The following is a 54375-nucleotide window of genomic DNA, read 5'->3' on the forward strand; positions in this document are numbered from 1 at the left end:
CTGCACCAGCACGGCGTGCTGATCGTCCACCACGTCTTCCGGCCCGACGACAGCCGCCAGGTGCTGGAGGTCGGAGCCATGCAGCCGCTGCACTCCACGGCGCTGGGCAAGGTGCTGTCCGCGTACGACCCGGTGGCCCACAGCGAGGTCATGGAGGCGGAGCGCCGCTCCTTCACCGGGCGCACCGTCACCGCGGCCGACGAGTTCGAGGCGATGCTCGACCTGATCCGGGCGCAGGGCTGGGCCGCCGACGCGGAGGAGACCTGGGAGGGTGTGGCCGCCGTGGCCGCACCCGTGCACGACCGGCGCAGGATGCCGGTCGGGGCGGTCGCCGTGACCGGGGCGGTGGAGCGGGTGGCCCCGGGCGGCACGCTGCGCCCCGAGCTGATCGCGGCCGTACGCGACTGCGCCCGCGCGGTCTCCCGGGACCTGGGCGCCGGCCGCTTCTGACCGGCCGTACCGCTCTTCCGCCCGACCGCACGGCCCGCACGCCGACAGGGGGCGACACACCCACGCCCAGGCCCGGCACACCCACGCCCGACACCGGCCGGTAACGATCCCGTCGCGCACCGAGTCGTGGACCACAGTACCCTTGACGCTTCCTTCACTCGGGGGAAACACTGCCGTTCAACGGTCGGCATTGTCGAACGCCTAACGGCAATACGCGTTAGGGTGTGACAGTGCCAAGGGCCGGTCAAGCCCTTACAGGTGGGCTGCCCACGCTTCGTGGATACCCATCTGGGGCGCGGAACACCGGCGGGACCGGTGATCCGCTCTCCCCTGGACGAAGGACAAAGGAGTCGCGGGTGTCCAGCTCCGACATTTTCATCGGCGAGACCATAGGTACCGCCGTACTCATCCTGCTCGGCGGCGGTGTCTGTGCCGCCGTCACGCTGAAGAGCTCGAAGGCCCGGAACGCGGGCTGGCTCGCCATCACCTTCGGGTGGGGCTTCGCCGTGCTGACCGGCGCATATCTCGCCGGCGGCGTATCGGGCGCCCACCTCAACCCCGCGGTCACGATCGGCCTGGCCATCGAGGGCGGCACCGAGTGGGGCGACGTCCCCCTCTACCTCGCCTCGCAGCTGCTCGGCGCGATGATCGGCGCCGTGCTGGTCTGGGCGGTGTACTACGGGCAGTTCCACGCCCACCTGACCGACCCGGAGATCGTCGGGACCAAGTCCACCGACGAGGGCATGGTCGACCAGACCGCCGCCCCGAAGGCCGGCCCGGTGCTCGGGATCTTCTCCACCGGTCCGGAGATCCGCAACGGCGTCCAGAACGTCATCACCGAGATCATCGCGACGGCCGTGCTGGTCCTGGCGATCCTGACCCAGGGCCTCAACGACGGGGGCAACGGCATCGGCGTGCTCGGCGCGCTGATCACCGCCCTGGTCGTCGTCGGCATCGGCCTCTCGCTCGGCGGCCCGACCGGCTACGCCATCAACCCGGTCCGCGACCTCGGTCCGCGCATCGTGCACTCCCTGCTGCCGCTGCCCAACAAGGGTGGTTCGGACTGGGGCTACGCGTGGGTACCCATCGTGGGTCCGCTCGTCGGCGGCGCACTCGCCGGCGGGCTCTACAACCTCGCCTTCGCCTAGCCGCCCCTCCACCACCTCACAGACTTCCGGGAGCACACCGTGACCGACGCACACACCACCAGCACCCACGGCACCGGGCCGTTCATCGCGGCCATCGACCAGGGCACCACCTCCAGCCGTTGCATCGTCTTCGACAAGGACGGCCGGATCGTCTCCGTCGACCAGAAGGAGCACGAGCAGATCTTCCCGAAGCCGGGCTGGGTCGAGCACGACGCGACCGAGATCTGGGAGAACGTCCAGGAGGTCGTCGCCGGGGCCATCGTCAAGGCCGGCATCACCTCCGCCGACGTCAAGGCGATCGGCATCACCAACCAGCGCGAGACCACCCTGCTCTGGGACAAGAACACCGGTGAGCCGGTGCACAACGCCCTCGTCTGGCAGGACACCCGCACCGACGCGCTCTGCAAGGAGCTCGGCCGCAACGTGGGCCAGGACCGGTTCCGCCGCGAGACCGGGCTGCCGCTCGCCTCGTACTTCGCCGGGCCCAAGGTCCGCTGGCTGCTGGACAACGTCGAGGGGCTGCGCGAGCGCGCCGAGGCAGGCGACATCCTCTTCGGCACCATGGACTCCTGGGTCATCTGGAACCTCACCGGCGGCACCGACGGCGGCGTCCACGTCACCGACGTCACCAACGCCTCGCGCACCCTCCTGATGAACCTGCACACGATGGCCTGGGACGAGAAGATCCTCGCCTCCATCGGCATCCCGGCCGCGGTCCTCCCCGAGATCCGCTCCTCCGCCGAGGTGTACGGCCACGCCAAGGGCGGCATCCTCGACGGCGTGCCCGTCGCCTCCGCGCTCGGCGACCAGCAGGCCGCGCTGTTCGGCCAGACCTGTTTCGCCGAGGGCGAGGCCAAGTCCACGTACGGCACTGGCACCTTCATGCTGATGAACACCGGTGGCACCCCGGTGAACTCGTACAACGGGCTGCTCACCACCGTCGGCTACCAGATCGGCGACAAGCCCCCGGTGTACGCGCTGGAGGGTTCCATCGCGGTCACCGGTTCGCTGGTGCAGTGGATGCGCGACCAGATGGGCCTGATCAAGTCGGCCGCCGAGATCGAGACGCTGGCCTCCTCGGTCGAGGACAACGGCGGCGCGTACTTCGTGCCCGCCTTCTCCGGTCTGTTCGCCCCCTACTGGCGTCCCGACGCCCGGGGCATCATCGCCGGCCTCACCCGTTACGTCACCAAGGCGCACATCGCCCGTGCCGTCCTGGAGGCCACCGCCTGGCAGACCCGCGAGATCAGCGACGCCATGACGAAGGACTCCGGCGTCGAGCTGACCGCGCTCAAGGTCGACGGCGGCATGACGTCCAACAACCTGCTGATGCAGACGCTCGCCGACTTCCTGGACGCGCCCGTGGTGCGCCCCATGGTCGCCGAGACCACCTGCCTCGGCGCCGCCTACGCCGCCGGTCTCGCCGTCGGCTTCTGGCCGGACACCGACGCGCTGCGCGCCAACTGGCGCCGGGCCGCCGAGTGGACCCCCCGCATGGACGCGGACACCCGTGCCCGCGAGTACAAGAGCTGGCTCAAGGCCGTCGAACGGACCATGGGCTGGATCGAGGACGAAGAAAGCTGACGAGGAGCATCACCATGACCACCCTGCAGAGCGTTCCCGCCCTCGGAACGCACCCGGCCTCCGGCTCGCTGCCGAGCCGCGCCGAGACCCGGGACCAGCTGTCCCGGGCCACGTACGACCTCCTGGTCATCGGCGGCGGCATCCTGGGCATCTCCACCGCCTGGCATGCCGCGCAGTCCGGGCTGCGGGTGGCTCTGGTGGACGCCGGCGACTTCGCCGGCGCCACCTCCTCCGCCTCCTCCAAGCTCCTCCACGGCGGCCTGCGCTACCTCCAGACCGGCGCGGTCAAGCTGGTCGCGGAGAACCACTTCGAGCGCCGCGCGGTCTCCCGCGAGGTGGCCCCGCACCTGGCCAACCCGCTCACCTTCTACCTGCCCGTCTACAAGGGCGGCCCGCACGGCGCGGCCAAGCTCGGCGCGGGCGTCTTCGCCTACTCCGCGCTCTCCGCGTTCGGCGACGGCGTCGGTCATGTCATCTCCCCGGCCAAGGCCCAGCGCGACGTCCCCGAGCTGCGCACCGACAATCTGAAGGCCGTCGCGGTCTACGGCGACGACCAGATGAACGACGCCCGGATGGCGCTGATGACGGTCCGCGCGGCCGTCGACGCGGGCGCGGTCGTCCTCAACCACGCGGCCGTCACCGGACTGCGCTTCACCCGGGGCCGGGTCACCGGCGCCGACCTCAAGGACAGCACGGACGGCACCGAGTTCGGCGTCACCGCCCGGCTCGTGCTGAACGCCACCGGCCCCTGGGTCGACCACCTGCGCAAGATGGAGGACCCGAACGCGGCCCCCTCCATCCGTCTCTCCAAGGGCGCCCACCTGGTCCTCAAGCGGACCCGGCCGTGGCGGGCGGCGCTGGCCACCCCGATCGACAAGTACCGCATCACGTTCGCGCTGCCGTGGGAGGACATGCTGCTCCTCGGCACGACGGACGAGGAGTACGAGGGCGATCCGGCGGACGTCTCGGTGACCGAGGCCGACACCGCGCAGATCCTCGACGAGGCGGCGTTCTCGATCAAGGACCAGCAGCTGTCGCGTGATCTGATCACGTACTCCTTCGCCGGTCTGCGCGTACTGCCCGGCGGTCCGGGTGACACCTCCAAGGCCAAGCGCGAGACGGTCGTCACCGAGGGCCGTGGCGGGATGCTGTCGGTCGCGGGCGGCAAGTGGACGACCTTCCGCCACATCGGCCGTACGGTGATGAACAAGCTGGCCGCCCTGCCCGGGCACCCGCTGGCCGAGGACATGGAGCCGATGAACCGGCTGCCGCGGAAGCTGCCGCTGCCCGGTATCGCCAACCCGAACGCGGTCGCGCACCGGCTGCTGATCGACGGCCCGGCCCCCGGCCCGCGCATGGCGCCGGACACCGCACGGCACCTGGCCACGCACTACGGTTCGCTCGCCTTCGACATCGCCCGGCTGGCGAACGAGCACCCGGAGCTGGCCGAGCGCGTCCACCCGGACGCCCCGGAGATCTGGGCCCAGGTCGCCTACGCCCGCGACCACGAGTGGGCCGAGACGGCGGACGACGTGCTGCGCCGCCGGACCACGCTGACGATCCGGGGTCTGGCGACGGACGACGTCCGCGAGGGCGTCGAGAAGCTGCTCGCCGACCGCGACTGATCACGACCACCCCCCACGGGTACGGGGACGGAGGCGGCCTCCCCGCGGAGGCCGCCTCCGTCGTCGTGCGCGGGCGGCCGTCACACGCGCCACACTCCCGCCATACGCGTGCAATGTGCCGCGAGCACAGTGGAGTTCATGAGATTCTCCGTGCTCTCCCTGATCGGTCACGACGCGCACCCGCTGACCGGTGACCTTCCTTCCGCCGCCGACCGGTTCGAAGAGGTGATCGACACGGCCTCGGTGGCGGAGCGGCTCGGCTTCGACGCGTACTCCGTCGGCGAACGGCACGCCGGGGCCTTCCTCTCCTCCAGCCCGAGCGTGGTGCTGGGCGCGATCGCGGCCCGTACGAGCACCATCCGGCTGCTCACCGGGGTGACCGTCGTCGCGATCCTCGATCCGGTCCGGGTGGCGGAGGACTTCGCGACGCTCGACCAGATATCCCGGGGCCGTATCGAACTGGTCGTCGGAAAGGGCGCGGAGGCGGGCCACTTCGACCTGTTCGGGCTCGACGAGGAGCGGCAGTGGGATCTCCAGAAGGAGAAGTACGAGCTGCTGCGCCGGCTGTGGAGCGAGGAGGGCGTCGACTGGGAGGGCGAGTTCCGGCCGCCGTTGAAGAACGTGACGACGGTGCCGCGTCCGTACGACGGGCTGCCGCGCGTCTGGCACGGCTCGGCGACCAGCCTCAACTCCCCCGAGCTGGCGGCCAAGCACGGCGATCCGCTGTTCACGGCCAATGCGATCCAGCCGCGTGAGGCGTACGCCAAGCTCATCGCGCACTACCGCGAGCGGTTCGAGGCGTACGGGCACGATCCGGCGGACGCCAAGGTGGCGGCGGGCTCCGGCGGGCTGCTCATCGCGGACAGTTCGCAGGCGGCCGTCGCGCAGTACAAGGAGTTGTACGAGGCGCGGGTGCGGCAGACCTTCAAGCCGCATCTCGCGGGCAAGGCCGGTTACAACACCCCGTTCCGCACGATCGAGGACGCGATCGAGGGCGGTCCGCAGCTGATCGGCAGTCCGCAGCAGATCATCGACAAGATCCTCGGCTGGCACGAGGTCTACCGCCACGACCTCCAGTCGATCACCGTGGACGGCTTCGGGCTGAGCCGGCCGGAGCAGTTGGAGACGCTCCAGCGGTTCGCGGAGGAGATCGCCCCGGTGGTGCGGCGGGAGGCGCCGTCCACCCTGTGGTGAGGACACGGAACCGGCCGGCCGCCGTGACGCGGGGGCCATGATGCACTGATCCCGCCGATGATCCACTCCTGATGGCAGGGTTCACCCGGCCGTGCAAGAGGGCTGCGGCCGGGGGCCCCGGAAGCCGTAAGGTTGCTCCGTACGTATGGAGACATCGGAAGGAGGCCCGGGTGATCGAGCTCGAGTCGGTGCCCGAGCTGATCGACCCGGTCATGGTGGCCGCGTTCGAAGGCTGGAACGACGCCGGGGACGCCGCCTCCACCGCGGTCGGTCATCTGGACCGGGAGTGGAAGGGCGAGGTCTTCGCGGCGCTGGACGCCGAGGACTACTACGACTTCCAGGTCAACCGGCCCACGGTGTGGCTGGACGGCGGGACGCGGAAGATCACCTGGCCGACGACGCGGCTGTCCGTGGTGCGTATCGGCGGGGAGAAGCCCCGGGACCTGGTCCTGGTGCGGGGCATCGAGCCGTCGATGCGCTGGCGGTCGTTCTGCAACGAGATCCTGGGCTTCGCCCATGAGTTGGGCGTCGAGATGGTCGTCATCCTGGGCGCGCTGCTCGGTGACACCCCGCACACCCGGCCGGTGCCGGTGAGCGGGGTCACCTCGGACGCGGACCTGGCGCGGACGATGGACCTGGAGGAGACCCGGTACGAGGGCCCCACGGGCATCGTCGGGGTCCTGCAGGAGGCGTGCACGCATGCCGGGGTGCCCGCGGTCAGTCTGTGGGCGGCGGTCCCGCACTATGTGTCGCAGCCGCCGAACCCGAAGGCGACGCTGGCCCTGCTGAACCGCCTGGAGGATCTGATCGGGCTGCGCATCCCGCTGGGCGAACTGCCCGAGGACGCGCGGGCCTGGCAGCTCGGGGTGGACCAGCTGGCCTCGGAGGACAGCGAGGTCGCGGAGTACGTGCAGACGCTGGAGGAGGCGCGGGACACCGCGGAGCTGCCCGAGGCGTCCGGCGAGGCCATCGCCCGGGAGTTCGAGCGCTATCTGCGGCGGCGGGACGGCGGTCCCGGGCAGGGGCCGGGCGGGCATGCGACGGAGAGCGGGGATGTGCCCTATCTGCGCGATCCCGCCGGTGGCCGCACCCGCCCGCCGAAGCCGCCGCGTCCGGAGTCCGGGCGGGGCAAGGCCTCCGACGACAAGGGCCAGAAGGGTTCTGACGAGGCGTCGGGCGACGACAGCCCCGACGAAGGCCCCGGGCAGACGCCCGAGGAGGACTGACCGCGCGGCGGTACGAACGACAGGGGCGTCGCACGGGATCACCTCCCGTGCGACGCCCCTGTCCGTCCGTCGGGGTGCGGCTCAGGCGCAGTGGAACGTCGCCGCCGCCCAGTCGCCGTGGTCCCCGGTCTTGGACCCGTTGGTGTCGGTGACCTTCAGCCGCACCTGCCGTACACCGTCGAGCTTCACGTCCACCGGCACGGTCGCCGAGGCGCCGGTCAGTTTCGGCGAGGTCCACAGCACCTTGCCGTCGCCCTCCACGGAGAACGCGACCTCTCCGTAGCCGTCGATCTCGTCGTCGATGCCGACGTCGGCGGTGAACGCGGTGCACCGGCCGCCGAGATGGAGCGCGATGTCGGAGTCGGCGTGGGTGCCGATCCCCTTCTCGTACGTCTCTCCCGCGAGAGTCAGCGTCTTCCCGTCGCTCGCGCCCGACTCCCCGTTGGAGCGGTCGCGTTCGGCCGGGCCGTAGCCGTTGGTCTCGGAGAGCCAGACGAGATCGCTCGCCCAGGCCTCGCCCTCGGGCGCCGGGGGCAGTACGGAGACGGCGAGCCGCTGCTCGCTCGTGCGGGCGTCACCGGCGGCCCGGTAGCGGGCCAGGGCCGTCAGCGTGGTCTCGCGTACCTGGGCGTCCTTCGCCGGGGTGAGGGCCACCTCGACCCGGCGGGTGGCGCCTGCCGGGATGCGGCCCGGGACCTTCGCGGTGGCGGTCCGCCAGCCGTCGGGGACCTGGAGGGTGACCGTGGTGTCGGTGAGGGCGGTACCGCCCGCGGTCACATCGACCTGGACCGTGCCGGGCGTCCCGGCTCCGGCCTCCTGGCCCGCGGGGACGGTGAGGGCGGCGGCCGCCGAGGCCTTCTTGCCGCCGACCGCGCTGGTGCCCCGCAGCTTCACCGTGAACTTCTTCGCGGTGCTCAGGGGCGCGGTCTTCACGTGCACCACGCCGCCCCGGTCGTCACGGTCGTACCACCAGCCCTGCCGGGCCTTGTCGTACGCGCTCTTCGAGGTCAGCTCGGGCAGCGTCCGGTCCAGCTGCACCGAGCGGGGCTCGGAGCCGGTGTGGACGGTGAACTCGTAGGGGCGGACGGTCTGCTTGCCGGTGAAGCTGCCCCGGCTCTCGTTGATGGTGACGGAGACGTCGCCCGCGCCGTGCTTCGGGGCCCGGACGTCGGCGCGCTGGGTGGCGTACTTCCCGTCGCGGTGCTGCCGGGTGACGCCGTCGTCCTCGTACAGGGTGAAGGAGGTGTTGCCCTGCGGGTAGACGTCCCAGGCCAGCGGGGAGTCGGCGGTGCGGTCCCGGTAGGAGCGGATGCCGGGCCACATCGGGACGGCCGCGCCGGCCTTCACGAAGAGCGGCAGGGTGTCGAGCGGGGCGTTGTAGGAGTCGATGGTGGTGGGGCCCTCGTAGGTGCGGCCGCTCCAGTAGTCGATCCAGGTGCCCTTGGGGAGGTAGATGTCCTTGCGCTCGGTGGTGTCCTGGTAGACGGGCGCGACGAGGAAGTGCTCGCCGGAGAGGAACTCGTACTTCGCGGCCTCCGTCGACGCCTTGGGGTCGTCCGGGTATTCGAGGACCAGCGGCCGGACCATGCCGACGCCGGTCTTGGTCGCCTCGTGCGCGTAGGAGTACTGGTAGGGCAGCAGCGACTCCTTCAGCTTGAGGTAGTCGCGGTTGATCGAGGTGTACGGCTCTCCGTGGCGGAAGGGCTGCTTGTCCATGGCGGCCCAGCCGTCCATGGTCATCGTGGTGCCGAGGAACATCTTCCACTGGAGGTCGCGGGTGTACGTCTTGGCGCTGCCGCCGAAGATCCCGTCGACGTCACCGGTGGTGTAGGCGAGTCCGGACATCGTGGCGCCCGCGTACGTCGGGATCTGCCAGCGGATGTACTCCCAGGTGCCGGACTGGTCGCCGGACCACTGGACTCCGCAGCGCTGCGCGCCCGCCCAGCTCTCCGGGGCCCAGGTGAAGCCGCGGGCGTCGCTGTTGTCCTCGATGCCCTTGTAGGCGTCCTTGCAGCCGTCGAGGGCGAACTTGTAGCCCTCGCCGACCCAGGCGACGTCCAGCTTGGCGACCCGCTGCCCGGCCTTGACCTGGGCGGCGAGGTTCTCGATGCCGTCCTCGGTCCACAGGCCGAGCTCCATGTTGCGGTCCTTCAGCCCCTGGGCGGTCTCCTCCAGGTCCTCGTAGCCGCAGCCGTAGCCGTCGTTGACGAGCATCCAGCCGTTGGGCATGTCGTTCTCGACGTAGCCGTCGGCGACCTTCAGCGAGTCCAGGGTGCGGCGCTCGCCCCGGTTGGCGTTGTGGAGGTAGCAGTCGGCGTCGCCGATCTCCATGCCGTAGACGGGCGGCAGGAACGGTTTCCCGGTGAGGTCGGTGTACTGGCCGATGACGTCCTTGGCGGCGTCGGCCCCCGTGCCCGCGAAGTAGTAGGCGTCGAAGCGCTGTTCCTTCGCGCCGGTCGTCACCGGGTCGGTGAACGCGTAGGTGTTGGGGGCGTAGGTGTTGCGGAAGACGCCGTAACCGGCCGATGAGAGGTAGAACGGCACGGAGTTGGGGTGGCCGCCGTCGTCCCAGTTGTAGTCGACGGCGACCTCGACGGTCTTGTCGCGGTGGGAGGTGTTGCCGCGGCCGTTCTGCATCCCGGCCCCGTAGAACTGCTCGGCGGCGCCCCGGGCCAGCGTCTGGACGGTCTGCTCGCCGGTCCAGCTCAGGCCCTTCGCCTCGGACCAGATCAGGCTGCCGTCGGCCCGGTGCAGGGCGAAGCGCAGCGGCTTCTTGTAGGCCCGCAGGGTGACCTCGTCCGTCGACAGCTCGTAGCGGTCGCCGCGGTCCTTCCAGCGGGTGCGGGGCGGCTCGCCCTGCGGCAGGACGATGTCGTCGCCGGTGGGGTCGGTGAACGTCCCGTCGGGGGCCAGCTCGATCCGGAAGGTCTCCTTCGAGACGAAGCTGACCCGGGCCTCGGCCTGCCCGGCGGTCAGCCGGTACACCGCCCCGTCCGCCCGGAATCCGGTCACGTCCCCGACCGTGGTGGTCTCGGTGCTCGCCGGCGGGGCCTCGTCGGCGTGGGCCCCGCCGGGCCCGGAGAGGACCGCGAACAGTCCGAGCAGCGCAGCAACTGCTGCCGCTCTCATGCGCGTTGATGTTTGCATAGTGAGCTTTTAGCGCAACTTCGAGCACATGACCATGGACAAAAAGGAACCGGCCCCGAACTTCGTAGAGAAGTCCGAGACCGGTTCGAGCCATCGGGCGGGCGGGGAAACCCCCTACAGCGCGACCCCCAGCAGGGCGTCGACCGTACGGGAGACGAGGCCGGGCGCGCCCTCGTCGGTGCCGCCCTCCGCGCTCTGGAGCACGGCCCAGCGGTCCACCGCGGCCAGCGCGGCGGGGCTGTCCAGGTCGTCCGCGAGCGCCTCGCGGACCTCCTCGACGAGCGCGTCGGCGGACGGCCCGTCGGGACGCGAGACGGCGGCCCGCCAGCGCGCGAGACGCTCGACGGCGTCGGCGAGCACCTGGTCGGTCCACTCCCAGTCGGAGCGGTAGTGGTGGGAGAGCAGGGCGAGCCGGATGGCCGCCGGGTCCACGCCGTCGCGGCGCACGGCCGAGACGAAGACCAGGTTGCCCCGGGACTTGGACATCTTCTCGCCGTCCAGACCGACCATGCCGGCGTGGACGTACGCCTTGGCGAACGGGTACTCGCCGGTCAGCGCCTGGGCGTGCGAGGCGCCCATCTCGTGGTGCGGGAAGGCCAGGTCGGAGCCGCCGCCCTGGATGTCGAAGCCCATGCCGAGGTGGTCGAGCGCGATGGCGACGCACTCGATGTGCCAGCCGGGGCGGCCCGCGCCGAGCGAGGCCCCGTCCCAGCTCGGCTCGCCCGGGCGGGCGGCCATCCAGAGCATCGGGTCGAGGGGGTTCTTCTTGCCGGGGCGCTCCGGGTCGCCGCCGCGTTCGGCGGAGAGCAGGCGCATCGCCTCGGCGTCGAGGCCGGAGACCTCGCCGAAGTGCGGGTCGGTGTCGACGGAGAAGTAGATGTCGCCGTCCAGGTCGTAGGCGGCGCCCGCGTCCCGGAGGCGTTCGACGAGGGGCACGATGCCCGGTATCGCCTCGACCGCTCCGATGTAGTGCCGCGGGGGCAGCATCCGCAGGGCGGTCATGTCCTCGCGGAAGAGCGCCGTCTCGCGCTCCGCGAGCTCGGTCCAGTCCTGACCGTCGCGCACGGCCCGCTCCAGCAGCGGATCGTCCACGTCGGTCACGTTCTGGACGTAGTGAACCTGCCGCTTGGTGTCGAGCCACACGCGCTGAACGAGGTCGAACGCGTTGTAGGTCGCCGCATGACCCATGTGGGTCGCGTCGTACGGCGTGATGCCGCAGACGTAGATGCGGGCGACGGGACCGGGGTCAAGGGTGATCCGTCCGCCGGTCGCGGTGTCGTGGATCCGAAGGTCGCGGCCCTTGCCGGGCAGGGCGGGGACCTCAGAAGCGGGCCAGGCATGCATGTCATGAGCGTAACCGGACGATGCTTCCGGATACGAACCGGCACCGGAAACCTGTCCGAAGAGGCCTTCTTGCGGGAAACCGCTGGCAGGAGGTACAAGGCGGGGGTCGCCGTCGGGCGCGTGCTACACCGGCGGCCAGGGGATCGGCGGCCACTGGCCGCTCGGCCGCGGGTGCACGGCGCGCTTGACCAGCCCGGCGACCCGCTCCCGCAGGGCCTCCAGCTCGGCCGCCGTGATGAGTTCGGCCATCCGGGTGGCGAGGACGGTGCCCGGCGCCAGCTCCGCGGCGAGCCGCCCCAGCACCGCCAGGGCTTCTTCGGTCAGCGGCTCGCCCGCCCAGCCCCAGAGCAGGGTGCGCAGCTTGTCGTCGGCGTTGAAGGTGACCCCGTGGTCGATGCCGAAGAGCCGTCCGCCGGGAGCGGGCAGCAGGTGGCCGCCCTTGCGGTCACCGTTGTTGATCACCGCGTCCAGTACGGCGAGCCGCCGCAGCCGGGGGTCGTCCGCGTGCACGAGAAGCGCGGTCTTCCCCTCCCCCACGTCCGCGAAGCCCACGGCTTTCCAGCCATCGCCCGGCTCCTCGCCCTCGACGAGCGCCAGCAGCTCGGGGGCGTCCTCACCGTCCTTCGGGCCGTCGATCCAGAGCTGGACCATGCCCTGCCCGTACGGCCCCTCCCGCAGCACGGTCGGCGGCACGAGGTCCCAGCCGGTCGCCCGGGAGATCTCGTACGCGGCGACCTCCCGCTGGGCGAGGGTGCCGTCGGGGAAGTCCCACAGCGGCTGCTCGCCCGCGACCGGCTTGTACGCGCAGGTGCGCTCCTCGCCGTCGTACGCCACCGTGCAGTGCAGCACCGCGTTGGACGCCCCGCCGACCTGCCCGAGGACGGTGATCGTGCCCTCGGTGAGCAAAGTGAGCAGCTCGGTGTCCGTCAGGCTCCGCGACGGTATCCGTTCTGGCGCGGGCATACGTGTCCTTCCGGATCGAGCGGCAGGCTGCACAGCGGGCACGGCGGGCGGCCGGCGTTGACGACGTCCAGGGCGCGCTTGGCGAACGCGCGGGCCTGGGCGCCGCTGAGCCGGACGCGGAGCATCGGCGGACCGTTCTCCTCGTCCTGGAGGAGCTTCTCCTCGGCCTCCGCGAGGTCGTCCTCGGAGTCCGCGTCGAGTTCGACGAGGGCCTGCGCCTCGACGATCATGCGCTGTTCCTCGCCGTCCCAGGCCAGGGCCATGGTGCCGACCCGGAACTCCTCCTCGACCGGCACGTCGAGCGGCGCGGTGTCGGAGACGTCGGTGGGGGCCACCGCGGGCACCGGCGAATTGCCTCCGGTACGGCGCACGACCTCGTCGAGCAGTTCGTCGATCCGCTCGGCGAGCGCGGCGACCTGGGTCTTCTCCAGCGCCACGCTGGTGACCCGGCCCTGGGAGGACGCCTGCAGGAAAAACGTACGGCGGCCAGGCAACCCGACCGTACCGGCCACGAATCGGTCCGGTGGGTCGTAGAGGAACACCTGACGGGACACGTCCTGCTCCCTTGAGCTTCGATGGTGGTTGGCGGCGCTACGGCGCGTCCACCCTACTGCCCGGAGCGATCACGGCGCGCCCGCGCCGCCCCCGACCGCCGCGTCCGACGTGCCGTCACCGGTGGGCGAGGCGGCGGCGTCCGCCCCGACGGACTGTTCGCGGGGCGCCAGGGCGGTGAGATCCCCGGTGTCGCCGAGCCTCAGGAGGAAGGGGCGCAGCCGCGTGTAGCGGACCGCGGTGACCGAGCAGGGGTCCACGTGGACGCGCTGGAAGAGGTCCAGATGCATGCCCAGCGCGTCGGCGACGAGGGACTTGATGATGTCGCCGTGCGAGCACATGACGTACGTGGCGTCCTCGCCGTGCTCCGCCTCGACCCGCTCGTTCCAGTCGCGTACGGCGTCGACGGCGCGGGCCTGCATCGCCCGCATGGACTCGCCGCCCGGGAAGGCCGCCGCCGAGGGGTGCTGCTGGACGACGGACATCAGGGGCTCGTCGGCGAGTTCGGCCAGCTTCCGCCCCGACCAGTGGCCGTAGTCGCACTCGCTGATCCGGTCCTCGGTGTGCAGGGGCAGACCGGGGCGGGCGTCGAGGAGCGGCTGAAGCGTCTGGCGGCAGCGCTCCAGGGGGCTGCTGACGGCGAGGACCGGGGCCAGGCCGGCGAACCGCGCGGGCAGGGCCTCGGCCTGTGCGGTGCCGCGTTCGTCGAGGAGGACGCCGGGGGTGCGGCCCGCGAGCACTCCGGCGGTGTTGGCGGTGGAGCGTCCGTGGCGTACGAGGATCAGCGTGGGCATACCCGACAGCGTACGTCCGAGGTGCGCGGGGGCGGTTCACGGGGAAGAATGCCCGCCGTGATCGTGGACTGTGCCATCTACCGGGACGGGCGCCGTACCGAACGGCCCGACGACCTCTCCGACGCGCTGGACGAGGCGCGGGCCTCTCAGGACGCGTTCCTGTGGATCGGGCTGCACGAGCCGACGGAGGAGGAGTTCGACCGCGTACGCGACGAGTTCGGGCTGCATCCGCTGGCCGTGGAGGACGCGCTGCGGGCGCACCAGCGGCCCAAGCTGGAGGTGTACGACGACTCGCTGTTCGCGGTGCTCAAGCCGGTCGTCTACGAGCCGGAGAGCGACACGGTCAGCGCCGACGAGCTGATGGTCTTCATAGGGGACTCGTTCGTGGTGACGGTCCGGCACGGCGAGGGCGCCCCGCTGGCGGCCGTGCGCCGGCGGCTGGAGTCCGAGCCGGAGGTGCTGAAGCACGGCCCGACGGCGGTGCTGTACGCGGTCAGCGACGCGGTCGTGGACCACTACATGGAGGTGGCGGGCGAGCTCCAGGTCGACCTGGAGGAGTTGGAGACGCAGGTTTTCGCGCCGACCGGCTCCGGCGATTCGAAGAACACCGCCGCCCGGATCTACACCTTCAAGCGGCAGGTGCTGGAGTTCCGCCGGGCGGCCGGTCCGCTGACGGCGCCGATGGCCCGGCTCGCGGGTGCGGGCGTGCCGTTCGTCCACGAGCACGCGCAGCCGTTCTTCCGGGACGTGGCCGACCATCTGACGCGCGCCAACGAGCAGGTGGAGGGGCTGGACCGGCTGCTCTCGGACATCCTGTCGGCGCATCTGGCGCAGATGGGCGTGCGGCAGAACGACGACATGCGCAAGATCTCCGCCTGGGCGGCGATGGCCGCCGTCCCGACGATGGTGGCGGGGGTCTACGGCATGAACTTCGACCACATGCCGGAGCTGCACTGGGTGTGGACCTATCCGGCGGTGGTGGCGCTGATGGTCTGCGCCGTGTTCGGTCTGCACCGGCTGTTCAAGCGGCGCGGCTGGCTCTGAGGCCCGGCGGCCGCGGTCCGCGGAACCCTCAGGCGTACTCGTGTTCCGGTGCGGCGGGGCTGCCGAGCGCGTTGCGGCGCTCCGGCATCTCCAGGGTCACCATGCGCCGCCAGCCGATCAGGCGCTCGTACGCGTACACCGCGTGGATGCCCGCGGCGAGGAGGGCGGCCTTGGGGCGCGACCAGCCGAGGATGCGGCCCATGTTGGCCATCACGGCGAGGCTGACGTCGCGGTAGACCCGGATCTCGGCCAGGGCGCACTCGCGCATGATCCGCTGGATGGTCCGGCCGTGTCCCTCGCGCGCGAGGGCGAGCAGTTCCTCGTGGCAGTAGGCGAGGTGGTTGTCCTCGTCGTTGGAGATCATCTTCACCGCGCGGCCGATGTCGGGGTGGTCGGCGAAGTACCGGCGCAGCAACTGCATCTGCTCGGAGGCGCGCTGCTCGGTGATCCGGCTGTGGGCCAGATAGGTGATGATGTCGCGCTCGGTCAGCCGCTCCTCGCCGCGCAGCCGGGAGTGCGCGAGACCGATGCCCTGCTGTTCCAGGAGCATCGTGTAGTCGGTCTCCGGCGGGACCTCGACGGGCGGCAGTCCGCGCTTCTTCAGGAGGGCGTTGAAGATCCGGCCGTGCTTGTCCTCGTCGGCGCCGTGCCGGACGATCCTGGGGGCCAGGTCGCGGCGGCCCTCCGGGACGAGAGCGGCGATCCGGGCGTTCTCCCAGCCGCCCTGGGACTCACCGCTCGCGGCGATGGAACAGAAGAGCCGGTAGGACTCGTCGTCGTCCAGAATCTCCTGGAACAGGGTCTGCGCTGAGAGCATGACGGCCACCTCCGTACCCGTTGCCCGCGGAGCTCACGTCCGCGGAGCAGTTGTCCGCAGAAAGAGTCAAATGCGCCGCCCGGCAGTCGGCAACCGGAACGGTCACCGACAGCCACGGCGACCGTCACGGACCCGCCCGCCGGGCGGCGTAACCCTTGGGCGTGCGGCGCGTTGTTCCGGGTGACGGCCGTGGCGGGGAAGACCCCCGAGCCCCCACCACGGCCGTAGTGCTGTCCTCTTCCGTCCCTCAGGCGAGGCCGGAGCGCTCCAGGGCGTCCGTGCCGGCGCGGAGCGCGGTGAGCCGCTCCTCCAGGGTGAAGCCGGCCGGGGCGAGGTTGAGCGTGGTGACCCCGGCGGCGGCGTACGCCTGCATCCGCTCGGCGATCCGCTCGACGGGGCCGAGCAGCGCGGTCTGGTCGATCAGCTGGTGCGGCACGGCGGCGGCCGCCCCCGCCTTGTCCCCGCCGAGGTACTTGTCCTGGATCTCGGCGGCCTCCTTCTCGTACCCCATGCGCTGGGCGAGCTGGTTGTAGAAGTTCTGCTTCCGGCTGCCCATGCCGCCGACGTACAGAGCGGTGTACGGACGGAACATGTCGGCCAGGCCGTTCACGTCGTCGCCGACGGCGAGCGGCAGCGTCGGGCTGACGTCGAAGCCCTCCATGGTCTTGCCGGCCTTCTCGCGGCCCGCGCGCAGCGGCTGGATCGCGGTCTCCTCCAGGTGCTCGGCGGAGGGGAAGATCAGCAGGGCGCCGTCGGCGATCTCGCCGGTCTGCTCCAGGTTCTTGGGGCCGATCGCGGCGATGTAGAGCGGGATGTGCTCGCGCTGGGGGTGCACGGTGAGCTTGATCGGCTTGCCCGGGCCGCCGGGGAGCGGCAGCGTCCAGTGGGCGCCCTCGTAACTCACGCGCTCGCGGGTCATCGCCTTGCGGACGATCTCGACGTACTCGCGGGTGCGGGCCAGCGGCTTGTCGAACTTCACGCCGTACCAGCCCTCGGAGACCTGCGGGCCCGAGACGCCGAGGCCGAGGCGGAAGCGGCCGCCGGAGAGCGAGTCGAGGGTGGCGGCGGTCATCGCCGTCATGGTGGGCTGCCGGGCCGGGATCTGCATGATCGCGGAGCCGACGTCGATCGACTCGGTCTGGGCCGCGACCCAGGTCAGCACGGTCGGGGCGTCGGAGCCGTACGCCTCGGCCGCCCAGCAGACGTCGTAGCCGAGCCGGTCGGCCTCCTGCGCGACGGCGAGGTTGTCGCCGTCCATGCCGGCGCCCCAGTAACCGAGATTGATGCCGAGCCGCATAGCCGCTCCCCTTACTGATCAGTAACGTCCCTTTCTCCGGACTCTAGCGCGGGCGGCGGCGATCCGGCAGGCCCGGCGGACCTCCGGTTGTCCACAGGCCTGCACCCGGTGGGGCCTTGGCCAGTAATCTCAGCGCCCATGGAGCAGAGGCATCTCGGCCGTACCGGCCTTCGCGTGTCCCGGATCGGGCTCGGCACCCTCACCTGGGGCCGGGACACGGACGAGCACGACGCCGCCGACCAGCTCAAGGCGTTCTGGGACGCGGGCGGCACCCTGGTGGACACCGCCGATGTGTACGGGGGCGGCGAGGCCGAATATCTGCTCGGGCGGCTCGTCGGCAGCCTGGTCCCGCGCGAGGATCTGGTCATCGCCACGAAGGCGGGCAACGTCCCGGACCCCTACCGCCGCTTCAACGGCTCGCGCGGGCACCTCCTGGCCGCCCTGGACGCGTCCCTGGAGCGGCTCGGCACGGATTACGTGGATCTGTGGCAGGTCCACGCCTTCGATCCGGCGACCCCGCTGGAGGAGACACTCCAGGCGGTGGACCTGGCCGTGTCCTCGGGCCGGGTCCGCTACGCGGGCGTGTCGAACTTCTGCGGCTGGCAGCTGGCGAAGGCGGCCACCTGGCAGCTCGCCGCGCCCGGGGTGCGCACCCGGCTGGCCAGTACGCAGATGGAGTACTCGCTGCTCCAGCGGGGCATCGAGCGCGAGGTGCTGCCCGCCGCGCTGGACCTCGGGATCGGGCTGCTGCCCTCCTCGCCACTGGGGCGCGGTGTGCTCACCGGCAAGTACCGCCAGGGCACTCCGTCCGACTCCCGGGGCGCTTCCGAGCGGCTCGCCCCGTTCGTCGAGCCGTATCTCGACGACGCGGCGGCCCGGATCACCGACGCGGTGGCGACGGCGGCGGACGGTCTGGCGACGAGCCCGCTCCATGTGGCGCTCGCCTGGGTGCGGGATCGGCCCGGAGTGGCGGCGCCGATCGTCGGCGCGCGCAACGCCGGTCAGCTCGCGGAGGCATTGTCGGTGGAGGCGCTTAGTCTTCCCTACGAGATCTGCCAGGCGCTCGACGATGTGTCGGCGCCCGTGCACCGCTATCCCGATCAGGACTGGAGCACGCTGTGACTGCGCTTCCCGGGGAGACCCCCGGCACCGTCGGCACGGACACACCACAGGACACCGTGTCCCCGCCGGACACCGGTGCCGAGGGTTCCGCGCACGCCGACGCGCCCGAAGCGCCTGGAGCCACCGAGCCGCCGGGCGACGCGGCCGGCGCCGGGGAGCCCGCGGCCGAGGTGTCCGGCACCGACGTAGCCGCGGCGGAGGACCGCCCGGCCGAGGTGTCCGGCGCGGAGGGCGGCCAGGCCGACACCGAGGACGCGCCCGTCGGAAGCCCGGACGCCGATGCCGTGACCGCCGACGGCGGCGCCGAGGCCCCGGCCGTCCCCGAGCTCTCGGAGGCACAGGCCGAGCTGGCCGCCCAGCGCGAGCTGCGGGAGCGGATCGAGAAGCGCAAGGCGGAGAAGACCGCGCCCATCGCCGCCGGCACCGGTCTCAGCGGTACGGCCGCCGAGCTGCTCGCGGCCGTCCGGGCCGTGGAGAGCGGCGAGAAGTCCGGCACCGCGTTCTTCGACTCGCCCGCCCCGGCCCCGGCCACCCGGCGACCCGAACCGGCCGCCACCGCCGCACAGCCTCCCCGGGCTCCCGTGCCCGCCGCCGCCCCCACCCCGCAGGCCGCCTCGCCAGAGGCCCTGGACGCCGTGCGCGCGGTGCTCGTGGAGGGCGGAGCGCCCGAGGCGCTGGCTCGCCCGGCCGTCGGTGTGCTCGGCGAGCAGGCGGCCGAGCTGCTGCGCACCGACCCCTGGCAGCTGCTGGCGGTGCCCGGGGTGCGGCCGGAGCAGGCCGACGGCTTCGCCCGGGCCCTGCTGGGCGCCGGCTGCGGTCCGGACGACGGGCGCCGGACGGCGGCCCTGGTCGGCTGGCTGCTGGAGCGCGCCGCCCTCCAGGGCCATACGGCGCTGGACGCCGGGGCCGTACGGGCGGCGCTCGCCGAGCGCGCGGTCGGCGATCCGGACGCGGCCGTGCGGAACGCGGTCGAGGAAGGTGTCGCCCTGGTCTTCCAGGAGGGCGACGAGCCGGCGCCGGACGGCGAAGAGGATGAAGAAGGCGCGGCGGACGGGGCGGGCCTCGCGGAGGACGCCGATACGGACCGGGAGCCGGCCCAGGTCCTGCTGGGCCTGGACCGCTACGCCCTGGCCGAGGAGAGTCTCGCCGACGGCCTGGCCCGGCTGGTCAACGCCTGTGAGAAGGCCGCCGACTGGGCGGAGGCGGCGGCCGCCGCCCCGAGCCCGTCGGCCGCCGAGCTGATCCGTACGACCGCCGCCGCCGGGCTGGTCGCGCACAGCGGCGGCGAGGCGGCGCGGGCCGAGCCGGCCGCGCTGATCGCGGCGGCGCACGGCCTGGGCCTGCGGGCCCTGGGCGCGACCCACAGCGAGGACGGCCGCCGGAGGCTCGCGGCGGCCGTCGGCGATCCGGACACGGCGGTCACCCTGGCCGGTCTGCTGTCCGGCGCGCAGGGCCCCGGCCGGGACGAGGACGGGGCGCTCGCCCTGGACCTGCTGGTCGTGCTGGACGCCCCGCAGCTGGATGTGGAGAACGCGGCGGTCCTGGTCGAGGCGCTGGCAGACGGCACCCGGCTGGTGCTGAGCGGCGACCCGGGCGTGCTGGGCTCGGCGGGGGCCGGGCGGGTGTTCGCCGATGTGCTGGCCGCCCGCGCCTGTCCGCAGGTCGTCTCCCGCACCCCGGACCCGGGGCCGATCGGCGAGCTGGTCTCCGGCATCGGCATCGGCGAGCTGCATCAGGTGGACGCCCCGGGCAAGGAGGTGGTGATCGTCCCGGTCCGCGACGCGGGCGAGGCGGTCCACCGCACCGTGCAGCTGGTCGCCGACTCGGTGCCCCGGGCGTTCAACATCCCCGCCGAGGAGACCCAGGTGATCACCGTGGGCCATGGCGGGGCCGCCGGGACCAGGGCGCTGAACGAGGCGCTGAAGCAGCGGCTCAACCCGGGCCCCGGACGGTTCGGCGGCTTCGACCCGGGCGACCGGGTGGTCCATGTGCCCGCGCCCGGCCGTGCGGTGCCCGGGGTGGTGCGCTCGGCCGACGCCGAGGGGCTGCGGCTGGACTGCGGGGGCGTCCCCGTCGTCGTACCGCAGGAGCGGGTGGAGTCGTCGGTGCGGCACGGCTGGGCCCTCAGCGCCCATCAGGCGGCCGGGATGCGCTGGCCCGCCGCGGTGGTGGTGCTGCCGGGCGACGCCGCGCAGGGGCTGAGCAGGCCGTGGGTGTACACCGCGTTCGGCCGGGGCGAGCGGCATCTGTCCGTGGTGCACGGGGTGGACCAGGCGCTTCCGCACGCGGTGGCGCAGATTCCGGCCCAGGAGCGGACGACCCGGCTGCGCCCGCTGCTGGAGGCGCTTCCGACGCCCGACGCCGCCTCGTAACCGGCCGAGGACAGCGGTGGGGCCCCGGTGCGCGGTGCACCGGGGCCCCACCGTCACGTCCGGTGCGGGAGCGAAGTCGAGTCGAAGTCGAAGTCGGGCGTGGGTCAGCGGCCGCCCACCGCGGGTCCGGCGAAGTCCTCGTCCGTCTCGTCCTCCTCGTCGAAGACCGCGCTGACGTCGAAGCGGCAGACCACCAGTTCGGGGTCGGCGTCCTCGAACGGGGCGCCGAGCCACTCCCCCGGCTCCGGCGGCGCTTCACCGGCCGAGACCCACAGGGTGGAGTCGCCCTCCTCCAGTCCGAACTCCTTGTGGCGGGAGGCGATCTCGTCCGGTTCGTACTCACCGAAGAGCACGCCGAGCGCGGCGTGGACGCTGGTGCCGACGACCGCGGCCGCGTCCGGTCCGTCGCCCGGCCCCGCGTCGAGGTCGGCGAGGCGCTGAGCCTGTGCGAGCAGCCGCGGGGGTTCCGCGACCACGTAGTCGCGCCGGATCAGGACGCTGAGCGCGCTGGGCTCCGCGGGACCGGCGTAGGGAGGCAGGGAGTCGTCCGCGCCGGGGATCTCGAAGGGGGTGACTTCGTCGTAGCGGTCGTAGAGGAGTTCGTCGTAGACCTCGGCGGCAGCGGCAAGGGCGTTGAACGCGTCGTAGACGGCGGGGTCGTCGTCCCCGGTACGGCGTTCGACCGCGTCGAGGTGACGGTCGATCGCGGTTTTGACCGCTTCGGCGGCGGCACGTACCTCGGCAGCGGTGGGCTGCGCAGCATCAGACATAGTGCAGACGCTATCCGTACCGGGGCTCTGCCCGCACAATAGATGCGATGCCGGAATACGAATTCGTCGACGTGTATGTGCCGCGCGGGGTTTCCCGCAAGGAAGCGGCCCGACTCCTGACCGACCACGCCGAGTACGGACACTGGGAACTGGACCGCCTGACGCTCCGCAGGGACGGCAGCCGCAGGGTGCGGCTGCGCAGGCGGATCATCCGTCAGCTACGGGCCACCTGGTGACATGGAGCGGGCCCCGCAGTCGCGGGGCCCGCTCCTCCTTCGTGGGGTGTGCCGTGCTGTGCGCGCCCGGATCAGGCGGCGCTGCGCGAGCGTCGGTAGAGAACCGATCCCGCGCCGGCGAGCAGCAGTCCCGCACTGGCCGGGATGAGCAGTTCGAGCCCGCCCCCACCGGTCTGCGCGAGCTGCTCCTGCGGAATGTTCCGGGTCTCGGGAGCATTCGGCTCGGGCGGCTGGTCGACCGGCGGGGTGACCGGCGTCTCCGGCGTGACCGGGGGAACCTCGGGCTCCTCGGGCGGCGGGGGCGGAACCTCGGCGTCGTTGGAGCAGCTGTTGCCGAAGGCGGGGTTCAGCAGCCCGCCGATGGTGACGCTGTTCCCGCAGAGGTTCACGGGGATGTCGATCGGCGCCTGGATCGAGTTGCCGGAGAGGATGCCGGGCGATCCCTTGGCGACCCCTTCCGCCGTGGCGCCGCCGCCCGGGGCCCTGTGCCGGCCGGTGCCGGGCTCGGAGGTCCGGTCCGAGGCGTCGGAGGTCCGGTCCGAGACGGTGGTGTCGCCCGCCTGCGCGCCGTTGCCGGAGCCGCCGGGGACCGAGCGGGTCTCCGGAGCGGCCGAGCGGTCCCCGGAGCGGTCGGCCGAACGGTCGGATCCTGCTGATCCGTTTCCGCAGTCGTTTCCGCTGGTGGGGTTGAGCAGCCCGCCGACGCTGACGGAGTTGCCGCAGACGTTGACCGGGATGTCGATCGGTGCCTGGATCGAGTTGCCGGACAGCACGCCCGGCGAGCCGGAGGCGGTGCTCGCCGCCCCGGAGTCGGCGTGGGCGTACCCGCCGCTCAGCGCGAGCACTCCGCCCGCAGCCGCCATGGTGATCAGGCCTTTACGAGTGACCTGTCGCATAGGTTCGTTTCCTGCCTTCTGGCTTCCGAAAAACCCCCGGACATGACCGTGCGGGAGCCGAATGCCGAACGGTCCCGGAGTGCATGGAGTGCACTCCGGGACCGGTCGAGCTCAAACCCTTACGGGTTGACGTTCAACGATCAGGCGTTGACGCAGGTGTTGCCGAAGGCGGGGTTCAGCAGACCGATCACGGAGACCGTGTTGCCGCACACGTTGACCGGCACGTGGACCGGAACCTGGACGACGTTGCCGGAGAGCACGCCGGGGCTGCCGATGGCCGCACCCTGGGCGCCCGCGTCGGCGGAAGCCATGCCCGCACCAGCGAGAACGAGGCCACCGGTGGCAGCCGCAACTGCGACGACCTTCTTGATCATGATTCCTCCTAGTTGGAAAATGCGGTCCCAGCCGCGGACCGCAAACCTTGTAACGAGGAGGAATTCGCGGGGCTACGTGTGAACGGCTCGTTTCACCCGTTCGGACATGTCCGCACAGGTGGCCGAATCGGCGGGGAATCGGTCAGGCGGCGGTCAGGAGTGGTCGATGAACCGGTCGAGCACCCGCACGCCGAACTGCAGACCGTCGACCGGCACCCGCTCGTCGACGCCGTGGAACATCCCGGCGAAGTCCAGCTCCGGCGGCAGCTTCAGCGGGGCGAAGCCGAAGCCCCGGATGCCGAGGTCGTCGAAGGACTTGGCGTCGGTGCCGGCCGAGAGCATGTACGGCACGGCACGGGCGATCGGGTCCTCGGCGACCAGCGCGGTCTGCATCGCGTCGACCAGGGCGCCGTCGAACGTGGTCTCCAGGGCCTTGTCCGCGTGCACGTCCTCGCGGCGCACATTGGGGCCGAGGATCCGGTCGAGGTCGGCGAGGAACTCCTCCTCGAACCCCGGCAGATACCGGCCGTCGACGTGGGCGGTCGCCTGGCCCGGGATGACGTTGACCTTGTAGCCCGCGCCGAGCTGGGTGGGGTTGGCGGTGTTCTGGAGGGAGGCGCCGATGAGCTTGGCGATGCCGCCGAGCTTGGCGAGCGTCTCGTCCATGTTCTCCGGGTCCAGCTCGGTGCCGAGCGCGTCCGAGAGCTCGTCCAGGAAGTGCCGCAGGGTCTTGGTGACCCGCACCGGGAACTTGTGCCGGCCCAGCCGCCCGACCGCCTCGGACAGCTCGGTGATGGCGTTGTCCTTGTGGATCATCGAGCCGTGTCCGGCGGTGCCGTCCACGGTCAGCTTCATCCAGTGCATGCCCTTCTGGGCCGTCTCCACCAGATACAGCCGCAGGTTCTCGTTGACGGTGAAGGAGAAGCCGCCGACCTCGCTGATCGCCTCGGTGACGCCCTCGAAGAGACCCGGGTGGTTGTCCACGAGATAGCGGGCCCCGTACGTCCCGCCCGCCTCCTCGTCCGCGAGGAAGGCGAGCACGATGTCGCGCGGGGGCTTGCGGCCGGTGCGCATCCGCTCGCGGACGACCGCGAGGGTCATCGCGTCCATGTCCTTCATGTCGACCGCGCCCCGGCCCCAGACGCAGCCGTCCGCGATCTCGCCGGAGAACGGGTCGTGCGTCCAGTCCGCCGCGTTGGCCGGCACGACGTCGGTGTGCCCGTGGATGAGGAGCGCCGGGCGGGAGGGGTCCTCGCCCGCGATCCGGGCGACGGTGGAGGCCCGCCCCTTGTGCGACTCGAAGATCTGCGGCTCCAGGCCGACCTCCGCGAGCTTCTCCGCGACGTACTCGGCGGCGAGCCGCTCGCCGGGGCCCGAGTGGTCGCCGTAGTTGCTGGTGTCGATCCGGATCAGGTCACGACAGAGGTCGACGACCTCCTGCTCGGCGTTGCCGGTGACGGCCTTGCCCGTGCTGCTCTCGCTCACGCTGGTTCCTTCCACTGTCGCTGTGGTGCTCCTTCTCATCCTCCCGCGCCCACGGCGTACGCCCAAGGCCGCGCACCCCCCGTCACGCACCGTTCACAGCCATCGGGGCGTGATCGAGCACCCCTGAATGTTTGCTATGGTTCTCCACGTCGGAACGGGCACGGCCCGCGAAGACAGACACCTTGTCCGGGTGGCGGAATGGCAGACGCGCTAGCTTGAGGTGCTAGTGCCCTTTATCGGGCGTGGGGGTTCAAGTCCCCCCTCGGACACCAGCAGGAGCCCCACTTCGGTGGGGCTCTTTTGCGTCACCGGCCGGCCACGGAGAGAGGCGATGATGCGGGGTCGCAGGAAGCCGCCCGCCGCTCCGCTCCCCCAGCGGGACGGGATCGACGCGGTGCGGGTGCGGTTGCCGGAGGATCCGGAGGGGCGGTGGGCGTCCGTCGGGGCACATCTGGCCGACCGGTTCGGCGGGGCGATCGGGGTGGACCGGGTGGCCGGAATGCTGGCGGCCGGGCGGTTCGTGGGGGCCGACGGGGTCGCGGTGCGGGGCTCGGAGCCGTACGCCGCCGGGCGGTGTCTCTGGTTCCACCGGGATTTCGCGCCGGAGGAGCCGGTGCCGTTCCCGGTCGGGGTCGTGTACCGGGACGAGCGGATCGTGGTCGCGGACAAGCCGCACTTCCTGGCGACCACGCCCCGGGGGCGGCACATCACCGAGACCGCGGTGGCCCGGCTGCGGCGGGAGCTGGAGCTGCCCGCCCTCCAGCCCGCGCACCGGCTGGACCGGCTGACGGCGGGGCTGGTGCTCTTCGTGGTGCGGCCGGAGGACCGGGGTGCGTACCAGACGCTCTTCCGGGACCGGCTGGTGCGGAAGAAGTACGAGGCGGTGGCTCCGTACGATCCGGAGCTGGCCCTCCCGCGGACCGTACGGAGCCGGATCGTCAAGGAGCGCGGGGTGCTCGCCGCCCGGGAGGAGGCGGGCGAGGCGAACAGTGAGAGCCGGGTGGAGCTGGTGGAGCACCGGGGGCCGCTGGGGCTCTACAGGCTGGTGCCCGCCACCGGGCGGACGCATCAGCTGCGGGTCCATATGAACGCGCTGGGGCTGCCGATCGTCCACGATCCGCTGTATCCGGTGGTGGTGGCGGAGGGGGCCGCCGACGATTTCTCGCGGCCGTTGCAACTGCTGGCGCGGGTGCTGGAGTTCACCGATCCGGTCGGCGGGGAGCCGCGCCGCTTCGCGAGCGGGCTGCGGCTCTCCGCCTGGCCGGAGGGGTGAGGCGGGCGGCGCTCAGTGGCCGCGTTTGATCCAGTCGTCGAGTTGCGGGGCCTCCGCGCCGATGGTGGTCGGGTCGCCGTGGCCGGTACGGACCGCCGTGTCGCCCGGGAGCGTCAACAACCGGTCGCGGATCGAGTCGATGATCGTGGGGAACGACGAGAAGGACCGGCCGGTGGCGCCGGGGCCGCCCTGGAAGAGCGTGTCACCGGTGAAGACCGTCCCCAGCCCCGGGGCGTAGAGGCAGACCGCGCCGGGGGCGTGGCCCGGGGTGTGCAGGACCGTGAGCGTGGTGCCCGCCACGGTCAGCTCCTGGCCGTCGGTCAGGGGCCCGTCGGGGGTGTGCTCGGGGTGGGTCTGCTGCCAGAGCGGCAGGTCGTCGGGGTGGAGCAGGATCGGGGCGCCGGTGGCCGCGGCGAGGGCGGGGGCGGCGTCGATGTGGTCGTTGTGCGCGTGGGTGCAGACGATGGCGCGCAGTGTCCGGCCGCCGAGTGCGGCCTCGATGGCGGCCGGGTCGTGGGCGGCGTCGATGACGATCGCCTCGGTGTCGTCGCCGACAAGCCAGACGTTGTTGTCGACGTCCCACTCGCCGCCGTCGAGGGCGAAGGTGCCGGAGGTGACCAGGTGGTCGATACGGGCGGCCATCAGAAGACCACCACCGAGCGCAGGACGGTGCCGTCGTGCATCCGGGCGAAGGCCTGCTCGATGTCGCCGAGCCCGATCGTCTCGGTGACGAACGCGGCGAGGTCGAGGCGGCCCTGCTGGTGGAGGTCGACGAGCATCGGGAAGTCGCGGGAGGGCAGGCAGTCGCCGTACCAGGAGGACTTGAGCGAGCCACCGCGGCCGAAGACGTCCAGGAGCGGCAGCTCCAGCTTCATGTCCGGGGTGGGAACGCCGACGAGGACGACCGTGCCGGCCAGGTCACGGGCGTAGAAGGCCTGCTGATAGGTCTCCGGGCGGCCGACGGCCTCGATGACGACATCGGCGCCGTTGCCGCCGGTGAGCGCGCGGATCGCCTCGACCGGGTCGGTGGTACGGGAGTTGACGGTGTGGGTGGCCCCCATCTTCTTCGCCGTCTCCAGCTTGCGGTCGTCGATGTCCACCGCGATGATCTTCGCCGCTCCGGCCAGCCGGGCACCGGCGACGGCCGCGTCACCGACACCGCCGCAGCCGATGACCGCGACCGAGTCACCGCGGCCGACCTGACCGGTGTTGATCGCGGCACCGATGCCCGCCATGACACCGCAGCCCAGAAGTCCGGCGACCTCGGGAGCGACCTCCGGGTCGACCTTGGTGCACTGCCCGGAAGCCACGAGAGTCTTCTCCGCGAAAGCGCCGATACCGAGAGCGGGCGACAGCTCCGTACCGTCCAGCAGCGTCATCCTCTGCTTCGCGTTGTGCGTGTCGAAGCAGTACCACGGGCGGCCGCGCAGACACGCACGACACTGACCGCACACCGCACGCCAGTTGAGAATGACGAAGTCACCGGGGGTCACGTCCGTGACGCCCTCGCCGACCGACTCCACGACACCCGCCGCCTCATGACCGAGAAGGAAGGGGAACTCGTCGTTGATACCACCCTGCTTGTAATGCAGGTCGGTATGACAGACACCGCACGCCTGGATCTTCACGACGGCCTCACCGGGACCGGGATCCGGGATCACGATCGTCTCGACCCTGACCGGCTCGTTCTTCCCCGGCGCGATGACCGCCTGGACTTGCTGCGACATAGACCTGCTCTCCCTGCTCCCGAGCTGCGCGAAGATCGATCGCGGACCACCGTACGCCTTGGGAGACCGCCTACGGAGCGAGGACGTCCAGTTCGTGCAGGGCGCCGACCGCGATCTCCTTGGTGATCCGCTCGGCGGCCTCCGGGTCGCCCTCGCGGACCGCCTCGGCGAGCCGGACGTGCAGGGTGACGGCGGCCGGGTCGGGGTCCTCGAACATCACCTGGTGGTGGGTGCGGCCCGCGAGGACCTCGGCGACGACGTCCCCGAGCCGGGCGAACATCTCGTTGCCGGAGGCGTTGAGGACGATGCGGTGGAAGGCGATGTCGTGTTCGAGGTAGCCCTCCAGCTGCTGGCCGCGCGAGGTGGCGACCATGCCGAGGGCGCGTTCGGTGAGCTCGGCGCACTGCTCGGCGGTGGCGTGGCGGGCGGCGAGTCCGGCGGCGACGGGTTCGATCGCGGAGCGCAGCACGGTGAGGGAGCGCAGCTGGCGCGGGCGGTCGGCGCCGGCCAGGCGCCAGCGGATGACCTGGGGGTCGTACACGTTCCAGGTCTCGGTGGGGCGGACGGTCACGCCGACGCGGCGGCGGGATTCGACCAGGTGCATCGACTCCAGGACCCGGACCACTTCGCGGACGACCGTACGGGAGACGTCGAAGCGCTGGGCGAGCTCGTCGGTGCGCAGCACACTGCCGGGCGGGCACTGGCCGGAGGAGATCTCCAGACCCAGGGTGTCCAGCACATGTGTATGCAGCCCCTGGCTCTGTGTGGTCATGGGTCAAGCCTACGGGGCGGGCCACGGGAATAATAAGTACGACGTTTACGTCACAGGGTCTTGAATAAGTCGTACCTAATAGGTTTCAGTAGCGCGACGGACCGATGTCGAAGAAGACAGCGAGACACCCCCATGAACACCGCACCCCGCACGAGCACCCCCCACGTCGTCGTGGTGATGGGCGTAGCAGGCACCGGCAAGACCACGATCGGTCCCCTGCTCGCCGCCGAACTCGGCGTTCCGTACGCCGAGGGCGACGACTTCCATCCCGCGGCGAACATCGCCAAGATGTCGGCCGGCACCCCCCTGGACGACGACGACCGCTGGCCCTGGCTGGACGCCATCGGCGCGTGGGCGCACGGGCGGGCGGGGCTCGGCGGGGTCGTCTCCAGCTCCGCGCTCAAGCGGGTCTACCGGGACCGGCTGCGGGACGGGGCCCCGGACGCCGTCTTCCTGCATCTGACCGGTGACCGGTCGCTGATCGAGGAGCGGATGGCGGACCGCAAGGGCCACTTCATGCCCACCGCGCTGCTCGACTCCCAGTTCGCGACGCTGCAGCCGCTCCAGGCCGACGAGGCCGGGGTGAGCGTCGACGTGTCCGGCACCCCTACGGAAATCACCCAGCGAGCCGTCGCCGCGCTGCGCCGGCTCGAAGACTAAGGACCATCACCGTGACCAGTCTCAGCGTCGAGATGCTGGCAGCGGACGCCGCCGAACCGATCACCTCGGCAGGCAACGCTCAGTTGGGCATCGCCGTCCTGGCGGGCATCGCCGTCATCGTTCTCCTCATCACCAAGCTCAGGATGCACGCGTTCCTGGCGCTGACCATCGGTTCGCTGGCGCTCGGCTCCTTCGCCGGAGCCGCCCCGGCGAAGACCATCGCCAGTTTCACCACCGGCCTCGGCTCGACCGTCGCGGGCGTGGGCGTCCTGATCGCGCTCGGCGCGATCCTCGGCAAGCTGCTCGCCGACTCGGGCGGGGCCGACCAGGTCGTCGACACCATCCTGGCGAAGGCCAGCGGCAGGGTGATGCCCTGGGCGATGGTCCTGATCGCCTCGATCATCGGGCTGCCGCTGTTCTTCGAGGTCGGGATCGTGCTGATGATCCCGGTCGTGCTGCTCGTCGCCAAGCGCGGCAACTACTCCCTGATGCGGATCGGCATCCCCGCGCTGGCCGGTCTCTCCGTGATGCACGGGCTGATCCCGCCGCACCCCGGCCCGCTGGTCGCGATCGACGCCCTGGACGCCAACCTCGGTGTGACGCTGGCGCTCGGCGTGCTGGTCGCCATCCCGACCGTGATCATCGCCGGTCCGGTGTTCTCCCGCTACGCCGCGCGCTGGGTGGACATCAAGCCGCCGGAGAACATGATTCCGCAGCGTCCCTCCGAGGACCTGGAACGCCGCCCGGGCTTCGGCGCGACCCTGGCGACCATCCTGCTGCCGGTCGTCTTGATGCTGCTCAACGCGCTCGTCGAGATCGTCGTCGACAACCCCGAGAACGGCCTCCAGAAGGTCACCATGGTCATCGGTTCGCCGCTGATCGCGCTGCTCGCGGCCGTCCTGGTCGGGATGTTCACGCTCGGCCGGGCCGCCGGGTTCACCAAGGACCGGCTGGCCGGCACCGTGGAGAAGTCCCTCGCCCCGATCGCCGGGATCCTGCTGATCGTCGGCGCGGGCGGTGGCTTCAAGCAGACGCTGATCGACGCCGGGGTGGGCCAGATGATCCTGGAGTTCTCCGAGAACTGGTCGATCCCGGCCCTGCTGCTGGGCTGGCTGATCGCCGTCGCGATCCGCCTCGCCACCGGCTCGGCCACCGTCGCCACCATCTCGGCCGCCGGTCTGGTCGCCCCGCTGGCCGCCGACATGTCGACCTCGCACGCGGCCCTGCTGGTGCTGGCCGTCGGCGCCGGTTCGCTCTTCTTCAGCCATGTGAACGACGCCGGGTTCTGGCTGGTGAAGGAGTACTTCGGCATGAACGTCGGCCAGACGGTGAAGACCTGGTCCGTGATGGAGACGATCATCTCCGTGGTGGCCATGGCCTTCATCCTGCTGCTGTCGCTGTTGCTGTAGCCGGTTCCGTACGGCTGGACGCGAAACGCCCGTCCCGGGGCAGGCCACCGGGGCGGGCGTTTCGCGTGCTTGCGTCGCGGCGTGCTCGCGTTGCACGTGCTCGCGTTGCGCGTACGGGGGTGTGTCAGCGGCGGGCCGACTCGCTCTCGGCCGCCTTCTCCAGCTGGAACGCCTCGTTGCCGAGGCCGATCCGGGCGTGCACCTCCGGCTTGACCGAGCGCAGGACCGCGCCGTACACCAGGCCGCCGACGAGGGCGAGGATGATCACGCCGGGCAGCAGCCAGTTGAGGGCCGAGCCGGGTCCGGAGCCGACGAGGACGTCGAAGTCGCGGACGGTGAAGACGGCGATCGCCAGCAGCGCGAGTCCGGCGAGGGCGGAGGCAACCAGGCGCGGGGCCTGCGCGCGGCCCGCGCCGCGCTTGACGAAGAAGGCGATGACGGCGAAGGAGGCGGCGGCCATCAGCAGGATGACGCCGAGCGCCCCGACGTTGCCCATCCAGGTGAAGAGCCGCAGCACCGGGGCGGTGGGGTCGCCGACCGGGTTGTCGTCGGTGAAGGCGAAGGCCGCGATGATCACGACGGAGACGGCGGACTGGAGCAGCGAGCCGGTGCCGGGGGCTCCGCTGGCCCGGTTGGTGCGGCCGAAGCGGGCGGGCAGCAGACCCTCGCGGCCCATCGCGAACGCGTAGCGGGCCACCACGTTGTGGAAGCTGAGGAGCGCCGCGAACATCCCGGTGACGAAGAGGATGTGCAGAACGTCGGTGAAGGTCGAGCCGAGCCGCTCCTCGGTGAGGCCGAACAGCATGCCGGGGCCCTCCTTGAGAGAGGTGTCGGCGATGAAACCGGGTCCGGCGGCGACGGTCAGCGCCCAGGAGCTGATCGCCAGGAACAGCGCGGCGTAGCCCACCGCGAGGAACATCACCCGGGAGACCACGATCTGCGGGCGGCTGGTCTCCTCCGCGTACACCGGGGCCTGCTCGAAGCCGACGAACGCGGCGATGCAGAAGCAGAGCGCGGTGCCGAGCCCGGCGCCGGTGAGGGTCTCGGGGTTGAAGGCGTGCAGCGACAGGCCCTCGGGTCCCGGCTTGCTCACGGCGGCGATGTCGAAGATCACCACGAGGGCGCACTCGATGACCAGCAGGACGCCGAGCACCTTGGCGTTGAGGTCGATCTTCAGCCAGCCGAGGACGCCGACGACGGCGGCCGATACCAGGGCCGGTATCCACCAGGCCAGCTCGATGTCGAGGTACGTGGCGAAGATGCCGGACACCTCGAAGCCGAGGATCCCGTAGATGCCGACCTGCATCGCGCTGTACGCCACCAGCGCCACGAGCGAGGCCCCGGCGCCGGCGGTCGGGCCGAGCCCGCGGGCGATGTACGCGTAGAACGCGCCGGCGTTGTGGACGTGCCGGCTCATCTCCGCGTAACCGACGCTGAAGAGCATCAGGACGATGCCCAGGATGATGTAGAGCAGCGGCTGGCCGACGATGCCCATCACGCCGAAGACCGTGGGCATCACCCCGGCGACCACCATCAGGGGGGCGCTGGCCGCGACCACCGACAGCAGGAGGCCGGGGGTGCCGAGCCGGTTCGCGCGCAGGGCGCGTTCCTCGCCCTTGTAGGTGTTGATCCCGCCGGTATCGGCCGTTCCCCTCGTGGTGCCGGTCTCACTGGAAAATGAACTGCCGGTCGACATGGCGGGGTTGGTCCCTTCTTCATGGTGAGCGCGGTGGGCGTGGTGGGTGGTGTCCTTCGTGCTTCACGGGGTGCCGAGCGCGTAGGCGCGCGCGGCGGTGAACGCGGCGTGGGGTTCCCGGCCGGAGTACGACCAGGGCGCGGCGGTGGCGTACGGCCCGATGCGGTGGAAGAGGGCGGCCGCCTCGGCGGGCCGGCCCTCGCAGACCTTGGCGTGCGCCAGGAAGTTCAGGTCGAGGCGGTGGCGCGGGTGGTCCTCGCGCTCCCATTCCAGCCACCAGTCGAAGGCGGCCTTCATCACCTGGCGGGCCCGGCGTCCGGACCAGTGCTCGGAGGCCGCCGGGTCGTCGGACTCGATTCCGGCGGCGACCAGGACGCGGTAGCGCTCGGCGTGGGCGACGACCGGGAGCACGGCCAGCGGGGAGTCGGCGGGGGCCAGTTCGGCGGCCCAGGCGGCGAAGTCGTACACCTCGTGAAGCGGGTCGTGGCCGCTGGCAGGGTTGCTTTCGGCCAGCAGCGCGGTCATCACATGGTGGGCGTGGTGGTGGTCCGGGTGGCGGGAGCGCACCTCTTCGAAGAGCCTGCCGGTCTCGTCCGCGCCGTCGTCGCGGGCCCGGTCCAGGAGGAGCAGCGCGAGCCAGGGGGTGGGGTCTTCAGGGGTGAGGCGGGCGGCGGCCAGGCAGGCTTCGCGGGCGCGGGCGGCGTCGTTCGCCTTGGCCTTGGGCCGCAGCGCGCGGACGACCCGGGCGCAGCCGAGCAGGATGGCGGCGTCGGCGCTCTCGGGTTCGACGAGCAGCCAGTCACCGGCCCAGTCCACGGCGGACGAGGTCTCGGCGAGGGCCAGAAATCGATGTCCGCGCCGGTCCCAGTCCCGCCCGGTGTCCACCAGCAGGGTGCGCGCCTCGGACCATCTGCCCTGGGTGAACCGGCCACGTGCGGCGATGAGTTCGTCGTCGTCGAGGGCCGGGTCGAAGACGTGGTCCGAGCGGCTGCCCCGACGACGGGAGCGGCCCAGGGGCGGCGGAGGCGGGGGCATGCCGCAGACTTCTTTCGATGCGGTGTGCGAGCAGATGATCGCGCACAGCAAAGCGGTAGGCAATGCCCCACGTCAAGGGGCGTTGGCCGGCAACTGCTCCGACTAACCGGCCAGTTGGCTTGATCCGGTCGAACCGTCGACGGTATCGGCGCAGCGTGCGGGCGGGGAGGGCGGGCCGGGGTGACGCCGGACACACTGGTGCCACACTGGTCACATGGAGCGACACGAACCTCTGAAGCCCTTCCTTCTCGCCTTTCCCGGGCCGTTGCGCGACCGGCTGGTGGCGGCCGTGCTCTCCGGCGAGAAGGTGTCCACCACCGGGTTGCTCCGCGAGTACGAGCTGGAGCAGGAGGAGTTGCCGCCGGTGGGCGAGCGCTCCGCGCTGATCGACTCGGACGGGCGGGAGGTCGCGGTGGTCGAGGTGACCGACGTACGGGTGCTGCCGCTGGGGGCCGTGGATCTGCGGCATGCGCTGGACGAGGGTGAGGGGTATGCGTCGGTGGCGGAGTGGCGGGCGGGGCACGAGCGGTTCTGGCACAGCGCGGAGATGCGGGAGGCGATGGGGGATCCGGGGTTCACGGTGGACGACGGGACGATGATCGTCGCGGAGCGGTTTCGGGTGGTCGAGCGGTTGATCTGACTGCCGGGTCTCCGCCCCGGGCCCCGCTCCTCAATCGCCGGAGGGGCTTGAAAGGCTCAGAGCGCCTGCGCCGCCGCCCTGCCCGCCGCTCGGCCCGAGAAGATGCAGCCGCCCAGGAACGTGCCCTCCAGGGAGCGGTAGCCGTGGACTCCGCCGCCGCCGAAGCCCGCCGCCTCGCCCGCCGCGTACAGGCCGGGGAGCGGGGTGCCCTCGGCGGTCAGGACGCGGGAGGACAGGTCGGTCTCCAGTCCGCCCAGGGACTTGCGGGTGAGGATGTTGAGGCGGACGGCGATCAGCGGGCCCGCCGCCGGGTCCAGGATCCGGTGCGGCTTCGCGGTGCGGATCAGGCGGTCGCCCAGGTAGGCGCGGGCCCCGTGGATCGCGGTGACCTGGAGGTCCTTGGTGAACGGGTTGGCGATCTCCCGGTCCCGGGCGGTGATCTCGCGGCGCAGCTCGGCCGCGTCGATCAGGCCGTCGCCCGTCACCGCGTTCATGCCCCGGACGAGTGCGTCGAGATCCTTCTCCACGACGAAGTCGGCTCCGTGGTCCATGAACGCCTTGACCGGTGCGGGCACGTCCGCGCGGGCCCGGCCGATCACATCGCGGACCGACTTGCCGGTCAGGTCCGGGTTCTGCTCGGAGCCGGAGAGCGCGAACTCCTTGCCGATGATCCGCTGGTTGAGCACGAACCAGGTGTAGCCGTGGCCGGAGCCCATGATGTGTTCGAGGGTGCCGAGCGTGTCGAAACCCGGGAAGAGCGGGACCGGCAGCCGCTTGCCGCGCGCGTCCAGCCAGAGCGACGAGGGGCCGGGCAGGATCCGGATGCCGTGCTTGGCCCAGATCGGGTTCCAGTTCTCGATGCCCTCGGTGTAGTGCCACATCCGGTCGCGGTTGATGTGGTGCGCGCCCGCCTGCTCGGCGATGCCGAGCATCAGCCCGTCGACGTGCGCGGGCACCCCGGACAGCATCTTCTCGGGCGGGGTGCCGAGGCGCTCGGGCCACTGGGCGCGGACCAGTTCGTGGTTGCCGCCGATGCCGCCGGAGGTGACGATGACCGCCTGGGCCTTCAGCTCGAAGGTGTCGGTGGCCTCCCGGCTGCTCGCGGTGCCGCGCTCGGCCGCGCTGGGCTCCAGGATCTCGCCGGTGACCGTGTCCAGCGCCCCGGCGGTGCGGGCCAGGCCGGTGACCCGGTGGCGGAACCTCAGCTGGACGAGCCCCTTGGCGACGCCCTCGCGGACCCGCCGTTCGAAGGGGGCGACGACACCGGGGCCGGTGCCCCAGGTGATGTGGAAGCGGGGTACGGAGTTGCCGTGGCCCGTCGCGTCGTAGCCGCCGCGCTCCGCCCAGCCGACGACCGGGAAGATCCGCAGCCCCTGCTGGTGCAGCCAGGAGCGCTTCTCACCGGCGGCGAAGTCGACGTACGCCTCGGCCCACTTCCGCGGCCAGTGGTCCTCCTTCTCGCGGTCGAACCCGGCCGTGCCGTACCAGTCCTGGAGCGCCAGCTCCCGGCTGTCCTTGATCCGCAGCCTGCGCTGTTCGGGCGAGTCGACGAGGAAGAGGCCGCCGAAGGACCAGTGCGCCTGGCCGCCGATGGACTGCTCGGGCTCCTGGTCGAGGAGGATCACGGAACGGCCGGCGTCGACCAGTTCGGCGGTGGCCACCAGTCCGGCGAGTCCTGCCCCGATCACGATCACATCAGCGTCGTACGCCATGGGTTCCATCCTGTTCGGGGCGGCTCAGGGGCGGGAGAATCGTTCAAGTTACCCGTGCGTCAGATCTTGGGTACCGGCCGCTGCCACGTCAACCGTCCGGGTGCTGTTGGATGAAACGTATGACGCCCTCTGACGAGATTCTGGACATCGTCGACGAGAACGACGAGGTCATCGGGCAGGCCCCGCGCGGCGAGGCGACCGCACGGGGGCTGCGCCACCGCTGCGTGTTCATCGAGGCGCGCGATGCGCGGGGCCGGGTCTTCGTCCACCGGCGGACGGCGACGAAGCTGGTCTTCCCCTCGCACTACGACATGTTCGTCGGCGGGGTGGTGGGCGCGGGCGAGTCCTACGACGAGGCGGCGCTGCGCGAGGCGGAGGAGGAGCTGGGGGTCTCGGGGCTGCCGAAGCCGGAGCCGCTGTTCCGGTTCCTCTACGCCGACGGCGAGCACACCTGGTGGTCGGCCGTCTACCAGGTGCGGTGCGAGCTGCCGGTGGACCCGCAGGCCGAGGAGGTCGCCTGGCACACCTTCCTGGACGAGAAGGAGCTGGAGGAGCATCTCGGTGAGTGGCCGTGGGTGCCGGACGGGGTGGAGGCGTACCGGCGGCTGCGGGAGCTCCGGGCCGGCTGATCAGGCCCGCGCCGCGCACACCGCCTAAGGTTTCGCGTGTGAACAAGATCGCGCAGAGCGTACGGCTGTGGTTCGCGCCGCAGCGGGTCCGGGAGGAGGGCGACACCCCCGACTACCGGTTCTCACTGGCCAACGAGCGGACCTTCCTCGCCTGGATCCGGACGGCTCTGGCCCTGATCGGCGGGGGTTTCGCCGTCGATCAGTTCCTGCCCGAGCTGGTGTGGGGGGTGCGGGCCGGGCTCGCGCTCGGGCTGCTGGCCGCCGGGGTGCTCTGCGCGCTGCGGGCGGTCAATCACTGGGTGCGCTGCGAGCGGGCGATGCGGCGGGGCGAAGATCTGCCGGTGTCCCGGTTCCCGACGCTGCTGAGTCTCGTGGTCGCCGTCGTCGCGGTGGCGATGGTGGTGGTGGTCCTCTTCGGCTGGGAGGGCGTGTGACGGCGGCGGCGGACCGGGATCCCGGGCTGCAGCCCGAGCGGACCCGGCTGGCCTGGCGGCGTACGACGCTGTCCGCCACGGTCGTCGCGGTGCTGGCGGGGCGGCAGGCGCTGCACAGCGGGGCGACCCCGGCCGCGCTGGTCGCGGTTTCGCTGAGCGCGCTGGCCTGGCTGGGGTTCCTGCTGGTGGCCCACCGCCGGATGCTGCGGATGGAGGCGGCACGTCCCGCGCCGCTCGCGCCGCGCGCCGCGCTGACGGCGACGCTGTGCACGGTGGCGCTGGCGGTGTTCGCGGCGGCGATGCTGTTCTGACGCGGAGCCGGCTTCCGGGCGCGGCCGAGCCGGCAGGGCTCCTCAGGCGTCCCAGTCCACCGTCACCACGATCTTGCCGCGGGTCCGCCCCTCCTGGTTGAGCCGGTACGCGTCGGCGGCCTCTTCCAGCGGGAACACCCGGTCCACATGGACGGTGACGATGCCCTGCTCGGCCAGTTCCGCGACCTGGGCCAGGTCGTGGGCGTCGGGGCGCACGAAGGCGTAGCGGCCGCCGTAGGAGAAGACCTCGCTGTCCGCGATGGAGGCGAGCCGGCCGCCCGGGGCGAGGGTGTCGGCGGAGGCGCGCAGGGCGTCGCCGCCCACCGTGTCGAAGGAGGCGTCGAAGCCGCCCGGGACCAGTTCCCGCAGTCGTTCGACGAGGCCTTCGCCGTACTCCACCGGCTCCGCGCCCAGGCTGCGCAGATGCTCGTGGTTGCGGGCGCTCGCGGTGCCGACGACCCGGCAGCCGGCGTGCCGGGCGATCTGGACGGCGAGCGATCCGACGCCGCCGGCCGCCGCGTGGATCAGGACGGTGTCGCCCTCGCGGACCTTCAGCGTACGGTGCAGCACCTGGTACGCGGTCAGCCCGGCCAGCGGCAGGCCCGCCGCCTCCTCGAAGCTGAGGCGCAGCGGCTTGCGGGCGAGGGTGCGCACGGGGGCGGCGACGTACTCGGCGAACGTACCGCGCGAGAGGAAGTCCTCGCGGACGTAGCCGATGACCTCGTCGCCCACCGCGAACTCGTCGACGGCGACGCCGGGTTGCACGACCACCCCGGAGACGTCCCAGCCGGGGATCACCGGGAAGACGGCTTCGAGGCCCGCCTGGAGGTAGCCCTCGCGGGCCTTCCAGTCGACCGGGTTGACGGCGGCGGCCCGCACCTTCACCAGGACGGAGTCGGGGCCGACCTTGGGGTCGGGCCGCTCGCCGTACTCCAGGACGTCCGCGGAGCCGTACGCGTGGTAGCTGATCGCCTTCATCCCTCGACCTTCCGTGCAGGTCAGGGTCGCCGCAACTCAGGGCCGTACCGCTGTGAGCGGCGGCAGCAGGGTGCGGGGGTCGTGGCCGGAGTGCCAGAGGCCGATGAGGAAGGCGGTGGTGGTCTCCAGGTAGGCGGCCCGGTCCAGTCCGCCGGCCGTCAGGGGCCGGTGGCCCAGGTCCCGGACCAGTTCCGCCACCAGCGCGAGGGCCGCCTCGTCGTCGCCGCAGAGCGGGACGGTCGTCGGGCCCGGGGCTTCGGGCCGGGGCGTGGCCCAGAGGTGGGCCGGAAGGTGGTTGAACGCCTTGACGACCCGGGCCCCGGTCGCGTCGGCGATCGTCCGCGCGGCCCCGGGCCCGTCGCCGGTGGTGAGCGTGTATCCGGGGCCGACGGCGTTGGTGCAGTCGATCAGGACCCGGTCGCGCAGCGGCGGCAGGGCGGCCAGGACGCCGGCCACCGCGTCGTACGGCAGGGCGAGCAGGGTGACGTCACCGAAGGCGGCGGCCTCGGCCGGGGTGCCGGCGCGCGCGGCCGTACGCGCCGCGAGGAGGCGGGTGCGGTCCGGTGAGCGGCCTCCGAGGAGGACGTCGTGTCCGGCCCGGGCCCATGAGCCTCCGAGCGCCCAAGCCATGGAGCCCGTTCCGATGATGCCGATCCTCATGGATCTCTCCTCGTCCGCCGTCCGGTGTGATGTGCTCGGTACGGAACGCTAGGCGGGCCGCCGGTTACCGTTCGGTGCCCGTCGGTCCGGCCGGGAGAGACCGGGAGGGGTGGGACATGGACCGGGTGCTCGCGGACTGCCGGGCCAGGCTCGGCTTCGATCTGCTGGCCAACACCTGGAACGCCGTGGTGATCTGCGCGCTGGCGCCGGGGCCGCGCCGGTTCCGGGATCTGCGGGCCTCGATCGGCTCCATCAGCTCCAAGGTGCTGACCGAGACGCTGCGCAGGCTGGAGGCGTACGCGCTGGTCGAGCGCCGGGCGGCGGAGGATTCCGGCCCGCACGCCGTGTACGCGCTCACGCCGCTCGGCCGCACGCTGCTGGAGCCGATCGAGGCGCTGGGCCGCTGGTCGGCGGAGCACGGCGAGGCGTTCGCCGCCGCGCAGAAGTGGGACGAGGAGGAGCCGGCGTAGGCGGTGTGTCGGCCGTTGCCGGACGGCTCACCAGCGCGGGACCGTCGGTGTCTCCCACTCCGGGTCGGCGACGCGCATCGCCGCCGCGTCGTCCCGCTCGCGGTAGCCGCCGTCGTCCTCCAGCCAGCGGCGGTGCAGGGCGGCGAGGCGGTCGCGGTCCAGTTCGACGCCGAGGCCCGGGACGTCGGAGACGGTCAGCCGGCCGTCGGTGAAGGTGTGGCGCTCGGTGATGACGTCCTCGGTCTGCCACGGGTAGTGGCTGTCGCAGGCGTACGCGAGGTCGGGCACCGTGGCGGCGACGTGGGTCATCGCGGCGAGGCTGATGCCGAGGTGGGTGTTGGAGTGCATGGAGAGTCCGACGCCGAACGCGCGGCAGATGGCCGCCAGTTCCCGGGTGCGGGTGAGGCCGCCCCAGTAGTGGTGGTCGCTCAGGACGATCCGGACGGCGTCGCGGGCGAAGGCGTCCGGTACCTCGGCGAGGGTGGTGACGCACATGTTGGTGGCGAGCGGGACGTCGGTGGACGCGGCGACGATGGCCATGCCGTCCGTGCCGCTGGTGGGGTCCTCCAGGTATTCGAGGACGTCCTTCAGCTGGTCGGCGACGTACAGCGAGGTGGGTACGGTCCAGGCGCCGTTCGGGTCCAGGCGCAGCGGGCGGCCCGGGAACGCCTCGGCCAGGGCGCGGATCGCGGCGATCTCCCGGTCGGGCTCGAAGACGCCGCCCTTGAGTTTGAAGGAGCCGAAGCCGTGGGCGTCGGCGAAGCGCCGGGCCTGGGCGACGACTCCGGCCGGGTCGAGCGCCGCGCCCCAGTCGTCGGCCTCGCCCGCGCCGGGGTGGGCGGCCCAGCGGTAGAAGAGGTACGCGCTGTACTCGACGGTGTCGCGGACCTTGCCGCCGAGCAGGGCGTGCACCGGCAGGCCCTGCGCCCTGCCGAGGGCGTCGAGGCAGGCGACCTCGAAGGCGGAGACGACGGAGAGCCGGATCTTCTCGGCGTTCCTGACCCCGCGCAGCCCTCCGGCGTCGACCCGGTCGTCGGCGGCCTCCGCGTCCCCGCACACCTTCTCGGCCAGGGCGAACAGCCCGTTCAGATCGGTGACCGCCCGGCCGGGCAGCGCCTCGGCCAGCGAACGCGCGGGCTCCAGGTAGACGCTGTCCCCGTACGTCTCCCCCACCCCGGTCGTTCCGTCCCGGGTGACGACCTCCACGATCAGGCGCGGGGTGTAGGGCTGGTGGACGCCCTGGGTGTTCAGCAGGGGCGGGTCGGACACGAGGATCGGGGTGAGCCGGACGTCTTCGATCACCAGAGCTGTATGCATACATGAACTGTATTCAAGGATGCATACCACCGCCAGGGTCGTGACGGACTTCCCATCGGCCGGTTCCGGGGAGGCACTGGACGACATACCGACTGGTCGGCATCATGGTTGCGATCGTTCGGACACCTCGTTCCGTCGCCATCACCATCGCCGTCGCCCGGAGGTACGCACCATGAGCCCAGTCCCCCCACCAGGTCTCGACCCGGAGCTGCTGCGTGTCCATCTCGACCGCGAGCGGCCGGGGCTGGTGAGCGGACCCCTCGAAGCGCGGCTCATCGAGGGCGGCCGCTCGAACCTCACGTACGTCGTCGGCGACGGGACGGGACAGTGGGTGGTGCGCAGGCCTCCGCTCGGCCATGTGCTGGCCACCGCGCACGACATGGCGCGCGAGCACCGGGTGATCAGCGGCCTGCACCCCACCGCCGTACCCGTGCCGGAGCCACTGCTGCTCTGTGAGGACGACTCGGTGATCGGCGCCCCGTTCTACGTGATGGAGTACGTCGAGGGCACCCCGTACCGCACCGCCGAGCAGCTCGCCCCGCTGGGCGCCGAGCGCACCCGGGCGGCGGTCCTCGGGCTCGTCGACACCCTGGTCGACCTGCACGCCGTGGACCCCGGGGCGGTCGGGCTCGGCGACTTCGGGCGTCCCGAGGGCTTCCTGGACCGGCAGCTGCGGCGCTGGGGCAAGCAGCTGGACGCCTCCCGCAACCGCGACCTGGCCGGCATCGACGAACTGCACGCCTCCCTCGGCCGCGAGCTGCCCTCCTCCCCCGCGCCCACCGTCGTCCACGGCGACTACCGCCTGGACAACGTGCTGCTCGGCTCCGACGACCGGATCAAGGCCGTCCTCGACTGGGAGATGTCCACGCTCGGCGATCCGCTGACCGACCTCGGGCTGCTCGTGATGTACAGCTCCGACCTCGGACTGCCCAAGTCGCCGGTCTCCACCACCAGCGGCGCGGCCGGGCACCCGTCCCCCGCCGAGCTGATCGAGCGCTACGCGGCCCGTTCGGGCCGGGACACCTCCGCCATCTCCTGGTACACCGCGTTCGCCTGGTTCAAGCTCGCCGTGATCCTGGAGGGCATCCACTACCGCTACACCCTCGGCCAGACGGTCGGCGCGGGTTTCGACCGGATCGGCGATCTGGTCCCCGTCTTCATCGAGCACGGCCTCACCACCCTCCAGGAAGGCTGAACCCCCATGGACTTCGCATTCGACGCCCGTACCGAGGAACTGCGGAGCAGGCTGCTCGCGTTCATGGACGAGCACGTGTACCCGGCCGAGCAGGTCGCCGAGGAGCAGCGGGCCCGGCTCGCCTCGCCGTGGGACACGCCCGCGGTCGTCGGTGAGCTGAAGGCCGAGGCGCGGCGGCAGGGGCTGTGGAACCTCTTCCTGCCGGACGCGGAGTACGGGGCCGGGCTGACGAACCTCCAGTACGCCCCGCTCGCGGAGATCACCGGACGCTCCCCGCACCTCGCGCCGACCGCGACGAACTGCGCGGCCCCGGACACCGGGAACATGGAGGTGCTCTTCCAGTTCGCCACCGACGAGCAGAAGAAGCAGTGGCTGGAGCCGCTGCTCGCCGGGGAGATCCGCTCGGCGTTCGCGATGACGGAGCCGGACGTGGCCTCCTCGGACGCGACGAACATCGAGACGCGGATGATCCGGGACGGCGATGACTATGTCGTCAACGGGCGTAAGTGGTACATCTCCGGGGCGATGAACCCGGACTGCGCGGTCTTCATCGTGATGGGCAAGACCGATCCGGACGGCGAGGACATCCGCCGCCAGCAGTCGATGATCCTGGTGCCGCGCGACACCCCGGGCGTGGAGGTGCGGCGCGCGATGCAGGTGTACGGGTACGAGGACCACTCGCACGGCGGTCACGCCGAGGTGGTCTTCCACGATGTACGGGTGCCCGCGGCGCATCTGATCGGCGAGGAGGGCGGCGGTTTCGCCATCGCGCAGGCGCGGCTGGGTCCGGGCCGGATCCACCACTGCATGCGGCTGATCGGGATGGCGGAGCGGGCCATCGAGCTGATGTGCCGGCGGGCGGTGGCGCGTACGGCGTTCGGCAAGCCGCTGGCCGCGCAGGGCGTCGTGCAGAACTGGATCGCGGACGCCCGGGTCACGGTGGAGCAGCTGCGGCTGCTGGTGCTGAAGACGGCCTGGCTGATGGACACCGTGGGCAACAAGGGCGCGCACACCGAGATCCAGGCCATCAAGATCGCCACCCCGCGCGCGGTGGTGGACATCCTGGACTCCGCGGTGCAGCTGTACGGCGCGGGCGGGGTGAGCCAGGACTTCCCGCTGGCGGAGCTGTGGGCCTCGGCGCGGACGCTGCGGCTGGCGGACGGGCCGGACGAGGTGCACCAGCGGTCGCTGGCCCGGCGGGAGATCAAGCGGTACGTGTGACGGACGCAGTGCGGCCCCCTCCCGAGGTGCTCGTCGGGAGGGGGCCGCACCGGTATCGCCCGGGGTCAGAAGGTGAGCTTCCAGCTGTCGATGTAGCCGGTGTCCTGTCGGGCCACGTCCTGGACGCGGAGCTTCCAGGAGCCGTTGGCCACCTCACTGGAGGCGTTGACCGTGTACGTCGTGATGACGTTGTCGGCCGAGTCGCCGCTGCTGGAGTTCTTCAGGCGGTACGCGCTGCCGTCCGGCGCCAGCAGATCGACGACCAGGTCGCCGCGCCAGGTGTGCTTGATGTCGACGCCCACCTGAAGGGCGGCCGGGGCGTTGCCCGTCCGGCCGGTGACCGCGATCGTCGAGGTCACCGCGGCTCCCGCGTCCGGGATGGCGACATCGTCGGTGTTGCTGAACACGCCCTCGCCGGTGGGCGGCTCGCCGCTGCCGGCGGACAGGGTCCAGATCGCGTGGGCGGCGGCGTCGCTGTTGCGGTCCAGGGCGGTGTCGTTGATGTTGCTCAGGCTGTCGCAGGACGAGTGGTAGCAGCGGTCGAAGGCCTGGCCCGCGGTCCCGCCCCACTTCTGCGCCTGGGCGGCGGACTTGGTGTAGCCCGCGCCGGTGAAGAGCCCGCCGACGGGGACGCCGACGTTCTTGAACGGGGCGTGGTCGGAGCGGCCGTCGCCCTCGGTCTCGATCTCGGTGGGGATGTTCAGGCCCGCGAAGTAGTCCTTGAAGGTCTTCTCGATGACCGGGTCGTCGTCGTAGACGAAGTAGCCGGCGTTGGGCGAGCCGATCATGTCGAAGTTGAGATAGCCGGAGAGCTTGGAACGCTCGGCGGACGGCAGGTTGTTGACGTAGTACTTCGAGCCGATCAGCCCCAGCTCCTCCGCGCCCCACCAGGCGAACCGCAGGTGCTTGTCGGGCTGGTACCCGGCGCGGGAGACGGCGAGCGCGGTCTCCAGCACGGCGGCCGAGCCGGAGCCGTTGTCGTTGATCCCGGCGCCGGAGGAGACCGAGTCGAGGTGGGCCCCGGCCATCAGGACCTTGTTCGCGTCGCCGCCGGGCCAGTCGGCTATCAGGTTGTAGCCGGTGGCGCCGCTGGAGGTGAACTGCTGGAGCGTGGTGGTGAATCCGGCCGCGTCGAGCTTGGCCTTCACATAGTCGACGGACGCCTTGTAGCCGGGCCGGCCGTGGGCGCGGTTGCCGCCGTTGTTCGCGGCGATCGTCGAGAGCTGGGTGAGGTGGGCCTTGACGTTGGCCAGGGGGATGTCGGGCGCCGCTGCCGCGACCGCCTCCGGGGTCGGCGCCCCGGCGGCCTGAGCGCTGGGCGCGGCGGTCGCGAGGAGGGCTCCGAGGGCTACGGCGGCGACGGCCGCCGGGGATCTGCGCAGGGTGAAACGGTTCGGTCTCATTCACGGGCTCCGGATTCCGTTGGGGACTGACGGAACGTGCGGGGGGTACCCGGCCGCGGTGATCGGGCCGGGTCCTGGAGCATGGGCCCGGACAAGGGGCCCAGAGGTGCGCAATGCGTGACCGATGCTCAAGGAAATGACAGTGCTCCGTCAAGAGCGGAAACCGGACAGGTCCGTTCTATTAACGAACAACCCTTCGCCCGTGAACGCTGACGCCTCCGGTGGAGGCCGGACATACCTCATACATCCAGACTCGCCCCGACCGGCGGACCGGGCCACCGGATCGCCCCGGCGGGCGGCAGTTCGACGACACCCCCTACGGGCGCAGGGCCCGCAGCAGCAGGTCCGCGAGGTGGTCGGCGACCTCCTGGCGGCTGAGCGGGCCGTCCGGGCGGTACCAGGTGGAGAGGTGGTGGACCGAGCCGAAGTGGTAGTCGACGACCAGGTCGGCGGGGGTGGCCGAGGAGAACACGCCGCCGCGCTGGCCCTCCTCGATCAGGGCCCGGAAGCGCTCGTGGTAGCGGCGGCGCTCGACGCGCACCTGCTTGTTCTTCTCGGGGCTCAGATGGTGCATGGAGCGGAAGAAGATCGCCGCGTCGTCCAGGTTGTCGATGGTCGTGACGACCACGTCGGCCGCCGCGTCGCGCAGCCGCTGCTCGACCGGCGCCTCGGCGTCCGCGAAGGCGTCCAGGCGCTCCTGCTGGAGCCGCAGCACCCGGGCGTAGACCTCCTGGAGCAGGTCCTCCTTGGAGCCGAAGTAGTGGTAGAGCGCCCCCTTGGTGACACCCGCCGCCTCGACGATCTCCTGGACCGAGGTGCGGTCGTACCCGCGCTCGGCGAAGAGCCGGGTGGCGGCGGCCAGCAGCCTCTGAGGGACGGGAGTGCCGTTCTGATCCGTCGCCTTGGCCATGAGCCGCCACCTTCCTTTCGTACTGTGCATGTGCTGTTTCGACGCCGTTCTAGCGGTGGGAACGCAGTTCCCGCCTGAGGATCTTCCCACTCGCCGTCTTCGGCAGCTCGGTCAGGATCTCCACCTCGCGCGGATACTTGTACGCGGCGAGCCGCTCCTTGCAGTACGCGCCCAGCTCGCCGGGCTCCACAGAGGCCCCCGGGCGCAGGCTCACGTACGCCCGGACGCTCTCCCCCCGGTACGCGTCGGGCACGCCCACGACGGCCGCCTCGCGCACCGCCGGGTGGGTGTAGAGGACATCCTCCACCTCACGGGGCCACACCTTGAACCCGGAGGCGTTGATCATGTCCTTCTTGCGGTCGACGACGTACAGCCAGCCCGCCGCGTCCATGAACCCGATGTCGCCGGTGCGCAGCTCGCCGTCGGGGAAGGCGGCGGCGGTGGCCTCGGGGAGGTTCCAGTAGCCGGAGACGACCTGGGGGCCGCGCACCGCGATCTCGCCCTGCTCCCCGAAGGGCACCTCCCGCCCCTCCTCGTCGAGGATCCGTACGACGGTGTCGGGTCCGGGCACACCGACGGAGAGGGTGCCCGAGACCGGGTCGACGGGGGCCTCGTGCTCGGGCGGGACCGAGGCGCAGGGGGCGGTGCACTCGGTGAGTCCGTAGCCGTTGCGGATGTACGGGCCGAAGCCCGCGCGGAACTTCTCCACGAGCGCGGGCGGCAGGGGCGCGCCGCCGGAGGAGATCACCCGGAACGAGGAGAAGTGGTCCGGGGTGACGTCCGGGTGGGCGGCCAGGGCCATGAAGGCGGTGGAGGGGCCGACGGTGTAGGCGGGGCGGTGGGCGGCGAAGGCCTCCAGGACGACGCCCGCCTCGAAGCGGTAGGCCAGGACGAGGGTGCCCGCGTTGGCGATACAGGCGGAGAGCTGGCAGACCATGCCGGTGATGTGGAAGAGCGGGGCGAGCGCGAAGTAGGCGGAGCCCTCGGCGATCGGATGGCCGGTGCGCTGGCGTTCGGCGTTGACCATGATGTTGCCGTGGGCGTTCATCGCGCCCTTGGGGGTGCCGCTGGTGCCGGAGGTGTAGCTGATCAGCGCCGTGTCGGCGGCGGTGAGCTCGCGGTCCGCCGGGGCCGGGCGCCCGGCGCGGGCGGCGGTCAGCAGATCGTCCGCGAGGTCGTCGGGGCCGGGGGCGGGGAGCCGTTCGAAGCCGAGGACCCGGGGGTCGTTCACGCTCTGGAGGTCCAGCTCGCAGGCGGTGAGGGCGATGGTGAGGTCCGGGGCGGCCGCCGCGGTGTCCCGCAGATACGCCTCCCACGCCCGGTCCGCACAGATCAGCGCGGTGACCTGGGCGTCCTTGAGTACGTGGCCGACCTCGCCGGACTTGTACATCGGGTTGAGCGGGACGACGGTGGCCCCCGCCTTCCACGCCCCGAGCAGGGCGAGGACGAAGTGCGGGCTGTTCTGGAGCATGATCGCGACCCGGTCGCCCCGGCGGAGCCCCCGGGCGGCGAGGTGCCCGGCCACCGAGTCCGACAGCGCGTCGGTCTCGCGGTAGCTCAGGCGGCCGTCGAAGTAGGCCAGGGCCGGGCGGTCCGGGGCCCGGTCCACGGCCGCCCGCCAGGCGTGCAGCACGGTCGCGGGCGGGGTGACGGGGGCGCGCTGGGCGTCGCTCAGCAGGGCCAGCCACGGCTGGGCGGCGTAGATGGACCCGGTGGCGGCCCGGGCGGCGGAGGCCGCGGCGGCGGAGTCCACGGGCCCGGAGGCCGCGGGTTCGGGGGTCACGGGTCCGGGGGTCGGGTCGCTCATGCGCCGCTCGCCTCCCACTTCTGCTGGAGGCGGTTCATATTGCCCAGCCACCGGTCCGGATCGGCGGCGCGCGCCTGGTGGTAGCCCGCCACCTCCGGGTGCGGCAGGACCAGGAAGCGGTCGGCGTCCATCGCCTCGAACAGGGCGTCGGCGACGGCGTCCGGCTCGATGGCGCCGGGGGCGAGGACCAGCTCGCCGGCCGAACCGGCGGCGGTGAGCATGTCGGTGCGTACGCCCTGCGGGCAGATCGCGTGAACCTTGACGCCGCGGTGGCGGTAGGTGAGCGAGAGCCACTCGGCGAAGGCGACCGCCCCGTGCTTGGTGACGCTGTACGGCGCCGCGCCGATCATCGTCAGCAGCCCGGCGGCGGAGGCGGTGGTGACGAACCGGCCGCTGCCGCGCTCCAGCCACTCCGGCAGCAGGGCCCTGGCCGCGCGGACGTGGGCCATCACATTGACGTCCCAGGCGGCGGCCCAGACCTCCTCGTCGGCGAACGCGTCGCCGGGCGAGGCCAGGCCCGCGTTGGCGCAGTAGACGTCCACGGTGCCGTCCAGCGCCTCCCGGGCCGCGTCCACGATGCCCGAGGCGTCCCCGGCGACGGCGGTCCCGCCGATCTCCTTCGCGAGCGGCTCGATCCGGGCGAGGTCCAGGTCGTTGACGACGACCCGCGCTCCCCCGGCGGCGAACCTGCGGGCCAGCGCGGCTCCGATGCCGCCTCCGGCCCCTGTGACCACTACGCCGGCGTCCTGCACCGAACCCATCGCCATCCCGCCTTTCCTCATCCGGCCCCGTCCGGTCCCGTCCGGTCCCGTCCGACCGCACCGGCAGACTAACCGGTCGGTATGTCATCGGGGAAGGGCCGGGAACGGACCGGGCGGGGGCCCGGGAGGGGTGCGGGGACCGGCTCGGGGAATCGGCGCGGCCCAGGTCGTTCCGCGCGGCCCCGGCCCGCGCTAGCGTGCGTGGCCATGACAGTCGGCGCGATCATGGAGGTAGCGGAATGAGCCTGTCCCGACGTGGTTTGCTGGCCGCGGGAGGCGCCGTGGGAGCGCTCGCGGCGACGGCGGCCGGCACCGGTCCCGCCGCCGCCTCGTCCGGGTCCGGACACGGCTCCGGGCCCGGACGCGGCCGGGTGCGTACCGGTTTCGACCGGCTCGCGGCCGACGGCTACCGGCTGCTGCGGGGCCAGAAGGTCGGCATCGTCACCAACCCGACCGGCGTCACCGCCGACGTCCGGCACATCGTCGATGTGATGCATCCGGACGCGCGGGTGAACCTGACCGCCGTGTTCGGCCCCGAGCACGGGTTCCGGGGCACCGCGCAGGCGGGCGGCTCCGAGGGACGCTACGACGACCCGGCGACCGGGCTGCCGGTCTACGACACGTACCTCAAGAGCGGGCAGGACCTCGCGGACATCTTCACCGCCTCGGGCGTGGACACGGTCGTCTTCGACATCCAGGACGCGGGCGCCCGCTTCTACACGTACATCTGGACGCTGTACGACTGCATGGAGGCGGCCGCGCTCGCGGGCAAACGCCTGGTGGTGCTGGACCGGCCGAACCCGGTGACCGGGCGGGCCGCGCTGGGCCCGGTGCTGGACCCGGCCTTCGCCACGTTCGTCGGCCGCCGGGAGATCGCCCAGGCGCACGGGATGACGGTGGCGGAGCTGGCGCTGTTCTTCAACGCGGAGTTCCTGCACGAGAATCCGGTGCGGCTGGACGTGGTGACGATGTCGGGGTGGCGGCGCTCGGACTTCTTCGACGACACCGGGCTGCCATGGGTGCCGCCGAGCCCGAACATGCCGACGCCCGAGACGGCTCTCGTCTACTCCGGCACCTGTCTCTTCGAGGGCACGAACCTCTCCGAGGGCCGGGGCACCACGCGTCCCTTCGAACTGCTGGGCGCGGAGGGCATCGACCGTGGCTGGGCGGCCGCCGCGAACGCGCTGGAGCTGCCGGGGGTGGCCTTCCGCGAGGCGTACTTCGCGCCGGTGTTCTCCAAGTTCGAGGGGAAGACGGTGGGCGGGGTGCAGGTGCACGTCCAGGACCGGGAGGTGTTCGACCCGGTCCGCACCGGGATCGCCCTGCTGGTGACGGCGAAGCAGACCTGGAGCGGCTTCGCCTGGCGGCCGGACAACTGGATCGACAAGCTCACCGGGAACACCCGGGTCCGCACGATGATCGACGCGGGCGCGGACACCGACGAGGTCGTACGGGCCTGGCAGCGGGACCTGTCGGCGTTCCGCGCGAAGCGGCGGAGGTATCTGCGGTACGGGGGCTAGGGGGTGGTCCCGGGGGGGGCGAACCTGCGCTGCTCGGGTGCTACTTCCGGCCGACCGGCGTCGAGCACATGGTCGGCGGTGATCCTTTCCCGGCACGGGCGAACTGCCGCCATGGGCGGACCCCACCTCACGGGATCGTGCCGCCGCCCTGGGATTTCGCCACCCGCGCGAGGACGTACACCCGCGCACCACCCTCCCGTGCGCCGCTCCGCTTCCGCCCGTGGCACCCCGTCCCACATGGGGCGTCTCGGCCAATGGACGGATTTCATCTTTCGATGGAGCCGAAACGGGCAGGCGTACGTCCATTCCTTGACGTCCAAGGATGAGCGACGGAGGTGGCGGTGTCATGGCCGGTTTCCGGAGTCTTGCGAGACAGGTACGCGATCCGCTGGGTGATCTGGCCCTGCGGCGGTATTCACTGCGCAAGTGTTTGGAGAGGTTCGCCCCGTACGGGCACCGGGCGACCTGGGACCATCTGTGCGCCCGGCACGGGATCGATCCCGAGGACCGGGCGCCCGATCCGGTGCGTCTGATGCGCGCGCTGGACGAGCTGGAGGAGGCGCGGGCCGTGTGGCTCGCGTACGAGGCGGGGTTCGCCGAGCGGCGGCGGCGCGAGAAGCACGCGGGGCTGCGGCGGCCGGGCGCGTTCGACGACTGGCACCGCCGCACCTGGGGCGGTCACGGAGTGGCCCGCTGCACCGACCCGGGCGTCCATCCGACCGAGCCGCTCGCCGAGGTCCTGCGCCGGCTGATCGCGGCTCTCGGCGCCGGCCCCGGCTCCGCCTGCCCGGTCTGCGCGGGCACCGGCATCGAGTGGCGGCAGGAGCGGGGCGACGAGCCGTGGGCGGGTCCGGTGTGCACGGGCTGCGGGATCGTGGTGCCGCGGCCCGCGCTGACCGACCGCACCCTGGCCAGGGCCCGGCTGCCGCGGCACCGGAGGCCGGCCGTGCAGGCGGCGTGAGGCCCGGCGTTCCGCGCGGCCGCCCGGCCCCGGTGGACGGGGCCGGAAGGCCAGGAGTCCGGTCCCGCGACGGCGCTCAGGAGGACGGCTTGCGCTCGGGCATCAGATGGGAACCGGTGATCCGCTCACCGCTGATGTCGTCGGGGTTGGACAGCACACAGGTCTCCAGCGACAGACAGCCGCATCCGATGCAGTCGGTCAGATGGTCGCGCAAGCGGTGCAACTGCTTGATGCGCTCGTCCAGTTCCTTGCGCCACACCTCGGAGAGGCGGGCCCAGTCCTCGTGGTTGGGCGTGCGCTCCTCGGGCAGTTCGGCGAGTGCGTCCCGGATCGTGGCCAGCGGGATGCCGACGCGCTGCGCCGCCCGGACGAAGGCGACCCGGCGCAGCGCGTCCCGCGTGTAGCGGCGCTGATTGCCGCTGGTGCGGGTGGAGGTGATCAGGCCCTTGGACTCGTAGAAGTGCAGGGCCGAGACGGCTGCGCCGCTGCGCGCCGAGAGCTGGCCGACCGAGAGTTCGTGGAGTGTCTGTGGGATCTGTGGCACCCCTCAAACCTACTGCCATGTCGTTGACAGGAACGCGCCGCCGGACAATGCTGAGCAAGCGCTTAGACATCGCGCGGGCAGCGCGTCGAGCCGGAAGGCAGGGACCGGGAACATGGCAGAGCCGAGGATCTTCACGTCCGCGCAGGAGCTGCGGGACGGAGTGGGCGAGCAGCTGGGACACAGCGACTGGCTGGAGATCGAGCAGAAGAGGATCGACCAGTTCGCCGAGGCGACCGGCGATCACCAGTGGATCCATGTGGACCCGGAGCGGGCGAAGGACGGACCGTTCGGCACGACCATCGCGCACGGCTATCTGACGCTCTCGCTGCTGCCCGCGCTGGTACCGCAGGTGATGCGGGTCGAGGGCATGAAGATGGGCATCAACTACGGGACCAACAAGGTCCGTTTCCCCTCGACCGTCCCGGTCGGCTCGCGGCTGCGGGCCACGGCGGTGCTCCACGAGGTCGCGGAGGTGGGCGGCGGCGTGCAGGTGACGGCGGTCGTCACGGTCGAGCGCGAGGGCGGCGAGAAGCCGGCCTGTGTCGCCGAGTCGGTGTCCCGCTACTACTTCTGAACCCGCCCGACGGCTTCCGTGACCCGCCGGGCCGCTACGGGACCTGCCGGGCCTTGACCATCCGCAGGACGAGGTCGGCGTACAGCTCGCCGACCTCGTCGGGCGTGCGGCTGCCCTGGGCGTTGAACCAGCGGGCCACGTCGATGCAGAGGGACAGCACCGCGAGCGTGGTGCCGGGGATGTCGGGGACGTCGAACTCGCCGTCCCGCACCCCCTCGCTGATGATCCGGCGCACCACCGCGTCGCTCCTGCGCCGCAGGGCGACGATCTCGGTGCGGTGCTCCTCGCCCAGCGCGTCGAGCTCGTACTGCACGACCCGGGCGGTGGTGTGCCGCTCCGCGTGCCAGCGGACGAAGGAGCGGACGGCCCCGGCGAGCCGTTCGGCGGCCGTGCCGTCCCGGTCGGCCTCGGCGTCGAGGACGTACAGCGCCCGTTCGTGGCCGATCTTGCTGATCCGGTGGAGCAGCTCTTCCTTGGTCTTGTAGTGGATGTAGAGCGCGGCCGGGCTCATCCCGGCCCGGCCGGCGATGTCACGGGTGGTGGTCGCGTGGTACCCGCGCTCGGCGAAGGCGTCCACGGCGGCGACGAGCAGCCGCCTGGCCGCCTCGGGAGTGACCTCGCCCCACGGCGTGTCCTCGCCGCTCGTCTCCTCCACCGCACTCATCGCCCAAGGCCCCTCTCCGTCAGCAGGACGCACACCATACCCCGAACCTGAGCAAGCGCTTAGGGGATGTCCTGCCGATCCCGCGGGGTCAGAGCTTCTGGAAGGGGTCGTGCTCGGCGAGGATCTTCTCCAGCCGGGCCTGGTCGACCCTGCTGTGGATCTGCCCGGCCTCCTGGCGGTCCCGGATCACCTTGGCGAGCGTGAAGCAGGACGTGACGAGGTAGAGCACGCCGATGGCGAGGAAGCCGCGCACCCAGGCGTCGGCGTCGAGGAAGAAGATACCGAAGGCGACCGCGGCGATCGCCACCATGAAGGAGGCGACGGCCTGCATGTAGAAGGCCGCGGTGCTCTGCTGCTTGACCGATGTCGTGTCACTCATGGGGCCAGCATCCGCCCGACGTGGCGCACACCACATCCGCGCCCGTACTCAGGCCCGTACTCAGACGTCGGACGCCTGTACGAGGCCGAGCGCCGCGCGGGTACGGGCCCGGGGGCCGGGTCAGAACGCGGAGACGCCCGTCAGCGCGCGGCCGATGATCAGCTTCTGGATCTGGCTGGTGCCCTCGTAGAGCGTCATCACCCGGGCGTCGCGCAGCAGCTTGCCGACCGGGTACTCGTCGATGTAGCCGTAGCCGCCGAAGACCTGGAGGGCGTTGTTGGCGCAGCGGACGGCGGCCTCGGAGGCGTACAGCTTGGCCGTGGAGGCGGCGGTGGCGAACTCCTGGCCCCGGTCGATCAGATCGGCGACCCGCCAGGTGAGCAGCCGGGCGGCGTCCACGTCCACGGCGATGTCGCTGAGCAGTTCCTGGACGAGCTGGTGGCGGGCGATGGGCTTTCCGAACTGCTCGCGCTCGCCGGCGTAGCGCACGGCCGCGTCCAGGGCGGCCTGGGCGATGCCGACGCAGCCCGCCGCGACCGACATCCGCCCCTTGGCGAGGGCGGACATGGCGATGGAGAAGCCCTTGCCCTCGGGGCCGAGCATGGCGGACGCCGGTATCCGGACGTCCTGGAGGACCAGTTCGGCGGTGGCCTGGCCGCGCAGACCGAGCTTGCCGTGGATGGTGCGGCGGGTGAGGCCGGGGGTGTCGGTGGGGACGAGGAAGGCGGAGACGCCCCGGTGGCCGGGGGTGTCGTTCGTGCGCGCGAAGAGCAGGACGACGTCGGCCCAGGTGCCGTTGGTGATGAACGTCTTGGTGCCGTTGACGACGTAGTCTCCCCCACTCCCGGCTCCGCTCGAGCGGAAGGCGCCCCCTCCGTCCCGGACGGCCCTGGTGGCGAGGTTCCCGGCGTCCGAGCCGGTGCCGGGCTCGGTGAGGCCGAAGCAGCCGACCGCCTCGCCGGAGGTGAGCCGGGGCAGCCAGGACCGCTTCTGCTCCTCGTCGCCCCAAGACGCGATGGTCTTGGCCACCAGGCCGAGCGATACGGAGACGATGCCGCGCACCGAGGAGTCGCCGCGCCCCAGCTCCTCGGTGACCAGGCAGTAGGACAGGTGGTCGCCGCCGGAGCCGCCGTACTCCTCGGGGACGGTGAGACCGAGGAAGCCGAGGGCGCCGAGCTTGCCGACGATCGACCTGTCGACATTCTCGGCCCGGTCCCATGCGACGACATGGGGGGCGACCTCGCGGGCGACGAAATCCTCGGCCAGCTTCCGGACGGCTTCCTGCTCCTCGCTCAGCGTCAGGTCCATCGTGCGCCACCCACTGCCTCTCCTGAGCGCCGCTCGGGCGCACTTTAATTAGCACTGCTAGTTTCTGGTTCGCAGGCCCTACTATGAGCCGCATGGCCCGACCGCGCAAGCCCCTCCTCAGCAGAGACCGCATCGTCGAGGCGGCGAGCGCGCTCGTGGACTCCGAGGGGCTCGACGCCGTCTCCACGCGCCGTCTGGCGGCCGTGCTGGGGGTCAGCGGGCCCTCGCTCTACAACCACTTCCGCAACAAGGAGGAGATCCTCGACGCCGTCGCCGACGCGGTCTCCGTACAGGTCGATCTGTCGATGTTCGAGGAGTCGGATCCCCGCGACTGGCGCGAGGCCCTGCACGACTGGGCGCTGTCCTACCGGGCCGCGCTCGCCGCGCACCCGCACATCGTCCCGGTGCTGGCCCGGGGGCCGGGCCGCCGGCCGGCGGGGCTGCGGGTCGCCGACGCGGTGTTCGGGGCGATGACCGGAGCGGGCTGGCCGCCCGCCCAGGCGACCCGGATCGGGGCGCTGATGCGCTACTTCATCACCGGTTCGGCGCTGGGGTCGTTCGCCGGGGGTTTCGTCGACGACGAGACGGCCTACGACCCCGCCGACTACCCGCACCTCGGCCAGGCCCATCTGCTGGCCGACCACCGCAGCCAGGTCGACGAAGGGGCCTTCGAGACCGGGCTGCGGGCGCTGCTGGACGGGCTGGCGCTCCAGTACGAGCAGTACGCGCGGCCGGTGGGCGGCGGCGCGGCGACGGTTCGGCCGGCGCCGAACCGTCCCTGACGCACCCTGGACGCATGGACCGTTCCCCGCGACAGCGCCCCCGGCCGCACGACACGGCGGCCTCTCGGCTCGCCGCACTGGCCGCCCTCCTCGCGGACGAGACCCGCGCCTCCTTCTGCCTGGCCCTGCTCGACGGGCGGGCCTGGACCGCCGGTGAGCTGGCCCGGTACGCCTCCGTCGCCC

At 71.8% G+C, this 54375-nt stretch carries 53 protein-coding genes and 1 tRNA gene (2 of these 54 only partly in view); 26 read left to right on the forward strand and 28 right to left on the reverse strand.

From position 1 onward, the window contains the following. The 6 genes from ACSMXR_RS05410 to ACSMXR_RS05435 form a co-directional block, all read left to right on the forward strand. Positions 1–450, forward strand: the 3' portion of a protein-coding gene (locus ACSMXR_RS05410; protein ID WP_030085562.1) for an IclR family transcriptional regulator. 315 nt of this gene lie to the left of the window's left edge; the window shows 450 of its 765 coding nt (coding positions 316–765); its start codon lies off the left edge, out of view; it ends in the stop codon at positions 448–450. 356 nt (positions 451–806) lie between these two features. Then, the gene (locus ACSMXR_RS05415) at positions 807–1598 is read left to right on the forward strand and encodes an MIP/aquaporin family protein (protein WP_137232185.1); all 792 of its coding nucleotides are present in this window, start codon (positions 807–809) and stop codon (positions 1596–1598) included. Positions 1599–1637: 39 nt separating this feature from the next. Next, the gene (gene glpK, locus ACSMXR_RS05420) at positions 1638–3182 is read left to right on the forward strand and encodes a glycerol kinase GlpK (RefSeq protein WP_473171331.1); all 1545 of its coding nucleotides are present in this window, start codon (positions 1638–1640) and stop codon (positions 3180–3182) included. A gap of 14 nt (positions 3183–3196) precedes the next feature. Next, positions 3197–4807, forward strand: a complete 1611-nt coding sequence (locus tag ACSMXR_RS05425; protein WP_137232183.1) for a glycerol-3-phosphate dehydrogenase/oxidase — start codon at positions 3197–3199, stop codon at positions 4805–4807. Between the two features lie 138 nt (positions 4808–4945). Continuing rightward, positions 4946–6001: an LLM class flavin-dependent oxidoreductase gene (locus tag ACSMXR_RS05430; RefSeq protein ID WP_381852987.1), complete on the forward strand. Its 1056-nt coding sequence runs from the start codon at positions 4946–4948 to the stop codon at positions 5999–6001. Between the two features lie 170 nt (positions 6002–6171). Beyond that, positions 6172–7227, forward strand: coding sequence for a PAC2 family protein (locus ACSMXR_RS05435; RefSeq protein ID WP_473171332.1), 1056 nt, complete (start codon positions 6172–6174; stop codon positions 7225–7227). Between the two features lie 81 nt (positions 7228–7308). Here the strand turns inward: ACSMXR_RS05435 and ACSMXR_RS05440 are convergent, their stop codons facing one another. The 5 genes from ACSMXR_RS05440 to ACSMXR_RS05460 all read right to left on the reverse strand — a co-directional run bounded on the left by ACSMXR_RS05440 (position 7309) and on the right by ACSMXR_RS05460 (position 14027). Next, positions 7309–10374 (reverse strand): NPCBM/NEW2 domain-containing protein, encoded by a 3066-nt coding sequence (locus tag ACSMXR_RS05440; protein ID WP_473171333.1) that lies wholly within the window; start codon positions 10372–10374, stop codon positions 7309–7311. Positions 10375–10488: 114 nt separating this feature from the next. Then, complete coding sequence (mshC, locus tag ACSMXR_RS05445; protein WP_137232179.1) at positions 10489–11718, reverse strand: cysteine--1-D-myo-inosityl 2-amino-2-deoxy-alpha-D-glucopyranoside ligase; 1230 nt, start codon at positions 11716–11718, stop codon at positions 10489–10491. A 123-nt stretch (positions 11719–11841) separates the two neighbouring features. Beyond that, the gene (locus ACSMXR_RS05450; protein WP_381852981.1) at positions 11842–12681 is read right to left on the reverse strand and encodes an SCO1664 family protein; all 840 of its coding nucleotides are present in this window, start codon (positions 12679–12681) and stop codon (positions 11842–11844) included. Then, entirely contained in the window at positions 12645–13235 is a 591-nt protein-coding gene (locus tag ACSMXR_RS05455) for a DUF3090 domain-containing protein (RefSeq protein WP_030085580.1), read from the reverse strand. Before ACSMXR_RS05455 ends, ACSMXR_RS05450 begins: the two co-directional genes overlap by 37 nt. A gap of 69 nt (positions 13236–13304) precedes the next feature. Continuing rightward, entirely contained in the window at positions 13305–14027 is a 723-nt protein-coding gene (locus tag ACSMXR_RS05460; RefSeq protein ID WP_473171334.1) for a histidine phosphatase family protein, read from the reverse strand. Positions 14028–14075: 48 nt separating this feature from the next. Between ACSMXR_RS05460 and corA the strand changes: the two genes are divergently transcribed. Further along, positions 14076–15071 (forward strand): magnesium/cobalt transporter CorA, encoded by a 996-nt coding sequence (corA, locus tag ACSMXR_RS05465; protein WP_137232176.1) that lies wholly within the window; start codon positions 14076–14078, stop codon positions 15069–15071. 28 nt (positions 15072–15099) lie between these two features. Here corA and ACSMXR_RS05470 read toward each other — a convergent pair whose 3' ends face one another. Beyond that, positions 15100–15888, reverse strand: coding sequence for a ferritin-like domain-containing protein (locus ACSMXR_RS05470; RefSeq protein ID WP_364889129.1), 789 nt, complete (start codon positions 15886–15888; stop codon positions 15100–15102). A gap of 247 nt (positions 15889–16135) precedes the next feature. After that, positions 16136–17185 (reverse strand): LLM class F420-dependent oxidoreductase, encoded by a 1050-nt coding sequence (locus tag ACSMXR_RS05475; RefSeq protein WP_030631168.1) that lies wholly within the window; start codon positions 17183–17185, stop codon positions 16136–16138. A 138-nt stretch (positions 17186–17323) separates the two neighbouring features. Between ACSMXR_RS05475 and ACSMXR_RS05480 the strand changes: the two genes are divergently transcribed. After that, on the forward strand, positions 17324–18307 hold the full coding sequence (locus tag ACSMXR_RS05480) for an aldo/keto reductase (RefSeq protein WP_030570146.1): 984 nt from the start codon (positions 17324–17326) through the stop codon (positions 18305–18307). Further along, a complete protein-coding gene (locus tag ACSMXR_RS05485; protein WP_473171335.1) occupies positions 18304–20679 on the forward strand; it encodes a helix-hairpin-helix domain-containing protein in 2376 nt (791 codons plus the stop codon). Before ACSMXR_RS05480 ends, ACSMXR_RS05485 begins: the two co-directional genes overlap by 4 nt. Positions 20680–20783: 104 nt before the next feature. On the opposite strand, the gene ACSMXR_RS05490 is transcribed toward ACSMXR_RS05485, so the two are convergent. After that, positions 20784–21449, reverse strand: coding sequence for a hypothetical protein (locus tag ACSMXR_RS05490; protein ID WP_030085601.1), 666 nt, complete (start codon positions 21447–21449; stop codon positions 20784–20786). Positions 21450–21496: 47 nt separating this feature from the next. Here ACSMXR_RS05490 and ACSMXR_RS05495 point away from each other — a divergent pair, with 47 nt between their 5' ends. After that, positions 21497–21685 (forward strand): DUF5703 family protein, encoded by a 189-nt coding sequence (locus tag ACSMXR_RS05495; RefSeq protein WP_003970138.1) that lies wholly within the window; start codon positions 21497–21499, stop codon positions 21683–21685. 71 nt (positions 21686–21756) lie between these two features. On the opposite strand, the gene ACSMXR_RS05500 is transcribed toward ACSMXR_RS05495, so the two are convergent. The 3 genes from ACSMXR_RS05500 to ACSMXR_RS05510 form a co-directional block, all read right to left on the reverse strand. Further along, positions 21757–22581, reverse strand: a complete 825-nt coding sequence (locus ACSMXR_RS05500) for a chaplin (RefSeq protein ID WP_137232171.1) — start codon at positions 22579–22581, stop codon at positions 21757–21759. A 140-nt stretch (positions 22582–22721) separates the two neighbouring features. Further along, positions 22722–22955, reverse strand: a complete 234-nt coding sequence (gene chpH / locus ACSMXR_RS05505) for a chaplin ChpH (RefSeq protein WP_006123411.1) — start codon at positions 22953–22955, stop codon at positions 22722–22724. Between the two features lie 153 nt (positions 22956–23108). Further along, positions 23109–24440, reverse strand: a complete 1332-nt coding sequence (locus tag ACSMXR_RS05510) for a M20/M25/M40 family metallo-hydrolase (RefSeq protein ID WP_381796890.1) — start codon at positions 24438–24440, stop codon at positions 23109–23111. A gap of 184 nt (positions 24441–24624) precedes the next feature. On the opposite strand from ACSMXR_RS05510, the gene ACSMXR_RS05515 reads away from it, so the two are divergent. Both ACSMXR_RS05515 and ACSMXR_RS05520 read left to right on the forward strand, forming a co-directional pair. Continuing rightward, a tRNA-Leu gene (locus ACSMXR_RS05515) sits at positions 24625–24712 on the forward strand. A 62-nt stretch (positions 24713–24774) separates the two neighbouring features. Continuing rightward, complete coding sequence (locus tag ACSMXR_RS05520) at positions 24775–25713, forward strand: RluA family pseudouridine synthase (RefSeq protein ID WP_473172341.1); 939 nt, start codon at positions 24775–24777, stop codon at positions 25711–25713. A gap of 12 nt (positions 25714–25725) precedes the next feature. Here ACSMXR_RS05520 and ACSMXR_RS05525 read toward each other — a convergent pair whose 3' ends face one another. The 3 genes from ACSMXR_RS05525 to ACSMXR_RS05535 form a co-directional block, all read right to left on the reverse strand. Further along, positions 25726–26355 (reverse strand): MBL fold metallo-hydrolase, encoded by a 630-nt coding sequence (locus tag ACSMXR_RS05525; protein ID WP_381853638.1) that lies wholly within the window; start codon positions 26353–26355, stop codon positions 25726–25728. Next, a complete protein-coding gene (locus tag ACSMXR_RS05530) occupies positions 26355–27440 on the reverse strand; it encodes an S-(hydroxymethyl)mycothiol dehydrogenase (protein WP_473169948.1) in 1086 nt (361 codons plus the stop codon). The genes ACSMXR_RS05525 and ACSMXR_RS05530 overlap by 1 nt, the downstream gene beginning before the upstream one ends. 70 nt (positions 27441–27510) lie before the next feature. Beyond that, positions 27511–28212, reverse strand: a complete 702-nt coding sequence (locus tag ACSMXR_RS05535; protein ID WP_012381557.1) for a FadR/GntR family transcriptional regulator — start codon at positions 28210–28212, stop codon at positions 27511–27513. Between the two features lie 132 nt (positions 28213–28344). On the opposite strand from ACSMXR_RS05535, the gene ACSMXR_RS05540 reads away from it, so the two are divergent. Further along, the gene (locus tag ACSMXR_RS05540; RefSeq protein WP_364888604.1) at positions 28345–28872 is read left to right on the forward strand and encodes a gluconokinase; all 528 of its coding nucleotides are present in this window, start codon (positions 28345–28347) and stop codon (positions 28870–28872) included. Between the two features lie 11 nt (positions 28873–28883). Then, the gene (locus tag ACSMXR_RS05545; RefSeq protein WP_137232165.1) at positions 28884–30281 is read left to right on the forward strand and encodes a GntP family permease; all 1398 of its coding nucleotides are present in this window, start codon (positions 28884–28886) and stop codon (positions 30279–30281) included. Between the two features lie 124 nt (positions 30282–30405). Here ACSMXR_RS05545 and ACSMXR_RS05550 read toward each other — a convergent pair whose 3' ends face one another. Together ACSMXR_RS05550 and ACSMXR_RS05555 are read right to left on the reverse strand one after the other, a co-directional pair. Continuing rightward, positions 30406–31977 carry an APC family permease gene (locus ACSMXR_RS05550; protein ID WP_137232164.1) on the reverse strand — a complete coding sequence of 524 codons (1572 nt, stop codon included), beginning with the start codon at positions 31975–31977 and terminating at the stop codon, positions 30406–30408. A gap of 63 nt (positions 31978–32040) precedes the next feature. Continuing rightward, positions 32041–33012, reverse strand: coding sequence for a hypothetical protein (locus tag ACSMXR_RS05555; RefSeq protein WP_137232163.1), 972 nt, complete (start codon positions 33010–33012; stop codon positions 32041–32043). Positions 33013–33226: 214 nt separating this feature from the next. On the opposite strand from ACSMXR_RS05555, the gene ACSMXR_RS05560 reads away from it, so the two are divergent. Next, positions 33227–33652 carry an ASCH domain-containing protein gene (locus ACSMXR_RS05560; RefSeq protein WP_218526670.1) on the forward strand — a complete coding sequence of 142 codons (426 nt, stop codon included), beginning with the start codon at positions 33227–33229 and terminating at the stop codon, positions 33650–33652. Between the two features lie 56 nt (positions 33653–33708). Here the strand turns inward: ACSMXR_RS05560 and ACSMXR_RS05565 are convergent, their stop codons facing one another. Beyond that, a complete protein-coding gene (locus ACSMXR_RS05565; protein WP_473171336.1) occupies positions 33709–35364 on the reverse strand; it encodes an FAD-binding dehydrogenase in 1656 nt (551 codons plus the stop codon). Positions 35365–35483: 119 nt separating this feature from the next. On the opposite strand from ACSMXR_RS05565, the gene ACSMXR_RS05570 reads away from it, so the two are divergent. From ACSMXR_RS05570 to ACSMXR_RS05580, 3 genes are read left to right on the forward strand one after another with little or no spacing between them, the layout of a single operon-like run. Next, a complete protein-coding gene (locus ACSMXR_RS05570) occupies positions 35484–35993 on the forward strand; it encodes an NUDIX hydrolase (RefSeq protein WP_473171337.1) in 510 nt (169 codons plus the stop codon). A gap of 38 nt (positions 35994–36031) precedes the next feature. After that, positions 36032–36427: a YidH family protein gene (locus ACSMXR_RS05575; protein ID WP_137232159.1), complete on the forward strand. Its 396-nt coding sequence runs from the start codon at positions 36032–36034 to the stop codon at positions 36425–36427. Further along, positions 36424–36738, forward strand: a complete 315-nt coding sequence (locus ACSMXR_RS05580) for a DUF202 domain-containing protein (RefSeq protein ID WP_473171338.1) — start codon at positions 36424–36426, stop codon at positions 36736–36738. The genes ACSMXR_RS05575 and ACSMXR_RS05580 overlap by 4 nt, the downstream gene beginning before the upstream one ends. A 42-nt stretch (positions 36739–36780) precedes the next feature. Here the strand turns inward: ACSMXR_RS05580 and ACSMXR_RS05585 are convergent, their stop codons facing one another. Next, positions 36781–37716: an NADP-dependent oxidoreductase gene (locus ACSMXR_RS05585; RefSeq protein ID WP_137232157.1), complete on the reverse strand. Its 936-nt coding sequence runs from the start codon at positions 37714–37716 to the stop codon at positions 36781–36783. Between the two features lie 36 nt (positions 37717–37752). Continuing rightward, the gene (locus ACSMXR_RS05590; protein WP_381910606.1) at positions 37753–38376 is read right to left on the reverse strand and encodes an NADPH-dependent F420 reductase; all 624 of its coding nucleotides are present in this window, start codon (positions 38374–38376) and stop codon (positions 37753–37755) included. 116 nt (positions 38377–38492) lie between these two features. Here ACSMXR_RS05590 and ACSMXR_RS05595 point away from each other — a divergent pair, with 116 nt between their 5' ends. Continuing rightward, positions 38493–38846 (forward strand): winged helix-turn-helix transcriptional regulator, encoded by a 354-nt coding sequence (locus ACSMXR_RS05595; protein WP_218526666.1) that lies wholly within the window; start codon positions 38493–38495, stop codon positions 38844–38846. Between the two features lie 27 nt (positions 38847–38873). Here the strand turns inward: ACSMXR_RS05595 and ACSMXR_RS05600 are convergent, their stop codons facing one another. Beyond that, positions 38874–40163, reverse strand: coding sequence for an enolase C-terminal domain-like protein (locus ACSMXR_RS05600; RefSeq protein ID WP_473171339.1), 1290 nt, complete (start codon positions 40161–40163; stop codon positions 38874–38876). 172 nt (positions 40164–40335) lie between these two features. Between ACSMXR_RS05600 and ACSMXR_RS05605 the strand changes: the two genes are divergently transcribed. After that, entirely contained in the window at positions 40336–41358 is a 1023-nt protein-coding gene (locus ACSMXR_RS05605) for a phosphotransferase family protein (RefSeq protein ID WP_137232153.1), read from the forward strand. A gap of 6 nt (positions 41359–41364) precedes the next feature. Then, the gene (locus ACSMXR_RS05610) at positions 41365–42579 is read left to right on the forward strand and encodes an acyl-CoA dehydrogenase family protein (protein WP_137232152.1); all 1215 of its coding nucleotides are present in this window, start codon (positions 41365–41367) and stop codon (positions 42577–42579) included. Positions 42580–42644: 65 nt separating this feature from the next. Here ACSMXR_RS05610 and ACSMXR_RS05615 read toward each other — a convergent pair whose 3' ends face one another. From ACSMXR_RS05615 to ACSMXR_RS05630, 4 genes are all read right to left on the reverse strand, one after another. Continuing rightward, the gene (locus ACSMXR_RS05615) at positions 42645–43982 is read right to left on the reverse strand and encodes a M28 family metallopeptidase (protein ID WP_137232151.1); all 1338 of its coding nucleotides are present in this window, start codon (positions 43980–43982) and stop codon (positions 42645–42647) included. A 316-nt stretch (positions 43983–44298) separates the two neighbouring features. Beyond that, a complete protein-coding gene (locus tag ACSMXR_RS05620; protein WP_103511748.1) occupies positions 44299–44892 on the reverse strand; it encodes a TetR/AcrR family transcriptional regulator in 594 nt (197 codons plus the stop codon). A 49-nt stretch (positions 44893–44941) separates the two neighbouring features. Beyond that, complete coding sequence (locus tag ACSMXR_RS05625) at positions 44942–46699, reverse strand: class I adenylate-forming enzyme family protein (RefSeq protein WP_473171340.1); 1758 nt, start codon at positions 46697–46699, stop codon at positions 44942–44944. Then, the gene (locus ACSMXR_RS05630) at positions 46696–47466 is read right to left on the reverse strand and encodes an SDR family oxidoreductase (RefSeq protein WP_473171341.1); all 771 of its coding nucleotides are present in this window, start codon (positions 47464–47466) and stop codon (positions 46696–46698) included. The genes ACSMXR_RS05625 and ACSMXR_RS05630 overlap by 4 nt, the downstream gene beginning before the upstream one ends. A gap of 233 nt (positions 47467–47699) precedes the next feature. Between ACSMXR_RS05630 and ACSMXR_RS05635 the strand changes: the two genes are divergently transcribed. Then, positions 47700–48980, forward strand: a complete 1281-nt coding sequence (locus ACSMXR_RS05635; RefSeq protein ID WP_473171342.1) for an exo-beta-N-acetylmuramidase NamZ family protein — start codon at positions 47700–47702, stop codon at positions 48978–48980. 346 nt (positions 48981–49326) lie between these two features. Then, positions 49327–49941 (forward strand): hypothetical protein, encoded by a 615-nt coding sequence (locus ACSMXR_RS05640; protein WP_030085672.1) that lies wholly within the window; start codon positions 49327–49329, stop codon positions 49939–49941. A gap of 76 nt (positions 49942–50017) precedes the next feature. On the opposite strand, the gene soxR is transcribed toward ACSMXR_RS05640, so the two are convergent. Next, positions 50018–50485: a redox-sensitive transcriptional activator SoxR gene (gene soxR / locus ACSMXR_RS05645; protein ID WP_137232148.1), complete on the reverse strand. Its 468-nt coding sequence runs from the start codon at positions 50483–50485 to the stop codon at positions 50018–50020. 112 nt (positions 50486–50597) lie between these two features. On the opposite strand from soxR, the gene ACSMXR_RS05650 reads away from it, so the two are divergent. Further along, positions 50598–51059 carry a MaoC family dehydratase gene (locus ACSMXR_RS05650; protein ID WP_473171343.1) on the forward strand — a complete coding sequence of 154 codons (462 nt, stop codon included), beginning with the start codon at positions 50598–50600 and terminating at the stop codon, positions 51057–51059. 34 nt (positions 51060–51093) lie between these two features. Here ACSMXR_RS05650 and ACSMXR_RS05655 read toward each other — a convergent pair whose 3' ends face one another. From ACSMXR_RS05655 to ACSMXR_RS05665, 3 genes are all read right to left on the reverse strand, one after another. Then, a complete protein-coding gene (locus tag ACSMXR_RS05655; protein ID WP_137232146.1) occupies positions 51094–51723 on the reverse strand; it encodes a TetR/AcrR family transcriptional regulator in 630 nt (209 codons plus the stop codon). A gap of 88 nt (positions 51724–51811) precedes the next feature. Further along, positions 51812–52102 carry a YiaA/YiaB family inner membrane protein gene (locus ACSMXR_RS05660; protein ID WP_007448725.1) on the reverse strand — a complete coding sequence of 97 codons (291 nt, stop codon included), beginning with the start codon at positions 52100–52102 and terminating at the stop codon, positions 51812–51814. 120 nt (positions 52103–52222) lie between these two features. Next, entirely contained in the window at positions 52223–53410 is a 1188-nt protein-coding gene (locus tag ACSMXR_RS05665) for an acyl-CoA dehydrogenase family protein (protein ID WP_473171344.1), read from the reverse strand. Positions 53411–53502: 92 nt separating this feature from the next. Here ACSMXR_RS05665 and ACSMXR_RS05670 point away from each other — a divergent pair, with 92 nt between their 5' ends. Next, positions 53503–54192 (forward strand): TetR/AcrR family transcriptional regulator, encoded by a 690-nt coding sequence (locus ACSMXR_RS05670; RefSeq protein WP_137232144.1) that lies wholly within the window; start codon positions 53503–53505, stop codon positions 54190–54192. A gap of 14 nt (positions 54193–54206) precedes the next feature. Then, positions 54207–54375, forward strand: the 5' portion of a protein-coding gene (locus ACSMXR_RS05675; RefSeq protein WP_473171345.1) for an ArsR/SmtB family transcription factor. The gene runs 575 nt beyond the window's last position; only the first 169 of its 744 coding nucleotides appear in the window; its start codon is at positions 54207–54209; its stop codon lies beyond the right edge, outside the window.

The organism is Streptomyces sp. DSM 106670 (genome assembly GCF_055792845.1).

Excerpts from the sequence above, each read along its gene's own strand:
- ACSMXR_RS05425 (WP_137232183.1), top strand. The coding sequence starts at position 3,197 with ATGACCACCCTGCAGAGCGTTCCCGCCCTCGGAACGCACCCGGCCTCC.
- ACSMXR_RS05430 (WP_381852987.1), top strand. The coding sequence starts at position 4,946 with ATGAGATTCTCCGTGCTCTCCCTGATCGGTCACGACGCGCACCCGCTG.
- ACSMXR_RS05440 (WP_473171333.1), bottom strand. The coding sequence starts at position 10,374 with ATGCAAACATCAACGCGCATGAGAGCGGCAGCAGTTGCTGCGCTGCTC.
- mshC (WP_137232179.1), bottom strand. The coding sequence starts at position 11,718 with ATGCATGCCTGGCCCGCTTCTGAGGTCCCCGCCCTGCCCGGCAAGGGC.
- ACSMXR_RS05450 (WP_381852981.1), bottom strand. The coding sequence starts at position 12,681 with ATGCCCGCGCCAGAACGGATACCGTCGCGGAGCCTGACGGACACCGAG.
- ACSMXR_RS05460 (WP_473171334.1), bottom strand. The coding sequence starts at position 14,027 with ATGCCCACGCTGATCCTCGTACGCCACGGACGCTCCACCGCCAACACC.
- corA (WP_137232176.1), top strand. The coding sequence starts at position 14,076 with ATGCCCGCCGTGATCGTGGACTGTGCCATCTACCGGGACGGGCGCCGT.
- ACSMXR_RS05470 (WP_364889129.1), bottom strand. The coding sequence starts at position 15,888 with ATGCTCTCAGCGCAGACCCTGTTCCAGGAGATTCTGGACGACGACGAG.
- ACSMXR_RS05475 (WP_030631168.1), bottom strand. The coding sequence starts at position 17,185 with ATGCGGCTCGGCATCAATCTCGGTTACTGGGGCGCCGGCATGGACGGC.
- ACSMXR_RS05480 (WP_030570146.1), top strand. The coding sequence starts at position 17,324 with ATGGAGCAGAGGCATCTCGGCCGTACCGGCCTTCGCGTGTCCCGGATC.
- ACSMXR_RS05490 (WP_030085601.1), bottom strand. The coding sequence starts at position 21,449 with ATGTCTGATGCTGCGCAGCCCACCGCTGCCGAGGTACGTGCCGCCGCC.
- ACSMXR_RS05495 (WP_003970138.1), top strand. The coding sequence starts at position 21,497 with ATGCCGGAATACGAATTCGTCGACGTGTATGTGCCGCGCGGGGTTTCC.
- ACSMXR_RS05500 (WP_137232171.1), bottom strand. The coding sequence starts at position 22,581 with ATGCGACAGGTCACTCGTAAAGGCCTGATCACCATGGCGGCTGCGGGC.
- chpH (WP_006123411.1), bottom strand. The coding sequence starts at position 22,955 with ATGATCAAGAAGGTCGTCGCAGTTGCGGCTGCCACCGGTGGCCTCGTT.
- ACSMXR_RS05520 (WP_473172341.1), top strand. The coding sequence starts at position 24,775 with ATGCGGGGTCGCAGGAAGCCGCCCGCCGCTCCGCTCCCCCAGCGGGAC.
- ACSMXR_RS05525 (WP_381853638.1), bottom strand. The coding sequence starts at position 26,355 with ATGGCCGCCCGTATCGACCACCTGGTCACCTCCGGCACCTTCGCCCTC.
- ACSMXR_RS05530 (WP_473169948.1), bottom strand. The coding sequence starts at position 27,440 with ATGTCGCAGCAAGTCCAGGCGGTCATCGCGCCGGGGAAGAACGAGCCG.
- ACSMXR_RS05535 (WP_012381557.1), bottom strand. The coding sequence starts at position 28,212 with ATGACCACACAGAGCCAGGGGCTGCATACACATGTGCTGGACACCCTG.
- ACSMXR_RS05540 (WP_364888604.1), top strand. The coding sequence starts at position 28,345 with ATGAACACCGCACCCCGCACGAGCACCCCCCACGTCGTCGTGGTGATG.
- ACSMXR_RS05550 (WP_137232164.1), bottom strand. The coding sequence starts at position 31,977 with ATGTCGACCGGCAGTTCATTTTCCAGTGAGACCGGCACCACGAGGGGA.
- ACSMXR_RS05555 (WP_137232163.1), bottom strand. The coding sequence starts at position 33,012 with ATGCCCCCGCCTCCGCCGCCCCTGGGCCGCTCCCGTCGTCGGGGCAGC.
- ACSMXR_RS05560 (WP_218526670.1), top strand. The coding sequence starts at position 33,227 with ATGGAGCGACACGAACCTCTGAAGCCCTTCCTTCTCGCCTTTCCCGGG.
- ACSMXR_RS05565 (WP_473171336.1), bottom strand. The coding sequence starts at position 35,364 with ATGGCGTACGACGCTGATGTGATCGTGATCGGGGCAGGACTCGCCGGA.
- ACSMXR_RS05570 (WP_473171337.1), top strand. The coding sequence starts at position 35,484 with ATGACGCCCTCTGACGAGATTCTGGACATCGTCGACGAGAACGACGAG.
- ACSMXR_RS05585 (WP_137232157.1), bottom strand. The coding sequence starts at position 37,716 with ATGAAGGCGATCAGCTACCACGCGTACGGCTCCGCGGACGTCCTGGAG.
- ACSMXR_RS05590 (WP_381910606.1), bottom strand. The coding sequence starts at position 38,376 with ATGAGGATCGGCATCATCGGAACGGGCTCCATGGCTTGGGCGCTCGGA.
- ACSMXR_RS05595 (WP_218526666.1), top strand. The coding sequence starts at position 38,493 with ATGGACCGGGTGCTCGCGGACTGCCGGGCCAGGCTCGGCTTCGATCTG.
- ACSMXR_RS05600 (WP_473171339.1), bottom strand. The coding sequence starts at position 40,163 with ATGCATACAGCTCTGGTGATCGAAGACGTCCGGCTCACCCCGATCCTC.
- ACSMXR_RS05605 (WP_137232153.1), top strand. The coding sequence starts at position 40,336 with ATGAGCCCAGTCCCCCCACCAGGTCTCGACCCGGAGCTGCTGCGTGTC.
- ACSMXR_RS05610 (WP_137232152.1), top strand. The coding sequence starts at position 41,365 with ATGGACTTCGCATTCGACGCCCGTACCGAGGAACTGCGGAGCAGGCTG.
- ACSMXR_RS05615 (WP_137232151.1), bottom strand. The coding sequence starts at position 43,982 with ATGAGACCGAACCGTTTCACCCTGCGCAGATCCCCGGCGGCCGTCGCC.
- ACSMXR_RS05620 (WP_103511748.1), bottom strand. The coding sequence starts at position 44,892 with ATGGCCAAGGCGACGGATCAGAACGGCACTCCCGTCCCTCAGAGGCTG.
- ACSMXR_RS05625 (WP_473171340.1), bottom strand. The coding sequence starts at position 46,699 with ATGAGCGACCCGACCCCCGGACCCGTGACCCCCGAACCCGCGGCCTCC.
- ACSMXR_RS05630 (WP_473171341.1), bottom strand. The coding sequence starts at position 47,466 with ATGGCGATGGGTTCGGTGCAGGACGCCGGCGTAGTGGTCACAGGGGCC.
- ACSMXR_RS05635 (WP_473171342.1), top strand. The coding sequence starts at position 47,700 with ATGAGCCTGTCCCGACGTGGTTTGCTGGCCGCGGGAGGCGCCGTGGGA.
- ACSMXR_RS05640 (WP_030085672.1), top strand. The coding sequence starts at position 49,327 with ATGGCCGGTTTCCGGAGTCTTGCGAGACAGGTACGCGATCCGCTGGGT.
- ACSMXR_RS05650 (WP_473171343.1), top strand. The coding sequence starts at position 50,598 with ATGGCAGAGCCGAGGATCTTCACGTCCGCGCAGGAGCTGCGGGACGGA.
- ACSMXR_RS05655 (WP_137232146.1), bottom strand. The coding sequence starts at position 51,723 with ATGAGTGCGGTGGAGGAGACGAGCGGCGAGGACACGCCGTGGGGCGAG.
- ACSMXR_RS05660 (WP_007448725.1), bottom strand. The coding sequence starts at position 52,102 with ATGAGTGACACGACATCGGTCAAGCAGCAGAGCACCGCGGCCTTCTAC.
- ACSMXR_RS05665 (WP_473171344.1), bottom strand. The coding sequence starts at position 53,410 with ATGGACCTGACGCTGAGCGAGGAGCAGGAAGCCGTCCGGAAGCTGGCC.
- ACSMXR_RS05670 (WP_137232144.1), top strand. The coding sequence starts at position 53,503 with ATGGCCCGACCGCGCAAGCCCCTCCTCAGCAGAGACCGCATCGTCGAG.